This is a genomic window from Chryseobacterium sp. 27AL (assembly GCF_057815395.1).
Map to the genome: position 1 here is coordinate 1 of NZ_JBYRIW010000011.1, position 57671 is coordinate 57671.

The window sequence follows — 57671 nt, forward strand, 5'->3', positions numbered from 1 at the left end:
GATTTTGAAAAAATCGTATCGAGAAGTTTATAAGTTTGATTATCAATTTCATTCTCGATACATTTTTTCTTCACTTTGTTACGAAAAAACACTCGAATTGACGACGAATCCAATACCAAAAATTTAGTTTCACAAAGGCGTTCTACTTATAAGAGCTCACAAAGCTGATTCTTTAAACACGAATGGCACTAATGGATGAACACTAATTTCACAAATGTTGTGTGAAAATGCTTTGCTTGGATCCCTACGGGATGACAAACGGAGTGGAAAGTGTCCTGTTGCATTAAAAACATTCGTGCATAGATGCTTGTGCTTATTTGTGTTTAATAATTCGTGTCATTCGTGTTTAATAAAAGCAAGTATGGGTGGAGGTCGGCCGAATTGGTTGGCGATTATTTGATTTATTTTGAAAGAATAAAAAGCAATACGCGAAGGTTTCTTTTTATCCAGTGTCATGCCGTGGGGCTGAGGGAATGCAGGATTTATCACCGGGTAAAGCAGCTTGCGGGAGGAGGGAGCTCCCATAACAGCCTGTAAAGAAAAGCTTCCGGTACTGCTGAAATGCTGACTGTTCACAGGAGCTGTAAAACGGAATGAGTGCTCTCTTTTGCCCGATGCACAGGCTGTTGCAGCGGCTGCTTTTGATGATGCTAAGATTTTAGATTGATGGTTTACAGACTGAGTGCTGTTGGAAAATTTCTCCTCCTCAGAATCTGTAATGACTGCGATGGTTTGCCGGTCCGTATAAAGATAGGCATCGTCAGCAATATAAATAATGGAATCGGAGTAAGAAAAAGGAGTCTGCGAACTCATGGGAACTGTCAGAAAAAATATCTGAGCGCAAATTATCCTTACGCAAAAACGAAGGAACAGAGGGACTTCAGGGATTTTTGTCATGACTTTTTTCATCTTTTTAGTGTTTAAAAAGTAGTCAGACCTAGACTACTTTTACAGCCAATACCCTAAACATCAACCTTATTTGTGATTTTTAAGTAAAAATCGTGTCGTTTCTTTCGCCTCTGGAAAAGCCCATTTTTAATCAAGTATATGCTCTTAATTTAATTAACACATTAAAAAACAAAGGATTATTATTTGGAAGTAAGAATAATTTATTTACTTTTGTTGCAGAAAAGTAGTCTAGGTCTGACTACTTTTTTATGTTAAATTAGTATAAAAAAACTTTTATACTAAAAGATTATGACCATCCAGTATTTTTTGCCTGAAAAAGGAGAATCAAGAGATCTTCATCTTTACCTTATTGATGAAAGAACCAATTCAGAAACACGTTTCAGAACCTACCTAAGAATTGAAGAAGAAGAGTGGGACTTCGAAATGCAAAGACCTAAACATCTGTATCTGAAAAGAAGTAAAAAAATCAATACGAAATTAGACGCCATCAGACTCCGCATTCTTGAGCATTATAATAATAACAGACATAGAGAAGTTTCTCACCGTACAATTGCCAGGATCATCAAAACCATAAGCCTTGAAAAACATGTAAGCCACCCGGAAGATTCTTTTCTCAACTTTATCCAACAATATATAACTTCCCGCCGTCACATTATCTGCAACTCCACCTTCAAAAGATATATGGTATTCTTCCGCTTCCTGGAACGCTACCAGGGTTCTATCACCAAAAGACTGATGATAATGGGGAAGATGGAATGAAGAGGAATATCGCAGAAAATCTAAAAGACTCTACAAGAAGAAAATGGATGGAAAATGATAAGGCTTTAGAAAAGAGATGAAGAAAACTGTCATGATAATAAAAGAACTGTCTGCATATAACATATAAAAAAGATTAACCTTGTTATATATAAATAGAGTGTTGTACTGTTGCAAATCTAAGTGCTATTAGAGCAATGAGTTACATTTGGTTACTATTTAAAAACAGCTTCTGGAATTATCAGAAAAGATCTTTCTCTCCGCAATCATCAGCTTTTATTTTCCAGTGTAAAGATATTTGAAAATATACCTGTTTTTGCTACCATATAATTTGAGAGCAAATACTGAAGGGTGTATGTAAGAAAGCCAAACGGTTTACTATTAAGATTATCAGGCGCAGATAAATAATGATCTCGCTCCTGGTGGGAACTTTAATAATATACAAAGTATAAGATTGTTATAAAAACAGGTATGGAATCCTCTTTGAATTTACTGCTGAAAAATAAATTTTCGTGCTAAGTGCGGTATAGTATAGGGATATATACAGTGTAAACAGTTTTTTATGGTTCCATGTAATTCTGATAAGATAACCATTCTTTTTTTGATTATGATTTCAGAAAAAACCGGCTTTCTACGATCGCAACCCGGAAATAGGTAAAATAAACCCAAAAATTATTTCTTAAAAAAGCCCGGAACTGAAAAGTTCCGGGCTCTTTAATCAAATCGATATGCAAAGGTTGAATATCCTTATAAAATTGTTGATAGTTTTTGGTTAAAAGGTGATGGTTTTAAGGCCTGTCAACAAGCAACCGTGAACCAACAACTAGGAGAGCAGTCTTTTCGCCGTCTCGGAAATGCTTTTCCCGTCAGATTTTCCGGCTAAAGATTTAGAAGCTGCTGCCATCACTTTACCTAAATCTTTTATTGATTCGGCTCCTGTTTCGGCAATGATTTTCTTCATTTCAGCTTCCAGCTCTTCTGGAGAAAGCTGCTTGGGAAGAAACTGCTCGATAATCTTCATCTGTGCTTCTTCCACTTCCGCAAGGTCATTTCTTCCCTGTGCGGTAAACTGGTCGTAAGAATCCTTACGCTGCTTCACCATTCTCTGAAGGATGGCGATCTCCTGATCCTCGGTTACTTCCGCATCGCGGGCTTCCGTTTTTAGTAATAATATCTGTGATTTCACAGCACGAAGAGAATCCAAAGCCACTCTGTCTTTCGCTCTCATGGCTGTTTTTATCGCTTCGTTTATGGTGTTTTCTAGGCTCATTTTATTTGCTTTAGGCTTTAGGCTTTAAGCAGTAAGCTATGATGCGGCCAAAATGCCTGCTGCCTACTGCTTATTGCTTACAGCAATTAGTCTACATCTTTTATTGCTTCGCTATGGTATTTATTTGCTTTAGGCTTTAAGCAGTAAGCTAACGGTGCGGGTAAAATGCCTGTTGCCTACTGCCTACAGCAATTAATCTACGTCTTTATTCAAAAATCTGTTTTCTCTGATCTGCATATTTCCATTGTTGTCAGACAGATAGGTATTGATATTCTGGTCTGAAGCGTTGGTTCCTTCAATGGAGATGTTTTTTCTTTTGAAGGCCGGAACAGATTCAAACTCACTGGAGCTGTCGAAGCTCTGGTAACGTGAATTGAATTCCTTCAGCTTGTTTCTTCTTTCCATTACTCTTTCCTGGTCTACCGTTTTATTCACAAACGTAAATTCTTCTTCTGTAGGTTTCGGTGCTTCGGTCTCAGCTTTGGTTTCAATTACCGGCTCTTCTTTCAGATGCTGGAAGAAATGCTCCACTTTCTGAAGCGGCTCTTCTGTAAGCTGGTTGACTTCACTCGCTGATTTAAACTCAGCTTTCGGCTGTCCGGAGTCTGGCTTCGGCTCGTTATTTTTCGGCTCATTCACAAAAAAGCTGAACTCTACAGACTTCTCTTCAAAATAAGAGTTGCTGGAAGAACCCATGTTCTGCTGCTCTTCTTTTTTATGATCGAAATCAAACCTGAAAGATTCTGTTTCCAGATCGTTGGCATCTTCCTGATCTTCTTCCAGGGAAAACAGGCTGTATGATTCTTCTTCGTTATTTCTCCAGCTCTGTTCCGGTGTCTGTAATGTATCTTCTTCTCTGTCAGTGAATTTTATTTCAGTTCTTGCAGGTTCTTCTTCAATGGTCATTTTTTTTTCAGAAGACGAGCTGAAGAATGGTGCATCATTATCTTCATCATCGAGTCTGAAAAGGTTTTTCCCTCCAAAATCATAACCTTGTTCAGGCGCTTCCTCTCTCTCCTGTCTTGTCTTAAAAGGAGATTCTTTCGGAGTATCGAAACTGTCGTTCAGGCTGATCTTGATCTTTTCTGTAGGCCCTGAGAATTTTTTATTGTCATTAGAGAAACCTGTTGCGATAACAAGAACACTTACAGAGTCTCCAAGTTCTTCATCAGAACCCACCCCGAAAATAATATCAGCTGTGTGTCCGGCTTCTTTCTGGATATGATCCATGATTACACCGATTTCGTCCATTGTTACTTCTTCTGCACCACTTCGTATTAACAAGAGTACGTTTTTGGCTCCGGTAATCTTGTTATCGTTCAGCAATGGGGAATCCAATGCCTTTCTTACGGCTTCTTCCGCTTTATTTTCACCTGAAGCAACTCCGGTAGACATCAACGCTGTTCCAGAGTTCTGAAGTACAGATTTAGCATCTCTAAAGTCAATGTTTACATCAAAATATCCGGTAATAACTTCTGCCATTCCTTTGGCAGCATTGGTTAACACCTCATCGGCTTTTGAGAATCCCTGCTTGAAACCAAGATTTCCGAACTGCTGTCTTAATTTATCATTATTGATAACGATAAGCGAGTCTACGTTGTTTCTTAATTTATCGAGTCCGTTTTCTGCCTGCTCGAGTCTTCTTTTCCCTTCAAAGCTGAAAGGAACCGTAACGATACCCACGGTAAGGATGCCCATGTCTTTTGCGACTTTGGCAATCACGGGAGCAGCACCGGTTCCGGTACCACCGCCCATTCCGGCAGTGATGAAAACCATCTTGGTATTCTGTCCCATCGCCGCTTTGATATCCTCGATGCTTTCGATGGCCGATTTTTCACCTACTTCAGGATCAGCGCCTGCACCAAGCCCTTCGGTAATGGTCGTTCCTAACTGTACTTTGTTGGCAACCGGGTTATTATCCAACGTCTGGGCATCTGTATTACAGATCACGAAATCTACTCCGTGAATTCCTTTTTCGTACATGTGCTTCAGTGCGTTGTTTCCGCCGCCTCCAACACCGATTACTTTTATTATTGATGAGTTCCCTTTTGGCAAATCAAATGAAAACCCTTGTGTTCCTAAATTTTCCATAACTATACTTTTTATAATTATAATTGATAATTGATTGATGATAATTGATAAGGAAAAATCGTGTATCGCTTATCATTTCATCATTTATAATTTACTCTACTTCTTCAAAGAATTTTTTTACTTTTTCCATGAGCGACTGCCCGAAAGTAAGCTTTGCCGCTTTTTTAGATTGCTGTTCGTTTACAGTCTGCTCTGGCTGAGGAATTTCTGTCTGCTGTACCGATTCCTGAACGGCTTCAGCCTTAGGAGTCTGAACTTCTGTTTTTACTTCCGACTGCTCCTCAATGGTTTCCTGAATTTCAGCATGCTGCTTTTTGTCCCTGATCTTTAAACTCTCCATCAGCAATCCGATGGAAGTTGCGAATTCAGGTCCTTTAAGATACTGGTTTTTATCGTTCGCAATATATTCATTGGCAAAACCAATCCTGCTGTCGAACCCTGTGGTGTAGTTCGCAAGCTGACGCAGATGTTTTAAATTGGAACCGCCCCCGGTAAGAACAATACCCGCAATGAGTTTTTTCTTCTGCTCAAATGCGCCGTAAGCTTTAAGTTCTGTATTCACCATTTCCAGGATTTCCTCTACTCTTGCATTGATAATCTGAGCAAGTGTTTTCAGAGAGATCTCTTTATCCGGTCTTCCGTGAAGTCCGGGAATGGTTACATACGTGCTGTCTTTTTCCAGCTCGGGAACTGCAGAACCAAATTTCACCTTAAGCTGCTCTGCGTGTTTTTCAATGATTGAACAGCCTTCTTTAATATCTTCTGTAATTATTCCGCCACCGTAAGGAATTACACAGGTGTGGCGAATAATATTGTCTTTAAAAATTGCGATATCCGTTGTTCCTCCACCAATATCTACGATGGCTACGCCGGCTTCTTTTTCTTCTTTGGTAAGAACTGCTTCTGAAGAAGCTAATGGTTCCAGCGTAAGGGCTTCCATTTCGAGCCCTGCCTCACGGACACATCTTGCAATATTTCGGATGCTTCCCATCTGGCCTACGACAACGTGGAAATTGGCTTCCAGACGTTTTCCGTGCATACCGACAGGTTCCTGAATTTCACCCTCGGAATCTACTTTATATTCCTGAGGAAGTACGTGTATAATTTCTTCACCGGGAAGCATAACCAGCTTCTTGACCTGATCTTTCAATGCTTCAATGTCATCATCTGTAATAAATTTGTCCGGATGTTCACGCATAATATAATCGGAGTGCTGGAGAGAACGGATGTGCTTTCCTGCAATACCTACCGTTACTTTATGGATAGGTACTCCTGCGCTGGACTGTGCCTCAGACACAGCAGCTTTGATTGAATTAATGGTCTGCGAAATATTATTCACAATACCTTTGTGAACACCAAGACTCTTAGCCTTCCCTACACCGAGAACTTCTATTTTCCCGTGTGCATTCCTCCTTCCGACAATCGCGACGATTTTCGTCGTCCCGATGTCCAGACCTACTGAATACTCTTGATTTTCCATTTGTTATATCGATTTGATTTTTATTCTATTTTAACTTTTGCCTTTGTTTTCGGCTTTGCTGCCGTTGGTTTCTTCTCTGTTTTTTTAGCTTCTTTCGGCTTGGTTACTGTTTTTGGTTTTAATGAAGAGGAGGTTATTTTTTTAGTTGTCTTTTTTACTTCAGCCGGTCTGGGTTTATCGTCATTTCTTTTCACTGCAATAACCGGAGCTTTGGCCAGTTCTTTATTTCTTTCTTTCAGAATGCTGTCGTTTTCTTTAAAATAAGGATTTAAAGTCGTTACGATCTGGTTCTGATATTTCACAGATACCATATTGTATTTTTCAGGATCCTGATATACCAGATATTTTTCAACAAATGTTTTAAAGCCTTTTACTTTAAATTCAATATTATCGAGATCTCCTATTTCTACTTTGTAGTTTCCTTCGCTGGTCAGGAGGTTGTAATCACCGTTATCCTTTGATATTCCGATAAAATATTTCTTGCTGAAATCATCTTTATCAATTTTCTCCACCAGCTCGGCCAACTTCTTATATTCATCTTTCTGTACATCTCCCGTTACCAGCATACAAGGATGAGAATACGTTTTAGAGATCGGAAATTCTATTCCTTTTTCATCTACATAAAAGTCCCGTCCATTTTTGTTCAGCCTGAAAACAGGAACTCTTTGCCTGATATCCAGATTCAGTTTGCCATTCAGATTCAGATACACATTGGCACTGTCTACCGCCGGAAGGGCATTGATTTTCTTTTCCAGCGCAGGTATATTAAGTTCACCCACCTTTCCGGATGGATTTTCTTTTTTTACGATCTCTCTGATATCTTTTTCATCAATAAAATAGACTGGCGTTTTCTCGCTCATCTTTACAGAAATTTTATTGTCCGTAATTTTCTGTCCACTGAATTTCTTCAATGAGAAGCTCAGCAGAAATCCGAGAATGATTACTGTGACGGCAATTTTTAATATTCTGTATTTATTTTTCATTTATTTCTATTCTAAATGGCTTCTTTTTTAACTATCATTTTAAACGCCACGTTCGCAAGGTTCTTTAATGACTCTCCTATTTTTCCGCTCGCAAAGACGTTTCACTCAGCGAATGATAGCCGAAAACATTATACTTCTATTTATTGTATTTTAAACCAAGATTTATAATTTATTTACTGCTCTTTTTACTCCATCTTTAAATAAGGTAGAATGAAAATTTAAAATCATTCCCAATTTCAATTCTGTAATTCTTAAATAGTTAAGAAGCTGAAAGAAATGATACTTATTAATTTCCGGAACTGCTTTTATTTCTATAATTACTTTATTTTCAATTAATAAATCAACTCTAAATGCCTTCTCAATGAGCAAACCTTCATAATGAACACTAATGTCTTTTTGACTTTCAATCTTAAGTCCAATATTTTTCAATTCGTACGTTAAGCATTGCTCATACACATTTTCATAGAGTCCTATTCCAAGTTTTCGATGCACTTTCATCCCTGCATCAAAAACTATATTTGATAATTCATTTTCTGTCATTTGTGTGTTTTTAATTTACTCCAAAATGATATTTTCAACTATCATTTGCTGAGTGAAACGCCTTTGCGAACGATTTTATACGGGTTATATAAATTTTCGTTGCGCTCGTTGCGTTTATCAAATTAATATTTACTCATCCACTCACAGATAGGATCATACAGTGTATCAATATTTCCTGCGCCTACGGTGAGAAGGATATCAAATTCTTTTTCTTTTATCTTATTGAAAGCCTCGCTTAATGTTGAGACTTCCTTTTTATTTAAATTCACTTTTTCCAAGAGCCATTCTGAAGTGATTCCTTGAAAGTTTTCCTGAAGCTCTCTTGCAGGATAAATATCAAGCAGAATGAGTTCATCGGCCTTGCTCAGGCTTTCTGCAAAACCGTCAGCAAAATCTCTTGTTCTGCTGAACAGGTGCGGCTGGAAAACCACCAGCAGTTTCTTTTCAGGGTAAAAAGTTCTGATCGAGCTCATTACCGCATTGATTTCAGTCGGATGGTGAGCATAATCATCGATATAGATTTTCCCGTTATCATATCTGTGTTTGGTATATCTTCTTTTAATACCTTTAAAATTGGATATTGCTTTTTTAAGAGTTTCAAAATCCACTCCTAATTTGTGGAGAATCGCCAACGCCGCAGTTGCATTTTCTACATTGTGAATTCCCGGAATTTCCCAGGAGAAATCCTTTACCGTTTCTTCAGGAGTATGGAAATCAAAATAGATTGTATCATTCTCCATGCGCAGGTTATCGGAATAATAATCTGCCTCTTCGTTTACAGCATAGGTAAGATGAGGTCTGCCGATGTCAATTCCTTTTCTTACAAACAGCTGCTTGTCTTCCGGAACCAAAGCGGCAAAATGCCTGAAACCTTCTTCAATGGTATTTTTATCCCCGTAAATATCGAGATGATCTGCATCGATCGACGTTATTACGGCCCAGTCGGGAGACAGATTGAGGAAACTTCTGTCATACTCGTCTGCCTCTACCACAGAATATTGTGTCCCATTATAAAGGAAATTCGATTTAAAATTCTCGGAAATTCCGCCCAGAAAACAGGAGAATGGCAAATCTGCTTCTTTACACAAATGAGAAACCAGTGTAGAAGTCGTTGTTTTTCCGTGTGTTCCTGCAACGGCGATACAATCTGTATTTTCCGTAATTAAACCTAAAACTTTCGCCCGTTTGAGAACTTCAAACTGATGATCATTAAAATAATCTAAAATTCCAAGCTTTTTAATCGCCGGAGTATAAATCACCAATGTTTCTTCCTTCTGAAGAGCGGTAATTTTTTCATCAATATGATCATCAAAAACAATATCAATTCCTTCGTTCATCAGAGCCTGCGTAAGCTTGGTGTTGGTTTTATCATACCCGGACACTTTTTTGCCCGAAGCATGGAAATACCGTGCCAGAGCACTCATCCCAATACCTCCGATTCCAACGAAGTAAAAATTCTGATATGTTTTTAAATTATTCATTTATTTAAAATTTCATTTTGTCATTCTGAGGAACGAAGAATCTCACCATTCTAGATTCTTCATTTCACTATGTTCTATTCAGAATGACAACCGGTTTATTTACTTTATCACCTTAAAAATCTCATCCACAATCTCTTTTGCTGCATTTGGTTTGGCAAAATATTTCAGATTAGCAGACATTTCTTTTCTTAATTCTCTATTTTCACAAATCTCTAAAAGGGTTTTCCAGAATTTTTCCGGCATTTCAGAGTCTTTCACCATTCTGGCTGCATTTTTCTCCACCAGGTTCATCGCATTTTTGGTCTGATGATCTTCCGCTGCAAAAGGAAATGGAACCAATAAAACAGGTTTCTGCGCTACCGCCAGCTCTGAAATGGCAATGGCTCCTGCTCTTGAGACAATGACATCTGCCGCAGAATAAGCGGTTTCCATGTCTTTGATGAATTCTTTTAGCTGGATGGAAGCTGGAAGCTGGAGACTGGAAGATAGTTCGCTATAATCCAGTTTTCCGGTCTGCCAGATCAATTGATAGCCTTTCTCCTTCAGGTTTTCCAGATTTTCTTTCCAGCCGTTATTTAATGTTCTTGAACCTAAAGATCCGCCGACTGATAAAATGGTCAGCTTGTCTTTATCAAGTCCCATTTTTTCTTTTGCCTGAGCAGTATCCTGCATTCCGGAAACAATATTCTCACGGATAGGATTACCCAGAAACTTTATTTTTTCTGCCGGAAAACCTTCCACTTTTGGGTAGGCGGTAAACACGGCTTTTGCTTTTTTGCTTAAAATTTTATTTGTTACACCTGCGTGTGCATTCTGTTCCTGAATAAAAATCGGAATTCCAAGTTTGCTTGCTTCATATAAAGCCGGTCCGCTTGCAAAACCGCCTGTTCCTACGGCGAAATCAGGAGAGAAGCCTTTAATGATCTTCTTAGATCTGGATAAGCTTTTTAAAATCTTAAAAGGCAATCCTAAATTTGAAAGCATATTTCCTCTGTCGATTCCGGCGATATCAATTCCTTCAATTTTATAACCAGCCTGCGGAACTTTTTCCATTTCCATTTTTCCGTTGGCCCCAATGAACAAAAATTCTGCATCCGGAAATCTTTTTTTGATTTCGTCTGCAATAGCAATTGCCGGGAAGATATGTCCTCCTGTTCCTCCGCCGGATAGTAAAACGCGGATTGCCCTTGGCTTTTGGCTATTGACTGATTGATTGTCCATTTATTTATTATTTAATCAAATTCTATGTGATTCATTTTATTTTAGATAGGATTTACATCCTATCCTGATTTATGTCGTCCCTTCGGGACTCCCTGCTATCATTAAGCAATATCATTTATTTCCGCGACACTTTGCTTTTTACCTAATCCTTCTTCATCATAAATCTGAATTCTGGAGCTTATATTTAAAATAATTCCCAATTGTAAGTAGGTAACGAGCATGGATGTTCCCCCGTAGCTGATCAACGGTAATGGCTGACCAGTCACCGGAATCAGATTAACGGCCACCGCGATATTTACGGAAAGCTGCACAAAGATCATCACTCCAAGGCTGAGCACGAGCAACGATCCGAAAAAAGCCGGCATCTTGCTGGCAATCATCACAATTCTTATCATCATGATGAGGTACATACTGATGAGAAAAGCAGCTCCGATAAGTCCATATTCTTCAACAATTACTGCGAAAATAAAGTCGGAGGCCGATTGCGGAAGCATTTGCTTCAAAGCACTTTTCCCGGGTCCCATACCTGTAATTCCTCCATGGACAATCGCTGCTTTAGCCTGCATCACCTGATAGTTTTTGGCCTTTACGCTTTCATCGTCAACATCTGCTGTTTTGGCTTTACTTGAGGTAAATGTTTCAATACGGCTCATCCAGGTGTGTACACGGTTTCCACCAATAAGGTTTGTATTTAAAGCAATGATTAAAAACAAAACAATCGCTATAAATGATGCGGATATAAACCCTGCAATATATTTCCAGTGAAGCTGTCCGATAATCAACACAATAACGGACACCATTAAAATCATTAATGCAGTTGAACCATTGTCTTTTGCCACCAAAACAAAAACCAGCAAGATTGGTCCGAAAATATACATAATGTTCTCAATCGGAAGCCTCTCTCTTGTGATCTTCTTGGTTAAATATCTGCAGAGATATATAATAAGCATCAGGAAGGCAAATGAAGAAGGCTGGAATGATATCGGTGTTCCTGGAATCTTCAACCATCTGGAAGCACTGGCTCCGTCGATGGTTTGACCGGTAAACATGGTGACAATCAATAAAATAATCATTAAACCTAACAGGATACTGCTGAGCTTTCCGATATATTCATATTTCACCATTCCTACTACTCTCATGATGGCGAGTCCTAAGACAACAAAGAACATATGCTTGATAACGTGACCTGTTGTAGTCCCGTTGTTGACGATATATTCCAGATTTGAGCTCGCAGAATACACTGGGAAAATAGAGAAAATGGAGATCACAAGAATGACCATCCAAAGTACTTTATCACCCTTCAGGAATTCAAATCTGTTTTCTGTGTCTTGTTCGTTCATACTTAATACTATTGGCTTTTAGCTAATTGCCATTGGCTTTTAAAACCTGCTGTTTAAATTGTTGTCCTCTGTCTTCGTAGCTTTTAAATAAGTCAAAGCTTGCACAGCATGGGGAAAGTAAAACGGTATCCCCTTTTTGAGCCAGAGATTTTGATATTTTTACGGCTTCCTCCATACTTGAGGTGTCATAAATAAATTCTTTCTTGTCTTTAAAGAAGTTTATAATTTTCTCATTATCAATACCCAGACAAACAATCGCTTTTACTTTTCTTTTAACTAAATCTTCGATTTCGGTGTAGTCATTTCCTTTGTCTATTCCGCCTACGATCCAAACGGTCGGGTTTTTCATGCTTTCTAAGGCATAATACGTGGCGTTTACATTGGTTGCCTTGCTGTCATTGATGTATTTTACACCTTCAATTTCAGTGACAAATTCTAATCTGTGTTCAACCGCCTGAAAAGTCATTAATGAATTCCTTATACTTTCATTATTGATTTCCAGTATCTTACCTGCGATTGAAGCTGCCAGACTATTGGCTACATTATGATTCCCTAGGAGCGACAATTCTTCAATTTTCATTGAGAATTCATCTTTCATCTTCACCACAATACGATCATCGTCGATGAAACCTCCTTCACTCAGCTTTTCTTTGGTGGAGAAAGGAATCATTTTCGCTTTAATCTCCAGCTTTTCAAGGATATTTTTGCTCATTTCATCATCTTTGTTATAGATAAAGAAATTATCATTTTCCTGATTTTCTGCAATTCTGAATTTCGCTAAAGCATATTCTTCATAATTGTAATTGTACTGATCCAGGTGATCCTGTGACAAATTCAGCAATAAAGAGATATATGGTCTGAAATTCTGAATATCATCCAATTGGAAAGAACTGACTTCCAATACATAATAGTCATATTTTTCATCGGCAACCTGCTTGGCAAAACTGTATCCGATATTTCCTCCTAAACCTACATTCAATCCGTCATTTTTGAGGATATAATAGATCAGAGAGGTGGTGGTGGTTTTTCCGTTGCTTCCTGTGATCGCAATGATCTTGGCATCGGTGAATTCAGAGGCAAATTCTATTTCGGACGAAAGCCTGATTCCTTTATCATGAATCTTATGGATAATTTCCGCCTTTTTGGGAATTCCAGGGCTTTTAACAATCCAATCTGCATTCAGAATTCTTTCTTCATCGTGATTTCCTTCTTCAAATTCAATCTCATTGTCTGTAAGAAACTGCTTATAATGGTCTTTAATGGCTCCCTTATCTGAAAGAAAAACTTCCAGACCCTGTTTTTTAGCCAAATAAGCAGCTCCACAACCGCTTTCTCCTCCTCCTAAAACAACTATTTTCATACTTTTTGCTTTATGCTGTAGATTATAAACTGTAAATCTGATTGTTACGACTTATAATCTACTGCCGGTTTATCTCATCTTTAATGTTATGAGACATACAATTGCCAACATAACCCCTATGATTATCATTCTATTAACGATTTTACTTTCGTGAAAACCGCCTTTCTGATAATGGTGGTGTAGTGGTGACATTCTGAATAATCTATTGTTTTGGGCATATTCCAGCCCATATTTTCTTTTTCTGTATTTAAAAACAATTACCTGCAGCATTACAGAAATATTTTCTATTAAAAATATTCCGCATAAAACGGGAATCATTAATTCTTTTCTTAAAATAATAGCTAAAACAGCAATCACGCCTCCCAGCATCAAACTTCCTGTATCTCCCATGAAAACCTGGGCAGGATAGGTATTGTACCAGAAAAAGCCAATTACGGCTCCTACCATCGCGACAATGAAGATCGTTGCTTCCCCCATATTCGGGAGGAACATGATATTGAGGTAATCTGCAAAAATGATGTTACCCGACACGTAGGCGAAAAAGGCCAGAGCAAGCAAAATTACTGTGCTTGTACCGGCTGCAAGACCATCGATTCCGTCAGTGATATTGGCACCATTTGAAACGGCTGTTACAATGAAGATAACGATAGGAATAAAAACAATCCATGCCCATTCGTGAGCATCTTTATCATTCATCCAAAACAATATTCCACTATAGTCGAATTCATTATTTTTAGCAAAAGGCACGGTGGAAATAGCAATTTTTTCGGTAGGCATGAAGTTCTGCTCTACGTTGTTGCGGTTTACCACTTTAGCATCTGCATATTTTCTCTTAACCGTAATATCGGGATGGAAATACATTGTAACTCCAACAATTAATCCTAATCCAACCTGTCCTACGATTTTAAATTTACCGCTGAGACCATCTTTATTTTTTTTAATTTTCTTCAGATAATCATCCAGGAAGCCGATCGCTCCCATCCACAATACTGAAACAATGAGCAGTACGATATATACATTGGTGATTTTTGTGAACAGTAATACCGGAATCAGGGTTGCCAGAATGATGATAAGGCCTCCCATTGTCGGGGTTCCTTCCTTCTGTTTTTGCCCATCCAGACCAAGGTCACGTACCAGCTCACCCATCTGCTTTGCTCTGAGATAGTTGATGATTCTTTTTCCGTAAACAAGAGCAATGGTTAAAGAAAAAAGAACTGCCATCCCCGCTCGGAAAGAGATGTATTTCAGCAATCCAAGTCCGGGAACGTGGATGCCGTGGTTGGTGAGATATTCGTATAGATAGTATAGCATTTCTTAATTATTGATGGTTGATAATTGATATCTATTTGCTCATTAGTTTCCAAAGCTCATTGATCGTCTCTTTATCATCAAAATGATGTTTTACCCCATTAATTTCCTGATAGTTTTCGTGCCCTTTTCCGGCTACCAGTACTATGTCTTTTGGCTCGGCAAATTTTATGGCCATTTTGATAGCCTCTCTTCTATCGGGAATCGAAGTGTATTTACTGAAATTCTGGGGTTCAACGCCTGCTTCAATTTCTTTTATAATGGCTACCGGATCTTCCGTTCTTGGGTTGTCTGAAGTAATGATCGCCAATGTCGATTTTTTAGTGGCAATATTTCCCATTTCAGGTCTTTTTGCATGATCCCTGTCACCTCCGCAACCGAAAACAGTGATCAGTCTTTCATTTTTAGTCCTGATATCATTAATACTGTCGAGAATATTTTCCAAAGCATCCGGTGTGTGGGCGTAATCCACGATGAAAAAGATTCCACCGTCTGATTTGAACGTTTCAAATCTTCCGGAAACTCTTTTCAACTGACTGATCGCCTGCAGAATTTCGTCCTGTTCAAAGCCCAGCTCAGAAGCAATACCGAAAACAAGCAGCAAATTATAAACATTGAATTTTCCTGTAAGGGTCGTCCAGAATTCTTTTCCGTTGAAATTCAACAGCATTCCGTTAAAGTCCACCTCCAGTAACCGTCCGTGATAGTCAGCCATTGTTTTTAACGCATAAGACTTTTTCGTTGCTTTTGTATTCTGAAGCATGACGTTTCCATTTTTATCATCAATATTGGTGATGGCAACGGATTCAGCATCAAGCCCATCAAAAAACCTTTTCTTGGTCTTTAAATATTCATCAAAAGTTTTGTGATAATCCAAATGATCATGGGTAAGATTGGTGAAACCGGCAATTTTAAAATGTAACCCCTCGATCCTGTTTTGGGCAATCCCGTGAGAACTTACTTCCATGAAGGCAAATTCGCATCCTTCTTCTACCGCCTGAGCCAGAATCTTATTAATGGTAATAACGTCAGGAGTCGTATGTGTTGCCGGAATGACCTGATCTGCAATTCTTATTTCTACTGTAGACAGCAATGCAGAGTCATATCCGAGATTTTTAAAGACATCAAAGAGTAAGGTAGAAACAGAGGTCTTTCCATTTGTTCCTGTAACTCCTATTAATTTTAATTTCTCTGAAGGATTTCCGTAAAAATTAGAAGCAAGTTGTCCCAACGCTTTAGAAGAATCTTTTACTTTTACATAAGTGATGTCTTCATTTAAATTGTCGGGAAACTTTTCGCAGACAATTGTTTTGGCTCCTTTCTGTTCTGATGATGCAATAAATGAATGCCCGTCCGCAACCGTTCCTCTCACTGCAATATACAGGGAGTTTTCCGTAACCTTTCTGCTGTCGAACACCAATTGTGAAACCTCGCGGCTGTTATCACCGTGAATTTCTAAAACTGGAATTCTTTTTAATAATTCAACTAATTGCATGTTTTTATTTTTTAATAGGATTTTATCCTATTCTGTTTTAAATCGTCCTTTCGGGACTCTTTCTTTTTTCAATTTTGCAGAGATAAATAAATCCTCTGATTTTTACTGATCATGGTGCCTTCCAGTGGAAACTGCTCTTTAATTCTTCCCACTCCTTTAAAATCAACACGATATCCTAAATTCTCCAGCTGCGGAATTACGTTTTTACCGATCAATCCAACAACATTGGGCATTTGTTTATTATTGACTGCTACTTTTACATTAGGCTCAACCATTTTATTAAGGTTTACCTTTTTGTCAACCAGCATTTCTCTTTCAATATTCTGAGGTGTTTTCAGGAATGTTTTCCCTGCTATTTCTTTAAATACCGGTGCCGCTACAGTTGCTCCGTAAAATCCTTTTGCCGTATTCGGCTCACTGATCATTACATAGCATGTATACTTCGGATTATCAGCAGGATAGAAGCCCGCAAATGATGCTCGGTACTTCATTGGGCCAGGAAGCCAGTATTCGAATCTTGCCGTTCCCGTTTTTCCTGCCATTTTTAAATTAGGAGTGAAGATACTTTTTGCCGTTCCTTTTTCTACAGCTTTCGTTAAAGCATGAGTCATCATTTTGATTGCCTTTTCAGAAGCCATTCTGTTGACCATTACTTCAGGTTTTGCCGTGTATGATACTTTTCCGTCTTTCATGATTTTATCGATGAATAGCGGCTTAAGCATTGTACCATTGTTGGCAACACCGTTATAGAAAGTTGCAAGTTGCAGCAAGTTGATGTTTGAAGAATATCCGTAGGCGATTGATGCTAAAGTTGCAGCGTTCCACCGTTTGTTTTCAGGGGTTACAATTTTCGGTTTTGTAATTCCCGGAAGTTCGATATCCATTTTGTCGAAGAGTTTCCATCTTTTTAAATGATCGAGGAAAATCTGTGGTTTTTCAGCATAATATTTCGTGATTAATTTTGCTGATCCCACGTTGCTTGATTTAGCCAAAACATCACTGATGTCATAGGTACCTCCGCCATGTCCGTCGGAAATTCTTTGCTTGGCGTAGACCCAAACTCCGTTTCCTACATCGACCGTCGTATTTTCATCGATGAAACCATCGTCCATTGCCGCAAGAAGGGAAATGGTTTTAAAAGTGGAACCCGGTTCGATATTATCTTTTAAGGCATAATTATAAGAATCAACATAATCTCCATCGTCATTTCTTCTTAGATTGACCATCGCTCGGACTTTCCCTGTTTCAACTTCCATGACGATAACCGTTCCATGTTTAGCTTCGAAATTGATAAGCTGTTTCTGTAAAGCCGAGTGTGCAATATCCTGAATTCTAAGATCTAAAGTAGTATAAACATCTTCACCATCAATAGGTTCCTTAACTTTCCAAAAGTCGATCGGCTTCCATTGGGATGAATTGATTCTTTGCTCAAGTCGTTTCCCATCAGTTCCTCTTAGATATTTTGAGAAGGCACCTTCGAGGCCAGCAGTGTGTACGCCGTCATCCATCCCGATTGTCCCCGCACCGATTTCAGAAGTGGCAAGCTCTCTTTTATAATTTCTGTCAACGATGAAACCTCCTTTGTTTTTTCCCTTTTTAAAAATCGGGAACTTTCTGATTCTGTCATACTGGTCGAAATCCAGCCCTCTTACCAGCGTATAGTATTGGTTTTTCTTTTTCCTCTGCTCATCAAACTTTTTCCTGAATTCGCCTCTCGGCTTTCCAAACATTTTGCTTAAAGAATCTGTCAGCGCACCGATATTATTGGTATAAACCGTATCCTTCATTGTTTTAAAGTCAAGGTAAATATCATAACGCATGACAGTAGTTGCGAGAATGGAGCCATCCGAAGCGAACAGATTCCCCCGGGCCGCTTTAAGAGTGGCTTCACGGTAGTTTTTATTAATGTAATCGTCCTTAATTTCCTGAACATTCGTATTCTGAAGGATCACAATCCTTGCTAAAAACATGACAAACACGCACAAAGCTACCACTGCAAAGAGGTAGCCCCAACGTAACGTTTTCTTACGCTTGTTATCGTATTCATTTTGTTTTTGCATCCGTACTGTCCAGTTTTATGAGCAATTTGTGGGGGTGGCTTTCCAGGGTCATTAAAGAGTCCCGGGCAACCTCTTTCCCCAATTCCGATTCCATTTTTACTTTGATCAGCTTACTTTGTGCATAAGCGTTTCTTGATTTATATTCTTCTGTTTCTTCTTTAAGAGCATTAACAATTTCGATCTTTTTATTAACCAAATGATTACTGTAAATCATGGCCATCATCAATACAAACAACAGCAAAAAATACCTGTAATGTATTTTAATCTCGTCACGATTCAGGAAATTCCCTTTTATAATGTCTATAAAAGTGAGTTTCTTCTGAGGGCGATATGTCGTTCTTTTTGCCACAGACTTTGTCTGATTTATTTGTTGTTAATTGTAGTTTTTTAACCACCCCGTCAAAAATTCTTTGAATTTTCGCCACCCCTCCAGAGGAGGGGAATTTTGTAGGTGCAAATTTTATCCTACTTTTATTCCTGTTCTCATTTTTGCGCTTCTGGCTCTTGAGTTTTCTTCGATTTCCTTATCATCCGGGATAATCGCTTTGCTTTTTACAAGCTCAAACGCTTTTTTATAATTTCCGTAAATGTCTCTTTCAGGCTCACCTTCAAACATTCCGTTCTTTAAAAATCTTTTTACCAATCGGTCTTCGAGAGAATGGTAAGAAATCACCACCAATCTACCTTCGGGTTTCAACACATTATAGGCCTGAACGAGCATTTCCTTTAAAACTTCCAGCTCCTGGTTTACCTCAATTCTGATCGCCTGAAACAATTGCGCATAGAATTTATTCACTTTATGCGGCGGAATATAGCTGAACAGTTTTTTCAGATCTTCCGTTGTATCTATACTTTTTGTTTTCCTGTGATGAACAATATCCCTCGCTAGCTTTCTTGCTTCTCTTAATTCACCGTAGTGGTAAAATATATCCGCCAACTCTTCTTCTTCATAATCATTAATAACCCTTCTTGCATCCAGATTCTGCATCACATTCATTCTCATATCCAAAGGTGCATTGCTTCGTGTAGAGAACCCCCTGTCTGCTTCATCAAACTGATGGGATGAAACTCCTAAATCAGCCAATACCCCATCCACCTGAGAAACACCATACATCAGCAGTGAGTTTTCCAGAAACCTGAAATTCTGATTGATTAATGTAAATCTCGGATCATCAATTGTATTTTTGAGCGCATCCAGATCCTGATCAAAGCTGAAAAGCCTTCCTTTCTCAGATAGCCTGCTCAATATTTCTCTTGAGTGGCCACCGCCGCCAAAAGTACAGTCCACGTATGTTCCGTCTGGATTCGTCACCAAATCATCAACACTTTGCTTCAACAAAACGGGGTTATGATACATGTTTAAGTTGTGTTTTTTAGCTTTAATTAATAATCAGCTTTGTTATTCTTCATCGAAAGCGCCCATCACATCTTCGGCAAGGCTCGCAAAATCTTCTTCGTTAATGGAAATCACCTTTTCATAAGCTTCTTTATCCCATATCTCGAAAAGCTCTCCTGCGCTGGTAATTACAATATCTTTCTGAAGATGAGCGAACATCATAAGATCTTTTGAGATCTGAAGCCTTCCTGCATTATCCAGCTCTACTGTTTTTACACCTGCCGTAAACATTCTAATGAAATCAGCATTCTTTTTAATGAATCTGTTTAGTTTATTAATTTTGCCCATCACTTTATCCCAGGCATTCATAGGATAAACTTCCAGGCAGGATTGGAACACGGATCTTTTAACTACAAACGCTTTGTCGTCGAAGTTTTCCATTTGTTTAATCAAAGAAGAAGGTAGCTTTAAGCGGCCTTTATCGTCGATTTTACACTCATATGTTCCAATGAAATTTTTCATTTGGGACAAATTTATATAATAATTTCCAAAAGTTCCCACTTTTTCCCACTTTTTGCCTTAATGTTGATAAGTTTTATTAAAGATTGAATTTCAGCTATATAATAAGCTGGTATGCTGATTGTTGTACAAACTGTTATTTAAGCCATAGCAAAGTGTTCAAGAAAAAAAGCATTAAAAAGGAGTTTGGTATATTATTTTTATTTTAAATTAGGCTTATCAAAATATTTTTGAGGTTTAATTTGTATTTTTGCAGGGCTTTATTAAAGGCATTATATGATATTCAGTACAAAAAAAGAAAAGAAATATACCTTCGTTGAGGCGGGAGAGGGACATCCATTGGTGCTGCTGCACGGTTTAATGGGTGGGTTGAGTAATTTCGATAAGATGGTAGATTTTTTTTCAGACAGAGGATTTAAAGTATATGTTCCTCAGTTGCCAATCTACGATTTGCCGGTACTCAATACCAATCTTACAACGATAGCAAAATATATCGCCAAGTTTATAGAAACTCATATAAATGCGCCTGTAACCATTGTCGGAAACTCAATGGGCGGCCATATCGGGTTGATTTTAACATTGGCAAGACCGGATCTTATTAAAAATCTTGTTCTTACAGGAAGCTCCGGTTTATATGAAAGAACTTTCGGGGACAGTTTTCCGAGAAAGAACGACCGGTCCTACATCAGAAAAAAGACAGAAGAAGTTTTTTACGATCCTGCCATTGCGACAGAAGACTTGGTAGACGAAGTTTTCTCGGTGGTTAATGACCGAATGAAAGGAATCAAAACCGTTATGCTGGCGAGAAGTGCCATTAAGCACAATATGATTCACGATCTGCCGAAGATCCTTACACCAACATGTCTGATCTGGGGAAAACAGGATAATGTAACTCCTCCCGAAGTGGCGGAAGATATGCATAAGTTCATTCCGAATTCAGATCTTTTCTGGATTGATAAATGCGGCCATGCAGCGATGATGGAAAAACCAGATGAATTCAATGAAATTCTCTACAGCTGGTTAAAAGATAAAGTTTAATTTAAAATATAATAAGCCATTAAGAACTTTCTTAATGGTTTGTTTTTCTAAAAATATTTTCAAGATGGTTATTAAAACAGCAACATTCGTAAAGAGTAGCGGAAAATGGCAGGACTGCCCGGAACCCAATATTCCAGAATATGCTTTTATAGGAAGATCCAACGTAGGGAAATCTTCATTGATCAATGCAATGATGAACCACAAGGATCTCGCTAAAACTTCGCAGACACCGGGAAAAACCCAGCTTATCAATCATTTTCTGGTCAATGAAAACTGGTATCTGACCGATTTGCCGGGATATGGTTACGCAAAGGTATCAAAGTCCATCAGAAAGGATTTTGAAAAGCTGATTACCAATTACATCCTGAACAGGAAAAATCTTGTCAATCTTTTTGTTCTTGTAGATTCCCGTCATAAGCCCCAGACCATCGACATGGAATTTATCCAGTGGTGCGGCGAAAGTGGTATTCCTTTTTCTATTGTCTTTACCAAAGTTGACAAGCTGAAGCCCAATGCAGCGATAAAAAATGTTGAAGATTACAAAACTGAGCTTCACAAAACCTGGGAAGATCTTCCTGAAATCTATGTAACCTCAGCAGAGAAAAAAGAGGGCTGTGACGAAATCCTTGATTTTATTGAAAAAACAAATGATTTTTTAACGCTAAATAATGTAAGTTTTGAAAACTAATATTATCTGGAAAATCAAAACTTTTGATGAATTTACCGTCCCGGAATTGTACAATGTTTTAAAAGCAAGAATTGACGTTTTTGTCGTAGAGCAAAACTGCCCCTATCACGATCTCGACGATTACGATCAGAAAGCAGTCCATATCTGGGCAGAAGAAAACGGCGACGTTCTTGCAAACTGCCGTATTTTCGACAGAGGGATAAAATACCCTGAAGCATCAATCGGAAGAGTGCTGACTACCGAAAAGGCAAGAGGGAAAAGACTGGGAAAACAGCTGATACAATACGCGCTTGATACGATCGAAGCACGTTTTCATACGGATGAAGTGAGAATTTCTGCACAGGATTATTTGTTGAAATTCTATGGAGAATTTGGTTTTGAAGATACCGGTAAAAAATATCTTGAAGACGATATCCCTCATACGGAAATGCTTTACCGAAAAAACAATAAAAGTTTTTCAGATTGATGAAGCCTTTTTAAATATAATCTGATAAGGCTTCTTACAAAATAAATATGACATCGTCCAAAGTATACAAGAGACCGGATAAAATGTATAAGGCTTTGGCAAAAGTATATGAAGCTCTGTCCAAAACAGATATGCCTTCGTCTCAACTTGAGAAGGCTTTGGCTGAAACAAATATGACACCGGCCAAAATTATATAAGCCATCCGGCAAAATAAATGAAGCATCCGCGGAATTAAAATGACCCCTATTTTAAATAACTAAGGCTGTCTCAGATTTGAAACAGCCTTAGTTATTTATTAATCATTCAACATTCCAAGCTCACCGAAATGCTTTTTAAATTTCTGAATTTTCGGCCCGACAACAGCACTACAGTAAGGCTGCGTAGGATTCTCATTATAATATCCCTGATGGTATTGTTCCGCCGGCCAGAACTTGTCAAATTTCGTTAATTCTGTTACGTAAGTTCCCTGCCACCTTCCAGACTGTTTAGACTTTTCAATAGCCTCTTCGGCCTTTGCCTTTTCTGCATCATCTTTATAATAAATTACAGAACGGTACTGTGTTCCGATATCATTACCCTGCCTGTTCAATTGCGTAGGATCGTGAAGGAAAAAGAATACATCCATTAATTGTTCGTAAGAAATAATGGCCGGGTCATAAGTGATTTGTACCACCTCTGCATGACCTGTTTCTCCGGTGCACACTTCTTCATACGTCGGATTATCCTTATGGCCTCCGGAATATCCAGAAATTGCAGATTGTACACCTTTCAGCATATTAAAACAGCTTTCCACGCACCAAAAACATCCACCTCCAAAAGTGATCTGCGCTAAATTATTATTATCCATTCTAAAGTTGATTATTGTATTTAAATATTTTCTCTTTTAAGGAATAGTAATGGAGAAAAAACAATCAAAAATAAGGAAAAGTTTTTCAATTTCTGCGTCAGGATGTGATTCAAATCCAAATGACAATGATAGATGAGACAAATTATTTTGGAAAATAAATCCTTTAAACCTGCGGCAGTTTTTTCAGCGCAAAGATTTATTTTAAAAACATGATATTTTAAGTGAACTAAGATTAATCAGCAAGCTGATTTGATGAAGTTGAAGTTTGCTTCGCGTTGCAATTTATTGCTTTTGCCAACTAAAGTAATAGGCCTGCACAACCATCTTTGCGTTAAAAAAATCAGTAAGAAAATCCGCGCCATCTGCAAAATCCGCGGGATATTTCTTCGACGCAAAGTTTTATTCTTATGATGAATATTTTAAAGGAAGCAAAGAGCGAATCAGCAAGCTGATTGATGAAGCGTTCATGTAAACTTCGCGAAGCATATTTATTTCTAAAGTAATAGGTCTGAATATCAGTCTTTGCGTTAAAATATTTATCAATAAAAAAAGCACCCTTAAAAAGGATGCTCGTATCTATTCAAATAACTCTCAATTATTTCTCCCAAACCAAAGCACTTGCTCCCAAAATAGCAGCATCAGCCTCGTCGAGCTCGCTGAAAACCAATTTTACTTTATTTCTGAAAATAGGAAGTAAATTTCTTTCCATATGCAGTTTTGTAGGTTTTAAAATAAAATCACCTGCTTTGATCACTCCGCCAAAAAGAAGAATGGCTTCCGGAGATGAGAACATCACAAAATTAGCCAATGCTTCTCCCAGTTTCTGTCCTGTATATCTGAAAACCTCTATAGAAATAGGATCTCCTTTCAGTGCGCATTCATGTACTGTCTTAGAGTTGATGGCTTCTTCAGGATATTGATTCAGCATAGACTCGGGGAATTCGGCGCGCATTTTTTTTGCGGTAATGGCAATTCCCGTTGCAGAAGCGTAGGCTTCAAGACAGCCTTCAGAGCCGGTACTCCAATGTTTTCTTCCACCTGGTTTTACAATGGTATGTCCCAATTCTCCTGCGAATCCGTCGTGTCCGTAGATCAGCTTACCACCGGCAACAATACCACTTCCAACGCCAGTTCCCAGGGTAATCATAATGAAATCTTTCATGCCTCTTGCTGCTCCGAAGAGCATTTCTCCTATGGCCGCAGCATTAGCGTCGTTGGTAATGGTGCAGGGTAGCCCGAACTTAGCTTTTATTAGTTCCGCAAAAGGAATGATGCCTTTCCATGGAAGATTAGGCGCCTGCTCTATCGTTCCTGTATAGTAGTTGGCATTTGGAGCGCCTACTCCTATCCCATCAAAGTTTTTTTCTTTTCCGTGGCTTTCGATCAGCGGATAAACAGCCTCGTATAAAGCATCAATATATTCTTCTACGGTAGGATAGGCATCGGTTCGGATATTTCCTTTTTCCAAAACTTCACCTCTGTGGTTTACCACTCCAAATTTTGTGTTTGTTCCGCCGATATCAATTCCCAGCGCAACATGTTTTGACAAATCTACTAATGACATTTCTCTTCTTAATAATTCTAAAAGGTTAAAATTATAAAAAAGATATTATTATTAGACGATTAAGAGGAATTTTATTTAAAAAAAATATTATGTTGCTTTTACCTTTTTCTTTTTCCTCCTTCCCCACCAGATCATGAAGCCAGTTACTGGTAATGAGGCACATATGAGACTTACAAAAAAGGCAATGATCTTTGTTGGAAGTCCAAGAATGGATCCGACGTGGATATCGTAGTTGGCTCCTACTGCTTTTTCACCGAAATTTTTGTCTTTCATATCGTGAGTGTGAAGCAATTCTCCTGAGTTTTCATCAAAAATAAGACTGCTGCTTTTATGATAAGAATAGGATAAATGTTTTACATAAACTTCAAAATTCGGGTGTTCGTGGTCATCCATATGCTCATGGCCGAGATCAATAGAAAATCCGTAGGAATCAGGATATTTTGCCTTAACGGTATTGCTGATTTTATCTAATGTTCCTTCGGTTCTCAACTCGATCGGAGCCTTGGTTTTGATCGATGAAAAATCAGGATAAGCGGTCTTTCCACCCGAAAAGATAAAGTAAATCGCCGCCTGAACGACAAAGAAAGCATAGAACAATCCTGTAATCGAAAATATTAAAGCAAAAATAGAAGCATAAAAACCAAGAACATTGTGAAGGTCATAGTTTTTCCTTTTCCAGCTTTTTACATTTTGCCATTTGAAAGAAAAACGCTGTTTTCTTGCGGCTTTATTTTTCGGCCACCAGAGGATGATTCCTGAAATAAGCATGATGATAAATATAATCACAGGAATTCCCACCAGATATGTTCCCCATGATTGTTTCAAAAGATAACTCCAGTGGATCATTTTCACAATCTGGAAAAACCCGTTTTTCTCATCGTATGTTCTTAAAACTTTTCCGTTGTAGGGATTTACGTAGGCAACTTTATAGATCGGAAATTCGTCAAAATAATTCCAGCCTTTAGGATCGTGTTCATACCAGTAAAATAGGTACGACATTTTTTTATCAATCGGAATATTCACCCAATGAACCGGATATTTCTCCTTCACCTGCTCGACCACCGATTTTTCCAGCACACGGATCGGGAGAACCTCTTTCTGATCTATATTCTGCTCGTTGTGATAGATCACATCTTTTCGGGTAAAATTTTCAATTTCATCTTTAAAAACATACAATGCTCCCGTGATAGAAATTACAAAGATCAGAAACCCAATACCTAAGCCAAACCACAAATGCAGTTTGCCCGTCCATTTTTTAAATGCACTTGGTTTTTTCTTATGATGATGCTTTTTTCTCATAATATCCTTACGTGGCGCAAAGATAATGCTTTAGTTTTTATTTAGAATACTTATAATTAAGGATTTTTATCAATAGACTTCCTTTTTGATTTCATTTAATATAAAAAGCGTTTCATCTTAATGATATGATGAAACGCTCTTGCTTTTTAAAAACTATAATTTGTATTAAAATTTATATTCAACCATAAAGGTCCCCCTCATTCCTAAAGCGTTTGCAAAATCACTATCTCTGGCTGCCCACCAGGCAATTGCCGGCTGATAAAGTCTATTGAAAAGATTTTCTATACCTAAAGAAACCTTCCAGTTTTTATTAACCTCATAGCTTGATTTAAAGTTGAAAACCGTGTATTCAGGAACTGTTCCTTCGCCGTAGGTGAAAAGACCTTTAGCATTTGGCTGAAACCTGTCTTGTCCAAACATATGAAGCATGTCCAATCCTACTGATAAATTTCTGATAGGTCTTGCCTGAATATATGCCAGGACTTTCGGTGCTGAAATTCTGCTGTTATTAATTTTTGTTGAATAATCGCCGTCGTCTTTTGGTGAAGTAATTCCCTCCATCCAACTGTAGCTTCCTCCGAAACTGATCCATTTTACCGGTGAAAAATGCAGAAATCCTTCCACACCATATACTACCTCCGGAGCACGCTGGATCGTTAATGACCGGTCGGCACTCTGAACAAAAGTAGCTCCCAGTTTTGAAGTGCTGACATAGGAAGTTACTTCATAATTGAGCCATTTGGTAATCTGTCCTGTGGCACCCAGCTCATAATTGTTTACGATAATGGGTTTTGTTTCCAGATTATTAATTGTATCTGAGGTTGAGGTTCTTAATATTCTTCCCAATTCATTAATGGAATATGCCTGAGAGAAACTTCCGAAAATATTGATTTCAGGGTTAATATTATATCGGAATCCAATATTTCCAACCAGGGCATTGTATTCCAGATCGCCGCCTTTTACAAAAATACTTTGGGTAAATGTGCCGTCGTTTTTAATGGAAGATAACGTATTAAAATCGCCAACTTTCACTTTAATATTTTCATAGCGGAGCCCTCCTTTCAGAATCAGCTTTTTAAAGAGATCGATTTTCATTAACATAAAAGGGGCAATATTCGTCATGTTCATATCAGGGGTCCAGTAGCGGCCATCTTCCAGTTTCTGAACCGTCTGATCATTAAGAATATCAATTCCATAAATGATTTCGCCCTGAGAATTCTGAGCATTCCAGAGATGAGTGTCAAAATTGGCTCTTGCCCCGTATTTTTTAGAAATTACATTCGATTGTCCGCCATTGAAAAAGGTATCGCTGTATCCGTAAACCGTTCTGAAATCCTGCATATACAGGTTTACATTTAATGAAGTTCCCTGCCAGAGCTTTTTATTGTCGTAGCTCACTTTCAGATTGTGGTTTCTAGGAGTACCCTGTGGAGTGGTTTCAAGTCCTTTTCCCAATCCTTCACCGATGGTAGGGATCAGTCCGTATTTTCCTGTTTTAAGGCCTAAATTCAGGTCAGATTTTGAAGCATAACCAATGTAGGACGCTTCAATTCTGTTGTTTTCATTGAAATTATAGCCCAGCTTAAGCATTCCGTTGTAATTATTCATTTTGGCTGTGCTGTAGGTAGGACTCAGATTATCTCCGTTTGCATCTTTCAGATATCCTGTTCTTTCATAGGCAAATGAAGCAACGTAATCGAAATCTTTCGTGATCTTTCCGGAAAGCAGCTGGCTTGCTCTGAATCCTAAAGTTCCGCCGTAGGGTTGTCCGGTAATTCCCACCTGTGAAATTCCTGAAATCTTTTTATCGCCGGTGCTTTTTCTGGTGATATAGTTGATAATTCCTCCGTCTGATCCGTTCCCGTAAATGGAAGTTGCCCCTTTGATGACTTCAATTCTCTCAATGACAGAAGGATCAATAGACCTGATATCTCTTGCCCCATTTCGCAACGGTGTAGATTGCGGAATTCCGTCGATGAGTACTAAAACCTGTCTTCCCCTGAGCGTTTGCCCGCTATTGGTAGTGGTTCCTGAGCTGGCAGCAAGACTGGGAACAGTGTATTGTAAAATATTGCTGATATCGGAATTTACAGTAAGCTGTGACTGAATCTGCTTCTGATTGACAATCGTTACAGAACTTGGAATTTCTTTAATGTTTTCCTTTTTTCTGGAAGCGGTCAGTACAACTTCATCAACATCTTTTACCTGTAAAGAATCTTTTTGTTGCGCAAAGATGTTGATGGCAGCCAATGTTGCTGCTGCTAAAATGGTCTTTTTCATGTTTTTCTAATTCCTTTTTTCTTGTTTTTACCAAACCATATTAAAAATCCGGTTACGGGTAATGAGGTACAGATGAGCCCTGCGATGAACCAGATGATTTTTCCGAAGATGCCAAAGTATGATCCTGTGTGAATGTCATAGTTGGCATTTGCATATTTTTCTGCGTTGTTTAATTGCTGATGAGATGTATTCATCAGAATTTTTCCTGAATATTTATCAAAAGCCAGCTGGCTTCTGACGGCAAATCTTCCATCTTCGCCATACACTGTGACAGGAATGTTTTTTAATTCTTTTCCTTTCTTGTTTTTCCCATTTAACGGAATTCTGAAGCTTGAATAAGCAGGATAAAGCTTTCTTGTTTGCTGTGCCGTGAGATCAAAGACAGAATTATTTTTCGCCATCAGTGAATCTGGCGACTGTATTGGTTTTTCTTTAGGAAGTTCTGATGATCCGGATAAAGCGAAGTTGAAAATGTTTTTTACCCAATGGTAGGAAAAGTAAATTCCGGATAAACTTATTATCAAAGCAATAAATGAAACATAAAATCCCAGAATATTGTGGAGATCATAATTTTTACGTTTCCATGTCTTCACATTTTTCCAGTCGAATGAAAAACGTCCTTTTCTTGCTTTTTTATTTTTAGGCCACCACAGAATGATTCCCGTGATCAGCATGATAATGAACAGCACAACAGGAATTCCCACCACATATTTTCCCCAGTCTGTTTTTAACAATAAACTCCAGTGAATGGATTTCAGGATAGGAAAGATGTCGTATTTTTCATTATAAATCCCGAGAATTTCTCCGTTATAAGGGTTGACATATACCAGTTTATTGATTTTTACTTCGTCAAAATAATTCCAGGCTTCTTTGTTTTTTTCATAGTATAAAAACTCGTAGGATTTTGTTTTATCCAAAGGAATTTCAACGGAAGTTAAAGGATATTTTTGATGGAGATCCAAGGTCACTTTTTCCTTTAAAATATCAATAGGTAAAGGCTGTTGCCTAATCGTTTCAGCATTTACATATATCACCTCTTTCCTCAGCTGATTCTGAATTTCATCCTTAAAAACATACATTGTCCCCGATAAGGAAACAATAAAAACAATCAGCCCAACAGATAAGCCAAACCACAAATGCAGTTTGGCAGACCATTTTTTGGCAAAAGAAAGTTTCTTTTTATGATGATGCTTCTTTCTCATGAGAAAAAAGTTAACCTTTTGAGGGGCTAACTTTTGATTATTTAAAATTTATATCCTATTGAAAGTCTGAAATTTCTCGGAGCTTCTGCCTGATAGTAATAGTAATTTCCATAAGAATAGTAAGATCCTGAATATAAATATCTGTCGAAAACATTAAAGACATTCAATCCTACTCTGAATTTTGTGTTTTCCCATGACAAACCTGCATCAAACTTAAGATAATCGTTCATGTTTTGTGTTCCGGCAGCTCCCCAGTTCCATGTACTTCTGTCGCCCAAGAAAGTTCCTCCGAAACTTAATCCGAATCCTTCCAGCATTCCATGTGTAAAAGTATAGTTTAACCAGCCATTGATTGTATGTTTGGCATATCCAGGTACTCTGTCGCCTTCTTTATTCAGAGCTGTAGTTTCAGTAAATTTATTTTCTGTGAATGCATAGTTGAATATTGCATTAAACCCTTTGGCAATTTCACCTTTCAGATCAAATTCCAATCCTTGTACCCTCGTTTTTCCTAAGAAAATAGAATAAATCCCATTAGCATTATCCGGGCTTGGATCTACCCCGATAGCATTGTTTTTATTGATATTATAAAGAGATAAGGTTGTATTCCATTTTCCTCCCAGCCAGTCTTTTTTTACACCAATTTCATAGCTATCTCCAGTGATTGGCTTAGCCGTTGTCCCATCTCTGAATAAGCCTGTCTGAGGAGTAAAAGCCTGATCATACAGGGCATATACCGACATATTTTCATCAACTGAATAACTTAGTCCGATACGAGGTGTAAGTTTATCTGCTTCCGACTTCGTACCATAGTTTTCTTCTTTTACATTGGTATATCTGGCAGCAAGTGTTAACCTCAAAGCATCATCAAAAAAGCCTAATTCGTCCTGTAAGTATAACCCTGTATAATTCTGATTAATCATGCTTCCTACACCCGCTCTTACAGAAAGTGGTTTAGTATTAACATCAAAGGGAAGATATTTTGTTGTATTGTTAGGTCCTGAATAAGCATAGGTTCCGTTGATGTCATAATTATTAGTATTTAAATTATACCAGTATTTATAGTCCGGTGCCAAGCCATAATCATCAGTTTCATTATATTTGTCCATATTATAACCCTGAGACCAGTCAGCCATATATTTTTTGCTACCCAAATCGAGTCCCGCTAAAATTCGGTGAGAGATTTTTCCTGTTTTTACATTCCCATTTAAGAAAACCTGTCCAAACTTCATTGTATTATCTGCCTCCCAGTAATTCAATCTGCGGATCATATAGTTTCCTGCTACCTCGCTTGGCCAGATATCGCTTCCTAAAGTATATTCATTTACATACGTCAATTGAGAAGTCAATTTCCAGTTATCGTTAAACTTATGTTGTAAATTAATGTTTACTGTATTATTATCCACATTTGTTGGATCAATGCTTGGATCAGTAATGGTATAACTTCTAGGCTTGGTACCGTAGCCTTCTACAGAATATACGTAAGCAGAACCCACTTCTGACATTTTTGCTTTCTGATAAATATACTCTGCTGTTAAAGTGGTTTTATCAGTAAGATTTACTTTCAGGGAAGGGTTGATAATATATCGGTCATTTAATTCATAATCTCTGAAGCTGTTTCTGTTCTGAGCCATTAAATTTAATCTGAATGCTACTTTATCCGTAATTTTTGTATCAACATCTGCCTCACCTCTGTACATATTGTAGCTACCCAGTGTTACTCTGGCAGACCCATTTAGAGATTGTCCGGTAGGCTTTTTGGTCACAATATTATAAATACCGCTAGGCTCTCCGTTTGACATCAAGAAACCTGATGGGCCTTTGATGAATTCAATGTGGTCTACAAAAGACATATCTTCGCTCAATGGTCCCCAGTTTGAGGTAACATTTACACCGTTCATGAAAGCTGCAGCTCGGGAACCTCTCATATTTACTCTGGTGTACATGTCTCCCCAGTGTTCTAGTCTTTGTGCTCCTGCAACGTTTCTCAAAACACCATCGCTTAATGTTGTCACCTGCTGGTCCTCTAATGCTCTGTTGGTAATGATAGATATATTCTGAGGAATTTTGATCAGCTCTTCGTCCAAACGCATGGAAGATGATCCTTCCTTCTCAACATATTTTTTATAATACTTGCCATTTACAATAACTTCCTCAATATCATTTGACTTAATCGTATCTTTTTCCTGAGCAAAAGCTAGCATAGAACCTAACATCGACGCACAGATCAGCATATTTTTCATGAAACTCAAATTTTGTGCAAATATATTGTTTTTAATTATTCTAAATAAATTATTAAATTGATATTTGTCATAAAATTAATATACACTAAATAACAAAAGCCACCTCAGAACTGTCTGAAGTGGCTTTTATATGTTTTAAAATTATTAATTCTATGCAGGAATTTCTCCTTTGTATAAGAATGAAATAATTTCTTTATTCAATTTGTCGATCATTTCGCTGAACAAATGGAAAGATTCCTGTTTGTAGATCACCAAAGGATCTTTCTGTTCGTAAACAGCTCCCTGTGAAGACCTTCTCAGATCGTCCATCTCACGTAAGTGCAATTTCCAGTTTTCATCGATGATTGATAAGGTAATGTTCTTCTCAAAATCATTGATTAAGCTGTCACATTGCGTTTCATATGCTTCCTTAAGATCGGTTACAATAGTCATTGTCTTATGACCATCAGTGAAAGGAACCTGAATCATTTTGAACATTGAGCCCTGATTTTGGTAAACATTCTCAATAATCGGGAATGATTTTTCCTTCAGTAAGTTCAGTTTCATCTGGTAATCTTCCTGAGCAGCTTTAAACAAAATATTTGTCAGATCCTGAATGTTTTTCGTTTTGAAATCACTTTCAGACACCGGAGATTCCATTGTGAAAGTTTTGATGATCTCATATTCGAAATCTTTATAGCTTCCTGATGCTTTTCCTTTTGCCACAATTGAATTGGCAACATCGAAAATCATATTCGTAATATCATATTTCAAGTGATCTCCAAAAAGCGCGTTCTTTCTTCTTTTATAGATTACATCACGCTGTTTATTCATCACATCGTCATACTCAAGTAATCTCTTTCTAATTCCGAAGTTGTTTTCTTCTACTTTTTTCTGAGCTCTTTCAATAGACTTGGTAATCATAGAGTGTTGGATAACTTCTCCTTCCTTATGACCCATTCTGTCCATCATTTTAGCAATTCTCTCGGAACCAAAAAGACGCATTAAATTATCTTCCAAAGACACATAGAACTGAGAACTTCCCGGATCTCCCTGACGCCCTGCTCTACCTCTTAACTGTCTGTCAACACGTCTGGAATCATGTCGTTCCGTACCAATAATCGCTAAGCCTCCGGCTTCTTTTACTTCTTTGGTAAGCTTAATATCGGTACCACGTCCTGCCATGTTGGTAGCAATGGTAACAACTCCCGGTTGTCCTGCTCCGGCAACGATTTCTGCCTCTTTTTTGTGAAGTTTCGCGTTAAGAACCTGATGGGGAATTTTTCTTAACTGTAATGCTTTTGATAACAACTGAGAAATCTCAACAGAAGTTGTTCCGACAAGAACAGGCCTTTTAGCTGCCGTTAAGTTTTCAATCTCTTCAATGACCGCATTATATTTTTCCCTGTTGGTTTTGAAAACAAGATCCTGTTTGTCATGTCTTAAAATCGGACGGTTGGTAGGAATTACCACAACGTCTAATTTATAGATCTCCCAAAGCTCACCAGCTTCAGTTTCAGCAGTACCTGTCATCCCCGCAAGTTTGTTGTACATACGGAAATAATTCTGAAGCGTAATCGTTGCAAAAGTCTGCGTAGCCGCTTCGATTTTCACATTTTCTTTAGCTTCGATAGCCTGGTGAAGACCGTCTGAATAACGTCTTCCCTCCATAATACGGCCTGTCTGCTCATCAACGATTTTTACTTCACCGTCGATTACCACATACTCATCATCTTTTTCAAATAATGTATAGGCTTTCAGCAACTGACTCATCGTGTGAACTCTCTCTGATTTTTCTGCGAAATCGGAGAAAAGTCTTTCTTTAGCCTCAAATTCTTCTTCTTTGGATAGATTCTTAGCTTCCAGTTCGGCAATTTCAGTTCCGATATCAGGAAGTACGAAGAAATTAGGGTCAGAATTCCCTTGAGACATATATTCAACGCCTTTGTCGGTAAGGTCTACCTGATTATTTTTCTCTTCGATAACGAAGTAAAGATCCTTATCTACAATCGGCATATCACGGTTGTTGTCCTGCATATATTGCGCTTCAACTTTCTGAAGCAATGCGCGGTTTCCGCTTTCCGATAAAAATTTAATTAACTGTCTGTTTTTAGGAAGACCTCTGTACGCCTGAAGCAATTTGAATCCACCTTCTTTTGTATTTCCTGCTGCAATTAATTTTTTAGCTTCATTAAATATTGCAGAAACCGTTTTTTTCTGAACCTCAACAATTCTGTCGATAGAAGGCTTCAGCACATCAAATTCCTGTCTGTCTCCTTGTGGAACCGGTCCGGAAATAATCAATGGCGTTCTTGCATCGTCCACTAATACGGAATCCACCTCATCGACAATGGCAAAGTTTAACTCTCTCTGCACAAGTTCAGAAGGAGAAGTTACCATGTTATCTCTCAGGTAATCAAAACCGAATTCGTTGTTGGTTCCGTAAGTAATATCAGAATTGTATGCTCTTCTTCTACCGTCTGAGTTTGGCTGATGATTATCAATACAATCGATTGACATTCCGTGGAATTGGTACAAAGGTCCCATCCAGGCCGAGTCTCTTTTCGCAAGATAGTCGTTAACGGTTACCACATGTACCCCTCTTCCCGGAAGCGCATTTAAGAAGATCGGAAGTGTACCCACCAATGTTTTACCTTCTCCGGTTGCCATCTCGGCAATTTTACCACTGTGAAGAATTACCCCTCCGATGAACTGCACATCATAATGTACCATATCCCAGTTTACGGGAGTTCCGGCAGCATCCCAGGAGCTTTTCCATACGGCTTCATCACCCTGGATTTCAAGGAAATCTTTTCCAGCAGCAGCCAGCTGTCTGTCCCAGTCGGTAGCCTTTACACGGATTTCTCCGTTTTGTGCCCATCTTCTTGCTGTTTCTTTTACCAATGCAAAAGCTTCAGGAAGAATCTGGCCGAGAACTTTCTCTTCAATTTCGTATGATTCCTTTTTTAGAGCCTCAATTTTTGAAAAAAGCGCTTCTTTTTCGTCAACGTTTTTCGAATTTTTTATCTGCTCTTGTATCTGTTCTATCTGAGCTGAGATTTTACCGGTTGCCGATTTAATGTTCTCTTTAAACTCAGCAGTTTTCTCTCTCAAACCATCGTCAGACAACTGTTGAATATTGGGTTCAACAGCTTTGATTTTTGTTACAACTTTTTTTACTTCTTTTAGGTCCTGCGCTTTTTTGTCTCCCAAAAACCCTTTAAGAACTTTGTTTAAAAAACTCATAAATTTTTTGCTTTATGCCTAAAGCGATATGCTTTAAGCGTTTTAAATAACACGCTTATCGTGTAAAATTGATATGTAAAAAAGGGCAAAAAAGCTCTAAGCGATGCCTAAAGCTTGATTTGCTTTTAATTTAATATTCGTCTTCGTTCCAAAGGAAGTCTTCATCCGTAGGATAATCACTCCAAACTTCTTCAATAGATTCGTAAATCTCTCCTTCATCTTCAATTGCCTGAAGGTTTTCCACAACTTCCATAGGTGCACCAGTTCTGATTGCGTAATCGATAAGCTCTGCTTTTGTCATTGGCCAAGGTGCGTCACTTAAATATGAAGCTAATTCTAATGTCCAGTACATAATTTTCTAATTTTTTGCAAAAGTATAAAAATAGCTTATATTATATGCTTTTTTACACCTGATTTTCAATTCTTTTTATTAATTTTTGTTCATTCTACGCCACAGATCTGCATTTTACTGTGGTGTCAGCCTGTTTGATGTCATTTTCTCAAAAACCATTCCACAAATTTTTTTATGCCATTTTGGAAGTTTGTGTCAGGTTTATAGCCTATTAATGTCATTGCTTTTGTAATATCTGCATTGGTTTTAAGGACGTCTCCCGGCTGCATTGGCAGATTTTTCCGGATGGCAGATTTTCCCAATGTATTTTCTATGACAGAAAGCATTTCGTTGAGGCTGATGACCTCGCTTTCGCCAAGATTAATGATCTCATATACATCCGAATGATTTTCTATATACGCTATCGATTTGATAATTCCGTCTATAATGTCATCAATATACGTATAATCTCTGGCTGTGGTTCCGTCACCATAAAAGGGAATTTCCTGGTTTTCAGTGATCAGCTTTGTAAATTTATGTATCGCAAGATCTGGTCTTTGGCGAGGCCCGTAAACCGTAAAAAACCTCAGCTGAATCATATCAATATTATATAGATCATGATACACATGGCCTACAATTTCACCACATTTTTTGGTGGCAGCATACGGAGAAATCGGTTTGTCTACGTTATCAGTCTCCGCAAACGGAATTTTTTCATTATTTCCGTAAACACTTGATGATGAAGCTGCAATAACTTTTTTAATATTAAAATCTTTACACAGTTCCCATATATTCATGGTTCCCCGGATATTGACTTCTTCATACTCCAGAGGTCTTTCGATGGATGGACGAACTCCGGCAAGTGCCGCAAGATGAATCACCACGTCAATTTTATTCTCCTGGAAAATCTTTTCAAGTCCCGTCTTGTCACGGATATCCTGATAATATAAAGTATATTTTTCAGATTTTGTGACAGACACCAATTTTCGAATATCTTCCTGTTTTTCTGAAAATTCAAAATCCGAAAAATTCTGTACAGAGTCTAAAGTATTCTTAATTTTTATCTGATAATTGTAGAAATCATCAAAGTTGTCAATATTTATGACAGAATGTCCCTTTTTCAATAATTGCTCTACGAGATGAGAACCAATGAATCCGCTTCCGCCGGTGATAAGATATACCATTTGTGGCTTTTTAGTAAAGCAAAAATATAAATTTATTTTTTGAAAATATAATCATTAATTTTACTTGAAAAAGTAATCTACATCAATATGCAGTTTCAGGGACAAATTTTAAAAATGACAAGCTTCAACGATGAGCCTATTCAATATTATCTTAATCTTTCCGGTGATCTTATTCATATGAATGAGCTTTTCGGGAAAGAATTAACCATAAAACATATTGGCTTTCAATGTGTAAACTGCCAGGAAAACAAGCCGATATACAGAATGGGTTTCTGCAAAAACTGCTTTTTTGAAAGTCCTTACGCCAGCGACACCATCATTCGCCCGGAACTTTCAACTGCGCACCTGGGAATTGCGGAACGGGATTTGGAAGTAGAAAAAGGAATTCAGCTTCAGCCTCATACGGTTTACCTTGCTTATACAGGGGAAGTAAAAGTAGGTGTCACAAGAAATACACAGATTCCTACGCGATGGATCGATCAGGGCGCGACTTTTGCTTTGCCTATTGCAAGAACCGAAAACAGATATGAAGCAGGAATGATAGAAGTCGCTCTCAAGCAACATGTTCCTGATAAAACGAGCTGGAAAAAAATGCTTCAGGATGATCTGGAAGATGATATTGACCTGGCAGATTTTCAGCAAAAAATAAAAGAATATTTTCCTGATGATTTTCAGAAATTCTATAGTGAAGGCGAAGATTTGTGGCGGTTTGATTATCCTTTCGAAAAGCCTGAAAAAGTAACATCTTTTACGCTTGATAAAAAGCCTGAGTTTACCGGAAAGCTTACCGGAATCAAAGGACAATATCTTGGCTTTGACGGAGGAGATTTCATCAATATAAGAGGTCACGAGGGGTACGTGATTGAGCTCAATGTAAAGAATTGATCTTTAAATAAAAAAACAAAATATGTAAAATGAAAAAATGGGTTAAAAAGCTGTTTGTTGGTCTGGGAATTTTGTTGGTGATTATTTTATTAGCGAATTTCGGACTTAACATCTGGCTTAAAACCCAGCTTCCGAAGTACATAAAGAATAACACCGATTATAAGGTTTCCTATAAAAGTATGGAAGTTGATCTGCTATCCGGAAATATTCTGGCCACGAAAATAGCAGTCAACAGTAAAAATCCTCAAAACATAAATGTAATCGGACTTCAGGGAACTATCGACACTTTAAAAATAAGCCGCTTCGGAATTTACGATGCGCTGTTCAATAAACAGATCAGCTCATCAGATCTCCTGCTTTCAAGACCGAATCTGAATGTTATTCTGGCAAAACCAATTGACTATAAAACCGGAAAGAAAAGAAATCCTGTCAGTTTTGAAAATATCAGGATTAATGAGGGTAATATCAGCATCTTCAGACATACCAAACAAAAATTTTTATCTGTAGAGGACCTTTATCTGTATGTCGAAAATCTACAACTTACAGAGGAATCAGTTGAAAATAAGCTTCCCGTTGTTTTTGATAAATATGACATCCGGGGAAAGAATTTCTTCGTTCGTCCCGATGATGTATATGCGCTGAAGATCAATTCCATTAAAACCTCAGACGGGCAGATGTCCGTTGAAAATTTCCAGCTGATTCCCGTGTTGGATTTTGATCAGTTTAAAAAATATTATCCTAAAAAAAATAAACTTTTTCAGTTTGTTATCAGAAAAATGGAATTTAAAGATCTGGTCCTGAAAAAGAATAATGTTTCCCTGGCTCATGCTAATTTTTATCAGCCTAATGTATTAATTTACACAACAGATGCGAATCCTGTGAAGGCAAAAAAACCTTCCGATTTTGAGCTTAATCTAGAAAATGTAAAACTGAATAATGCTACCGTGCAGATCATGAAGCCCAACGGCAATAAACTTCTGTACGCTAAAAATCTTAATGTCGATGTTAGCCAGCTGAAATTTGACAAAGAAACCCGACAGGAATTGATACCTGTAGGATATAAAAATTTTCAGATTTCCGGGAAAGATGTTCTGTTTTCGAATCATCAGGATTTTAATTTCGCGAGCATTAACCTGAGTCCTAAGAAAGGAGAAATAAGAAATATTTCAGTTGTTCCCAACAGTGCTTCAACAGAGAAAACATCAATGAATCTTCTGGCAGATTATATTGGATTCAACATCAACAAATGGGATTTTACCAATAAAAAAATGAATCTTGATGTAAAAGATATTCTGGTAAGCCGAATCAAAGGAAAAATAACAGCCGGAACTGCCCAGGTTAAAAACAATAAAAAATCAGATACAAGTGGCATTCAGTTTCCGATTTTAATCAGAAAAGTTGTATTGCAGAATTCAGACATTACCTATTCTAAAAATAACCAACCTCTTACTTTTAATGATCTGAACGCTACGATTAATGATATTCGGCTTGTTTCTAAAAAAGATAATTCAGGAATAGAAGCTAAAATTGACAAGTACACTATCTCAACTAAAAATTTCGTTTATAAAACACAGTTCTATAATATAAAGGCAAACTTTTTAAAGCTCGATCAAAATAATGTGAATATTACTGGTTTTGCCATGAAACCTCTCGTTTCCAGAGCACAGTTTATTAAAATGATTCCTGTTGAGAGAGATTTGTATGACATAACAGCAAATCAGATCAGTGCAAACGGAACCTGGAACCTATTTGCAGATCAAAAGTTAATTAATGCCTCGAACGTGACGATCCGGAATGCTGATGCTAATATTTTCAGAAGTAAAATTCCGAAAGACGATCCGAAGGAAAAACCTTTGTATTCAAGGATGCTTCGTTCCATTAAAATTCCTATGGTGGTTAATAATCTTAACCTTAAAGATTCAAAACTAGTATATGAGGAAGATACGCCGGAAAGTGCAGGACCCGGAAAGCTTACGTTCAGCAATTTTAATATGAACGTAAAAAATTTGAATTCAGCGAAAACAAAAGGCAGACCGACAAGGGTTGACATAAAAATCAACTGCTCTTTCATGAATCTGGCACCGCTTTCTGTAAACTGGAATTTTGATGTTGCAGATCAGGGAGATCATTTTACTATTTCCGGGAAAACAACCAATCTTCCTGCGACAGGAATTAATCCTTTCATTCGTCCTTATCTTCACGTTACCGCTACCGGAACAATTCAGAAAATGCTTTTTAATTTCAGGGGAAATCCTAAAGGCCTGAATGGCAAATTTAACCTTAAGCATAAAGATCTGAAGGTCGCTATTCTGGATAAAGAAAATAAAGAGAAAAAAGGATTTTTAACCGCCGTAGCCAATTTGCTGGTGAAATCCGACTCCGGAAAACTGCCGGAAGATGTAGACGTGGAAGACGTGGAAAGAGACCCAACCAAATCATTCTTCAATCTTTTCTGGAAAGGAATTGAGCAGGGGTTAAAGAAAACGCTTATTGGAATTAATATTGACAAAGCTAAAAAAACTGCTGACAAAGCGGTTTCTACTGCTAAAAATGTAAAGGATGGCGTAAAAGATATGAAGCAGTCTGCTAAAGAAATAGGTCAGGCAGCGAAAAAAGACAATCACAATAAAACATCAGAAAAACAGCCTGAAACCGGTAAAGAAGAGAAAAAAGATTTCTTAAAAGGAATATTCAAGAAAAAAGAAAACCCCGAAACTGAGTAGTTCCGGGGTTTTATATCAATCGAAGTCAAATTCATCGCTCTCAAGAATTGGTATTTCACGTAGAAAATTATCAAATTCTTTAGGATGGTTGCTTTCTGCGCCGTAAGAATCTATAATTATACCAAGATTTGCATCCTGATCTTTTACAAGGTATAATACTGCATTATCATCAGGATTGCTTACCCCTTCAAAACGATAGGTTTTTATGATGGTAAGATCATCCGGCGAATATTGCTTTTCAGAATTATCCAATTTCACTTCGCCATTTTCATTCATTCTATATTCTCTGTGAATGCCTCTTTGGGCGAGTCTTGTCATGACCTGACTCAATGTAGTCATTTTGTCAATATTTCCTGTACCTTCCATAATAATATTTTTCTTCTAAAATACAATAATCAAACCATTTGGTTTTAAGATCCGGTAATTTTATGCATACTTATTGTTAACAAAAATTATAAAATCATAACTTAATTGGGTATACTTTTTGCAATAGACAGGATAATAAATCAGAAAAATATGAAAAAGGAAGTTGGCGTTTTACTGGCAGGAGGAGTCGGTCTTTTGGCAGTATTAAGTATCATCGGAATAAAAAAAATACTACATAAAAAAGACAGAAAATACAATGATGCATATTCTGATTATCATAGACATTTTGATAAAAAGAATCATGAAGAAGATTATCACGGCATAGAATTTTACGCATTGAAGTAGGAAAAAATATATTCAATTTTTAGGAATCCAGCACTGATACGGTGTTGGATTTTTTTGTGGAAAACTTTAATGTTAAAACTCATTATTATCTGAAATTTCCATTCTATTTTTACAACATAATGCAGAATGAACATATCATAAAAGGACAGGGCGCTCAACGAAATGTGATCAATCGTTTCGACCGGTACACATATGAACCAGAAGATGAAGACCTTGAATCTGTAAAAACCTCTTTCACCGAAGTCTTTCCGAAAACAATTGTAAATCAGGTAAAAAGCGAGGATCTCCCGATGGAATATTCCATGAATCCTTATCAGGGCTGTGAGCATGGCTGTTCTTACTGTTTTGCTAGACCTACTCACGAATATTGGGGATATAGCGCTGGAATCGATTTTGAAAGAAAAATCATGGTGAAGAAAAATGCCCCGGAATTACTTGAAAAATTCTTTCAGAAAAGAGGGTATAAACCTGAGCCTATTTTGCTCTCCGGAAATACAGATTGCTATCAGCCCGCAGAACGGCAGTTTGAAATTACAAGAAAGATTCTCCAGGTATGCCTTGATTACAGGCATCCGGTAAATGTGCTTACCAAAAATGCTTTGGTTCTCAGAGATATTGATATATTAAAACCAATGGCCGAACAGAATCTCGTGTCGGTTTCCCTCAGTATTCCAACGATTAACGAAGATCTGCGGAGGAAGATGGAACCCAGAACAAGCTCCGCAGGAAATAAACTGAAAGCTGTAGAAATCCTTTCACAAAATAATATTCCTGTGAACGTAATGGTTGCCCCGATTATACCGGGACTGAACAGTGATGAACCTTTAACTATTTTAAAAGCAATTTCGGATGCAGGAGCACAAAGTTTTGGCTATACACTGGTAAGATTAAATGATACTGTTGAACCCGTTTTTATCAATTGGATCGAAAATGCATTTCCGGATCGTGCGCAGAAAGTTTTAAATTTAATCCGATCTATGCGGGGAGGGAAACTGGGAGAAAAAAGATATTTCGACCGGCAAAAAGGAGAAGGAAACATCGCCGAGATGATTCACAATACATTTAAAATCGGCAGAAAAAAGTTTTTTGACGGTAAAGAATTTCCAAAACTTTCCACCAGAAATTTTACAGGATCCAGAGATCAGCAACTGAAATTGTTTGATTGATAAATAAAGGCTGTTGCAAGTTGTACAACAGCCTTTAATTTATTTGCTTAAATCTTCCTTAAGTTTTTTTGCGCCTTCCTCCACTTTTCCGGCCCCTTTTGCAGCAGCATTCTTTACATCTTTCCCAACTTTATTGGCTTCGCTTCTAATATCCTGCCCTGCTTTATGAAGGTTTTCCTTCGTTTTGTCAGCAGTGGCATCTATTTTATTCTTGGCGTCCTCTGCGGCATTGTCAATTTTTTCACCCGCTGCGTCAATTCTCGCCTGAGTTTTCTCTTTTACTTCGTCGATCTTAGTTGTATCAACTCCCAATCCGGTTTCTGAAACGGTTGTCGTTGTGGTGGTAACGGTACCGTCAGGATTTTCAACCTTCTCTGTTTTTGATTTTGATTTGGTGCACGATACAGCCAATGCAGCAATCATTAATCCTGATAAAATGTTTTTTTTCATACGTATTTATAATTTAAATGTATCTAAATATTATTCTGTTTTTGGTTCAGAGGTTGAGGGTGGTCCTTCGGCCTTTTGCTTCTTCTCGTCTTCCTCTTTTTTCTTATTTTCTTTTTCCAGCTCTTCTTTGATCTTTCTCTCCTGTTTCTGAATCTTTAAAACTTCTTTTAATGAATCCTGATACTTTTGCGAAGACATTCTGATCTGTTGAGCCACATCGACAGACGTTGCACCGGCGGAAAAAGAATCTACAGCTACAGTATCATAGTTTGCCTTCGGACTGTCCACCGGATAAAGGTCCTGCGGTTCTTTTTTAGAACAAGAAAATGCCAGGCCAGATGAAACCAGGATTATAAAAAATAAATTTTTCATGAGAACTAATTTAGTAGAAATTCTGCAATTACAAATAATGACAAGATAACTTTTATGGTATGTTTTTAAATCATCAGATCACAAAATACAGATGATTATTTTTCGAGCTTAAAAGTAGCCATCACAGGAAAGTGATCCGATAGCTTTACAGACCGGTCTACCTTATAAGTAAGGGGTTTTATATTTTTTGAAGAAAAAATGTAGTCGATTCTTATTGGAAATTTATAATCATGGAAGCTTGTACCACTTCCTTTTCCTGCCTCAACAAAAGCATCCTGAAGACCATCCAGCAAATGATAATACTCGTAGGAATTAGGAACCGAGTTAAAATCTCCAGCCAGAATAACCGGATACGGAGAATTGTCAATACTTTCCCGTATTGAGCTGATCTGCTCCTGATGCATTTTAAAAGTAGGAATAAGTCTTTTGATGACGTTTTTCACTTTCTGCTCGTCTTCTTCACTTTTGCCAACAAGCTTCACCATATTCTTTTTAAACTTAAAAGGCTGAAGATACACATTGATAAACCGATAAATCTTTCCCCTGATCTCAATATCTGTTTGTGAAGCATAGGCATTATTAAAAGTATAATCACTTTCTATAAGCTGTTTTTGCTCAATAATTCTGTGTTTTGAGAAAACCTGGATCACCCAACTATCCGGAGCCTGTTTCAGTCCATCGAAATGATATTTCATGTGCCCTCCATATTCCTGTAGCATAACAATGTCGGCATTCTGACTGCTGATGTAATCATTAATGTGATCTATCCCATAATAGCCACCCTTCGCGTTCATGGTAAGCACTTTCAGGTCAGGAGCTTCGTTTTTCTGTGGAGAATAATTAATCCATCTAATGACAGGTTTAAAAAACATCAATCCTAAGAATAAAAAAACGAATGCTCTTTTCTTCCAGCTAAATATCCAGAATAGCGTAAGGATCACATACGCTGAGATCAATATCGGAAATCCCAAAGAAAGCAGATTAAACCACGGAAAAGTTTTCGGCGGAACATAGGCATTCAGGAGCATTGCTGCCAGCAGAAAAAAAACTCCTATATGTACAACGAAAAGGATGAGACGTAAGACTTTCACAGGACCTTAATTGAATCTGTATAGGTGTTTTCTCCAGTTTCTTGCCAGAAGCCATCCTACCAATGCCCCGCCGACGTGTGCCAGATGAGCTATTCCTCCGACATTCCCAGAAATTCCGAGCCATACGGAACCGATAACAATAATTGGTAATAAATATTTAACTTTCATCGGAATCGGAATAAACATGATGCCGATTTTAGCATCCGGATACAGCGTTGCAAATGCCGCAACAACACCGAAAATTGCTCCTGAAGCGCCGACCATCGGAGAGGTCAATGCATAATAAAGATTTAACGCCTGCTCATTATATGCATATGCCGCAGGATTAAAATCAAACTTATTAAGATCTGCTTTCATAAAAATATCCGAAACATTGATATTTGCATTGGTAAGCTCGGAAGTGAGCTGTTGCACTTCATAAAAATTCCAGAGATTAAATAAGAAAAATGCACCCAATCCGCTTAGAAAATATAAAATAAGATATCGTTTCTCTCCTAATGCCTGTTCTAAAACAGGCCCGAAGCTCCACAGCGTAAGCATATTGAAAAGAATGTGTGCATAGCCTCCATGCATGAACATGTGTGTAATCACCTGCCAAGATCTGAAGTTGGGAGAAAATGGATAAAACGCTGATAAAGAAGCATAAAATTGCGGAAATAAAAAATTCACTGCAATAAATACAACAACATTGATAATGATAATATTTCTCGTAATCGGAGGGATACTGTTAAACATACTTAAAATTTATTTTTAAAATCATTAAACGGAACTTCAAAAAAGCATCTTTTCCCGTTTGGTAAAAATTCCGGGAAACCTAATGCTGTAAAATCTCTGATCAGCTGTTCCGCATCTTTTTTATAGATAAAATCAAATCTAGACTTCGACTGCATCTTATTCCACTGGTTCTGATAATATTGCATGAATTCTTCTTCCGTTTTGTATTCCAGAATATCGAAAAGATTTTCCAGGAACTTCATCACTTGGGTTTCTTTCAGCCCCTCAGGCACAGCATCGATTCTGAGTACGCTTTCATGAGCAATACTCATCTCAAAGCCCAATTCCGGAAGAAATTTCTTGATCGATTTATATTTATTCTTTTCAATCTCATTCATATGATACTCCAGAGAGAAGAGTAATGAATGACTGTTTGTTGTTCCCTTTTTTACGGGTTTTGAATTTTCAGAAACCACCAGCCTGTGCATTCTCCCAAGATCCAGCATTAGGGTTTTATCGCCTTTGTTAAACAGCCAGTAGCCGTTCGGAAGCCTCATCAGGTCCTCATCAAAATCTTCATCTTCAAACAGGTTGATCTTCGAAGGCTCAGCGGAAATATTCTGATGGTACATTTCTGCGAGATTCTGGATTTCTGCCTGCTTCACCCCTCTTTCTTCCAAAAAGGGATTGTAGTCTTTATCTACAATGATTTCCGGCATCTTGACAAATCCGCTTCCACCTCCGTTGCTTTTGCTTGGGAATGTTTTCTGCATGATTTCATCCAGCTGAGGATCCCTTTCAAAATCAAGGCTCGGCGCCACGTTATAGATACCCAGCGATCTTTTGATGGTAGAGCGCAGCAAGGCAAAGATCAGATGCTCATCTTCAAATTTCACTTCTGTTTTCTGAGGATGGATATTAACGTCAATTTTCTCCGGATCCAGCTCAAGGAAAAGGAAAAACGTAGGAATATATCCCGGCAGCAATAACCCTTCAAAAGCTTCCTGCACAGCTTTATTAAAATACGGACTTTTAAAATATCTTCCGTTCACGAAAAGAAACTGCTCCCCTCTCGTTTTCTTGGCGCCGTCAGGTTTAGCAACAAATCCGTGAAGCTTGCACCAGATAATATCTTCTTTAATGGGTATCAGCTGTGGCTGCAGTTTTCTCCCGAAAATATCCACAATACGCTGCATCTGGCTTCCTTTTCTTAATCTGAAAACCGCCTCATCATCATGAAACAGGGAAAATTCAAGATTTTCGTGTGCCAGTGCAACTCTCTGAAACTCATCAATAACATGCCTGAATTCGATGTTATTATTTTTCAGGAATTTTCTTCTGGCCGGAACATTGTAAAACAGATTCTTTACTAAAAAATTGGATCCGTCTGCCGTCTGGATCGGATCCTGAAACTGAAATACACCGCCTTCTATGTAGATATTAGTTCCTATCGTTGCATCTTTCTGCTTCGTTCTCAGTTCAACCTGAGAAACTGCCGCAATAGAAGCGAGTGCTTCCCCACGAAACCCTTTCGTCGCAATTTTGAAAATATCTTCTGTCCCTCTGATTTTGGAGGTAGCATGTCTTTCAAAAGCCATTCTGGCATCTGTTTCCGACATTCCTTTTCCGTCATCCACTACCTGAATCAGGTTTTTTCCGGCATCTCTTACAATCAGTTCAATCTTTGTCGCTTCGGCATCAATGGCATTTTCCAAAAGTTCCTTTACAATGGATGCAGGCCGCTGCACGACTTCCCCTGCCGCAATTTGATTGGCTACATGATCCGGTAAAAGCTGAATAATATCTGACATAAAAAAGTAAATCAACTTACAAAAATAGGGATTCAGAATAAGAATTAAAACAATAAAGCGCTGAATTAAAATTTAATTATCAACATATTAACAGGGTAACCTCAGGGAAAATTCCTGCAAAACAGCTAAAAGAAAGCCTTTTTTTAAAATACAATCCCCCAATTGCACTATACAATTAGAGGATTGATTCACAGCTAGTTTACACAAAATTAATACTGATATTTATATACTTAAATATGAAGTCTTAGGGATAAAAGAATTATTCTTCAAAAATGAGCTTTCTCTTTTTCTCTCTTTTCTCTTTAATGACCGAAGATCCGTGAATCTTATCATAAAGAAAAGCTAACAGATTGGGTTTTTTATAAATTTTACTGTATCTGTATTGGGTATTAAAATGTCTGAGATGAATTTTATAAGCATCATAGCCAATCACAACCAACAAACAAAGACTGATCAGATAGAAGACCCTGAATTCGAGATAATAATAGGTAAGCCCTGAAAAGACCGCTCCCAAAACATAGGCAACCATAATACTCATCAGCAGTTTGGCCCTTCCCACCAATTCACCATTTTTCCTGAATTTTTTCTGCGTAAACATTGAGAACAGAATTCCCAGGTCGGTAGTAGTACCGGTAAGGTGAGTGGTTTTCACGGAAAAATTTGATATACTTGCCGTTAACCCATTCTGCAGACCGGTTGCAAAAAGCATTACAGCCACAAGATACTGCGTTTCTTCAAGGCTTTTCCGGTAATAAAACTGTCCGTAAATTCCTACAAACAGGAGACAGATTATTTCAAGAACGAGGGGCATGGCATGCGCAAAATACTTGCTTCTTTTATTGAAATTGATCACAATAAAGTTTGACACAAATCCTCCGAAGAAGAAAAGGAATATCCATAATCCCACTACAGCAACCTGCGACCAGTTTGCCTTACTGATTTCTGCCGCCAGAATTGCATAATGTCCCGTCACGTTTGATGTAAACGAGAGGAATATCAACAGAGAAGCGATATTTATAGTACCCGCCGTGAAGGCAGTCAGCGTTCCCAGTCTTATGTTGTCTCCCAACGTCCTGCTGTTACTATAATTCCTTAACATTTTCTTTAATTTTAATTATTCGATTTTTATGCTTCTGCAAAGATTTCTGCCAATCTTCCTTTTTCCGGAAGACGCTCGTGAAGCTCTACACAAATTTCACAGCTTTTAAGATCTTTACACTTTTTAATATACGGGATCAGATCAAATTTCCCATTCCCTTTACTTTTGATTGATGGCGAATAGTAAGCCTCCTCAATATTTTCAGCCTTCACATAGTTGTTAAATGTTCTCTGAAAGCTTCCTGTGAAAATATCACACACAATTTTATTGATCAGATGAGGATATTTATTTTTAATAATTCCATAAGCCTCACAAAATTCCTGAGGGCGGAGCTTATTGAAAATCGTGCTTTTCGTATTAAACAGAAGATCTCTGATCGAATCTCCCGTATCATATCCCGAAACCAAAAGAATATTATACTGATTCTTGTCTTCCGAAGCATCTTTCTCTCTCATTACTTTTTTAAGGATATTCAGAGATTCGAGAGAATAATCCGTGGCTATTAAAATCGTCTTGTTCATATTTTTAAGATTTAGGTTCGTATTTATCTTTTTCGATGATACAAAACTAAAATGACCAGATTAAAAGTTCTTTGGAATGAAATTAAAATGTGATTAAAGAGATTAAAATCACATTAGAATATTTTTCTGAAAAAGAAATTGCAAAAAAACTGTAACAAAAACTAAACATTGCTAACTAATATAATATAAACATCCGAAAACAATGAAAAAGCTATTTTCAATATTTTTTATCGCTCTTTTTGCATTTGCAAGCGCTCAGGACAATGATTCTAAAGAAACCGCCAACCGTTTTTTCTATGAGCTTACTTTTAAGCCTAAAAGAGATTCTGCCAAGCTTGAAAAAGTACTGACCGCACTTGATATCGTGAAAGACAAATCTGTTTACAGAGATTATACTGTGATCGGACAGGATTCTATAATGAAAGTGCAAATTGAAGCAATGCAAAAATCAGGAGTTTTCAAAGATTTATCAAAAACCATCAGAATGCCTAAGTTTTCAGAAAAGATCGTAAAGCACTATCCTGATATGAAGGTAGAATACATTGAAAGAATTGCAAGCGGTTTTACACCGATGAGTATTTCTTATACTGAAAACATCAAATTTGACTGGAAAATTTCGAATGAAAAAGAAAAGATAGGCCCTTACAACGCTCAAAAAGCAACTGCTGATTTCGGAGGAAGAAAATGGACTGCCTGGTTTACTACAGATCTTCCTTTTCAGGACGGACCATATAAGTTTTCAGGACTTCCGGGACTTATTGTAAAAGTTGAAGACGACGGAAAAAATTACTCCTGGACATTACAGGGAAATAAAAAAGTTCAGAATTGGGAAGAACTTTCTTATGCAGAAAAAATTTCCGGTATGAGCTCAAAAGTAACCGATATGCCGAGAGAGAAATTTGAAAAAACCTTCAATGACTTTAAAAAAGACCCTTTCGCATCCGCAAGACCAATGATGACACAGGAAATCATGTCGAGAACAATTCCGGGAATGGATGGAACGATTGGAGATATGATGAAGAGACAGGAAAAAATGTACAAGGACTTCTTTAATGCCAACGATAATCCTATTGAGCTTACGGCACCGTCTGTAGATAAGAAGAAAAAATAAACATTCATATTTAATTAATTATATTTAGAATCAACCCAAATGCAAAAATGCATTTGGGTTGATTTCTTTCATACAAACTTGTTATTTAGATTAAATTTAAATAGCGTATATTTGCATACAAAATTTTGGCTTTGAAAGAGATGGGTTTACATAAATTAAGTGGATTTCCCAAAAATAGAATGGGAAAGATTTTAGGGTATGATAACGACAGCCTTAAAATGCCTAACAAAATCATTGAAATGGGGCTTCTTCCGGAAACCTTCTTCAGAATTCTTTATCAGGCCCCTTTCAAAGGGCCGATGTATGTGGAATTCGGTGAAGAGAAAAGCCGTATTGCCCTTCGTGAAGAAGAGGGCAACTTTATTATTGTTGAAGAATTGAATTGATGCAGGGAAATCATAAAAAACAGGTACTCTTAGTCGGAAATCCTAACGTCGGAAAATCAACGGTTTTCAATGCGCTTTGTAATAAAAAGCAGAAAACTGGGAATTATGCAGGCGTTACGGTTGCCAGCCATTCCGGGTATTATACCTATCAAAATGAAGAGGTGGAAGTAGTAGACCTTCCAGGATCTTACAGCATTTATCCGAGTTCGGAAGATGAAGCTATTTTCTCGAAGTTTGTGATGGATAATCAGAAAGATTACGCAGGAGTTATCTACATTCTTGAAGCTTTAAGTCTTAAAAGAGGATTACTTTTATTTCAGCAAATCCAGGATCTTGGAATCCCGATGATTTTGGTAGTGAATCAGATTGATCAGGCTGAAAGAAGAGGAATTTCCATAGACATTCAGAAATTTTCTGATTCTTTGGGAATAAAAATTATCCAGACCAACGCCAAAGAACAGATTGGCATTGATGAAATAAAAGAAGCTGTTTTAAAGAATGATTTCGTAAAAACATCCGTACAGTCTTTTGAAACACCTGCAGAGCACAAGGATTTTATTCATAAAGTCGCCGCACACAAAGGCATTGAAAATGAATACAAAACATGGCTTACCCTGTCATTGGGAACAGATTTAGAAAAAATAAATTCTATTGTCGAACAGATCAATGAGCCTGACTCAAAAAGCCTTGTTCCCAAAAGATTACAGGTACAGGAAACCGTAAGAAGATATCAGCATATTGACAAAATATTATCTGATGTTATTTCTAAAAAACCTCAGTTTAAAGAATTATTAACTGAAAAATTAGATAAAATACTCGTTCATAAATTCTGGGGCTATGTAGTTTTTATGTTGATTTTATTGATTATTTTTCAAAGCGTTTTCTTCCTGGCAGAATACCCGATGAACTGGATCGATGATTTCTTCGCCTGGCTTTCCGCTTTTACAGGAGAACATTTGCCAGAAGGCCCTTTAAATTCACTGATCTCCAACGGAATTGTTCCGGGAATTGGCGGAATTGTGATTTTCGCACCACAGATCGGGATTTTATTGTACTTCCTTTACCTGCTCGAAGATTCAGGATACATGGCCAGGGTAGTTTTCCTGATGGATAGGATTTTACGCCCTTTCGGATTGAACGGGAAAAGTATTGTTCCTCTGGTTTCCGGTACAGCTTGCGCCATTCCGGCAGTCATTTCAACAAGAAATATAGAGAACCTGAAAGAAAGATTATTAACAATTCTGGTAACCCCTTTCATGACGTGCTCTGCAAGGCTTCCGGTTTACAGTATTATTATTGGTTTAATTATTTCAGACGGAGCAATTTTAGGAATAAAATATAAAGCCCTCGTATTAATGGGAATGTATTTATTAGGTTTTGTAGTCGCTTTATTTTCAGCCGCAATTCTTAATAAATTCATCAAAAATAAAGGAAAAACCTACCTTGTAATGGATTTGCCTACCTATAAAAAACCGCTTTTTGGATACGACTTTAAAATGGTTTTGGGAAAAGTATGGGATTTCATTACAGGAGCAGGGAAAATTATTTTCATTGTGAGCATTATCATTTGGTTTCTAAGCTATTTCGGCCCTAAACAGAAACCGGATCAGTTTGTAGCGACCAATGTCGAGCTCGATCATTCTTACCTTGCCAAAATGGGGAAAGGGATAGAGCCTGTGATCGCTCCATTGGGTTACGACTGGAAAATGGGCGTCGGGATCCTGACCAGCTTTGTTGCAAGAGAAGTTTTTGTAGGCACAATGTCTACCCTATACAGCCTTGAGGATGACGCCCCGGAAGTGAAAGTAATTGATAAAATGAGAAGAGATGTGAAGCCGGATGGCGAGAAAGTTTTCAGTTTTGCCACTGGTATTTCGGTCCTTTTGTTTTATGCGTTTGCAATGCAGTGTGTTTCTACACTCGCAGTAGTCTACAGAGAAACCAAAAGCTGGAAATGGACCGCTTTTCAGGTGATGATGATGACAGGTTTGGCCTATTTTGTGTCCATGTTTGCATATCAAATCTTAAAATAATGGATTCTTCATTAGTTTTACAGTATATCATTGTTCTTCTGATTGTAGCATTTGCCTGCTACGCTTTGTTCAGGGTACTTAAAAAGAATTTCGCACCGAAGAAGTTCAGCTCCAAAAGAACAAACTGCGATAAGGATTGCGGTTGTTCATAAAAAAATAATGTTCTTGTGGAAAACTAAACATTATTAGGATTCAGTTTTTACTTATTTTTGTAAAAAATACACAGGAATATATGAAAAAAGAATTGATCGAAGAGCTATTTTTAAAGTTCGAGAATGCTTCACATTTGTATAATGGCATAGAATGCTGGAGCGCAAGAGACTTGCAGGAAATCCTTAATTACACAAAGTGGGATAATTTCCTAAAGGTTATTGAAAAAGCTAAAAAGGCCTGTGAAAACGCAGGAGGAAATATTTCCGATCATTTTGCCGATATCGGGAAAATGATAGAATTGGCCAAAGGAGCACAAAGAGAAATCTCAGATATTGCTTTAACAAGATACGGATGCTATTTAATTGCACAAAACGGAGATTCTTCAAAATCTGAAATTGCTTTTGCTCAAACCTATTTTGCTGTCCAGACGAGAAGACAGGAAATTATAGAAAAAAGACTGTTGGATGTTGAGAGAGTAACGGCAAGGGAAAAATTATCAAAAACAGAAAAGAAACTTTCAGGAATTATTTATGAAAGAGGTGTTGATGAAAAAAGCTTTTCTGTAATCAGGTCTAAAGGGGACCAGGCTTTGTTCGGCGGTTTTACGACAAATGATATGAAGAAAAGAATGAACGTTCCGCAAACTCGTCCATTAGCTGATTTCCTTCCGACATTAACGATAAAAGCCAAAGATTTTGCTACCGAACTGACCAGCCATAATGTGGTTGAAAAAGATCTGAATGGAGATTCTCAAATTACCAATGAACATATAGAAAATAATCTGGCGGTAAGAAAGATATTGGGAGAAAGAGGCATAAAACCTGAAAGTCTTCCAGCATTAGAAGATATCAAAAAAATTCAGCGAAAACTGGAGGGAGACGAAAAGAAAATTCTAAAACAAACTAAGAAAAAATAAATGTCACTAATAAAAAGTATTTCAGGAATCCGTGGAACTATCGGAGGAAAAGTAAATGATAACCTTACGCCACTTGATGTAGTAAAATTTGCCTCTGCATTCGGAACATGGCTTCAGAATAACAACAATAAAAAAGACCTTACTCTCGTTATCGGTAGAGATGCGAGAATTTCCGGGCAGATGGTTTCCTCTTTGGTTACTGCTACACTTCAGGGATTGGGAATTAATGTTATTGATCTTGGTCTTTCAACAACGCCAACTGTAGAAATCATGGTTCCGGAACTGAAAGCCGACGGCGGAATTATCCTTACCGCTTCCCACAACCCAAAACAGTGGAACGCTTTGAAACTGCTCAATAATAAAGGAGAATTCATCAGCGGAGAAAATGGTGCGGAAGTTTTAGCGCTTGCAGAAAGTGAAGATTTCAACTATGCAGAAGTAGATGATCTGGGAAAATATGAAACAAGGGATGATGCTTTTGACATTCATATTCAGCAGATTCTCGATCTGCCGATGGTCGATGTGGAAGCTATTAAGGCTAAAAAATTCAAAGTCGTTCTTGATGCGGTAAATTCTACAGGAGGTATTGCTATTCCGATGCTTCTGGATAAGCTGGGTTGCGAAACGATAAAATTATACTGTGAGCCGACAGGACATTTCCCGCACAATCCTGAACCATTGAAAGAACATTTGGGAGACATCTGTGAGTTGGTAAAAAAAGAGGGAGCAGACTTTGGAATCGTGGTAGATCCAGATGTAGACCGATTAGCGCTAATCGATGAAAAAGGTGAAATGTTCGGGGAAGAATATACGCTGGTCGCTGTAGCAGATTATTTATTGAAGAATAAAAATGGTGTTGCTGTTTCCAATCTTTCTTCAAGCCGTGCTTTGAGAGATGTAGCGCAAAACCACAATTCCGAGTATTTTGCCAGTGCGGTAGGAGAAGTCAATGTGGTGACTTTAATGAAAGAGAAAAATGCAGTGATCGGTGGCGAAGGAAACGGAGGAATAATCTATCCTGATCTTCACTATGGAAGAGATTCTTTAGTAGGAGTTGCATTATTTTTAACGCATCTGGCAAAAGAAAACAAAACGGTTTCTGAGCTAAGAGCGGGATACCCAAGTTATTTTATGGGTAAAAAGAAAATAGAGTTGACTCCGGAGATTAACGTAGATGATATTTTAACTAAAATGGAAAAAGAATATCAAAATGAAGAGGTATCCACGATAGACGGCGTAAAAATAGATTTTGAAAACAACTGGGTTCACCTGAGAAAATCTAATACGGAGCCTATTATCAGGATTTATACAGAGGCTAAATCACAAGAGGAAGCCGACCGGTTAAGTGATGAAATGATAGCTAAAATCAATAGCTTGATTTAATAAAAATTAACATCTGTTTCATCATTTTAATCGTATTTATTATTAAATTTAAAACTAAGATTTTCAGAAGCGAGTATTAGTATATCTCATATCTCTGGTCTTAAATCTTAAAACTGTTTTATATTGGAAGAATATTTTGGAAATGAACTTGTAAAAAAGTTCGAGGAAATGATGGAAAATAATGATGAATTCTACTTTGACACAGAAGAATTAGAAGACATTATTGTTTATTATCTGGAGCTGGGAGATTTTAATTATGCAGATACTGCAGTCAATTATGGTCTGAAGCTTCATCCCAATTCCTTAGACATCAAGATCAAAAAACTTGAAATTCTTTTGGAATGGGAAGATTATAATACGGCAAAAGAGCTGATCGATGAATTGAAAGGTTCTTCTATGGAAAACACAGATTTTTTGGTCTGCTATGCAAAGTATTATTCGAATTTGGGAAATCCGAGAAAATCGATTGATATCTGTAAAAAAGCTTTAGAGCTGAAAGAAGAAGAAAATTTTCTCCACAACTTTATTGCTGATGAATATGTGAATCTTGGAGATCCTTTTAACGCTCTTAAACATTATAGAAAAGCCCTGAAAGAAGATCCAACCGACGATTATGCGTTGGAAAACTGTATGGTGTGCTTTTCAGATTTAAATAAGAGTGATGAGGCAATTGCCTTTCTGAATGAATATCTCGATGAATATGCCTATTCTGAAATTGCCTGGTTTGAATATGGACAATTTTACTTTAATAGGAAAAATTACGAAGAAGCGATAAAAGGTTATGATTATTTACTGGCCATCAATTCAAGTTCAGTAGGAGTTTATGCCAATAAGGCAGCTTGTTATGAAGCATTGGGTGATTATAAAAAAGCAATTGCCGTTTATGAAGAGATGCTCGAACTGGAATACACAAAAGCATTTACATTCTATAAAATCGGACTTTGCTATAAAGCTTTAAAACAACCGATTGTTGCTTTAAATGCTTTTCAGAAATCATTAAGAGAAGATCCACAGTTTTATCTTGCGATGATGGAGCAATCTTACATCTATGAAGAAATGGGCGGAATGACAGAAGCCTTACATTTTGCAAGAGAAGCGACTCATCTTAATGAAAATAATCTTGATTACCAGAAAAGACTGGCCTTCCTTTTCATTGATGCCGGAAAATTTGAGGAAAGCCTGGCTTGCCTTAAAAAGCTGGTAGAAGCAGAACCTTCAAGATTTTACAACTGGTATGCCTATTCTGAAGTCTTGATGTTATTAGGCGAATATGAAGAAGCTATTTTGGTTTTAAATAAAGCCGTAAAATCGCATCATAGAGCAGAATTATACTATCAGCTTAGCAATTGCTACTTCAACCTGAAAGATCAGGAAAAAGGGAAAGATACACTGATGTATGCTTTGGAACTGGATCCTTCTCTGGTTTCAGATATGCAGAAGAAATATCCTTTTATAAAAGATGAAGTAAAGAAGGCTAAAGCAAAAGTAAAGAAGAAAAACTCTGAAGGATAATAAATCAAACAATTATTAAACCTGTAATAGAAATCCCGCAAAAAAGAATGCGGGATTTATTTTTTTATAACACCCGGTTTACTCCGTAGAAAGATCAGACCACCTATAATAATTCCCGCTCCGGCAAACTGCAAAGCAGAAAGCTTTTCACCATCAAGAATTCCCCAGATAATGGCAACGATAGGCATCAGTAATGTTACTGTAGACGCAAATAGAGGAGATGATACTTTCAGCAGGCGGTAATTCATCATCATTGCTAATCCGGTTCCAAAAACAGACAGTAAACTTACAAACATCAGCCCTGTCATATGATCCTTATCAACGCTGAATGTTGAAAAGAATCCTGTAAAAACAAGTGCTATCAGTGAAGGTATAAATAACACAAATGAAAAAACAAAAGCCGATAAAACCGTGGAAGAAACTTCCATTAATTTAGATTTTACAGTAGTAGTGCTTACCGCATAGCATAAAGTTGCCAACAAAAGCAACAGAATAGGAATCAATTTAAATGTTCCACTTTCCGCATTACCACCGAAAGCCAGCAGACAAACACCGGTAAAGCTTATCAAAGTTCCCGTTATTTGCCGATTTGTGGTTTCAAAGTTCCACACCAGAGCGCCGACAATGATCACGAAGATCGGCATCATAGAATTCACAATTCCGGCAATACTGCTGCTGACTTCAGTTTCTGCAATAGGAAAAAGGAACATAGGAATAAAATTTCCCGTAAAAGCAGCGAGCAAAAGCCATTTCAGGTGTTTTTTCGGAAAGAGCTTATATTTGGAGATCGCAATAGGCATCAGGATAATTCCGGCAATAAGAACCCTCAATGCGCCTACCTGATACGGGCTAAAGTGATCCAAAGATTTTTTAATTAAAATAAAAGATGATCCCCAGATCATACTCAGGAAGATCAGAAGAATCCATTTTTCTCTATCTGCGTTCATTATTTTTATGTAAAATTTTCAGAAATTCCCTCTTGGGAATCATCCTTGCACCAAGACTTTCCAGATGATCAGTATGAGACTGGCAATCAATCAGTTCAAGTTCTTTTCTATGCGTTTCAACAAAATGAATAAATCCTGCTTTTGAAGCATTGCTTACTTTCGCAAACATGCTTTCCCCACAGAAAACATTTCCGATCTGAAGTCCATAAAATCCGCCTACCAGTTCATTGTTTTGCCAGACTTCGATACTTTTCGCCAAACCGTATTCATGAAGCTTAATAAAAGATTCCATCAATTCATCCGAAAGCCAGGTTCCTGACTGCCCTCTCCTGCTGATCTCCTGACAGTTTTTTATCACCTCTCTGAAGTTTTGGTTTTCAGAAAATGAAAAAACCTGCCGGTCCAGAATTTTCCTCATTGATTTTGAAACTCTAATCTCATCAGGAAACAGTACAAACCTTGGATCGGGGCACCACCAGAGAATTTCCTCACCCGGATTGTACCAGGGAAAAATACCGTTCTGATAGGCAAACCATATTCTTTCTACCGAAAGATCTCCTCCGAAAGCTATTACGCCTTCGTGCCCGTCATACCGTTCCGGATCGGGAAAAGAAATCTCGTTTTCGTCTAGTCGAATCATTTTTTCAGGAAAAAAAATCCCACTTAAGAAAGCAGGATTTGTATTTCAATAGTATTTTTTAATTAAAATGGCAAATCGTCATCATCGTCTCCGGCGAAAGGATTTTCATTGGAAACAGAAGATGCAGACTGAGAAGGTGCTGCCTGTGTAGGTTCTGAAGCATTATCAGAAACTTTCTCTACTCTCCATCCTGTAATAGAATTGAAGTACTTCGTTTCGCCCTGCGGAGAAACCCATTCTCTCCCTCTGATATTGATTCCTACCTTTACGTTTTCGCCTTCTTTCAGATTATCCAATAAACTGATCTTATCAGACAAAAATTCTATGTTTATCGGCTGTGGATACTGCTCCTGAGTCAAAATAACCATTTCTCTTTTTTGGAAACCGCTCGCAAATGTCTGAGCATCAAAAAGTTTCTTTACCGTTCCTTGTAATTCCATATCATATTAATTAACGATGTAAAAGTAATAAAATGAAATGTAATAAAGGGGGTCGGACATAAAAAATGTAAAAATTTTAATTTTTTTCCGG

Annotated in this window: 51 protein-coding genes; 15 read left to right on the forward strand and 36 right to left on the reverse strand. The window is 37.6% G+C overall.

Annotation, left to right across the window (positions count from 1 at the left end; all coding sequences use genetic code 11):
* Nucleotides 1-336: 336 nt before the first annotated feature.
* Nucleotides 337-909, reverse strand: a complete 573-nt coding sequence (locus AC3WV0_RS14040; protein WP_488846729.1) for a hypothetical protein — start codon at nucleotides 907-909, stop codon at nucleotides 337-339.
* Between the two features lie 288 nt (nucleotides 910-1197).
* Here AC3WV0_RS14040 and AC3WV0_RS14045 point away from each other — a divergent pair, with 288 nt between their 5' ends.
* Complete coding sequence (locus tag AC3WV0_RS14045) at nucleotides 1198-1668, forward strand: hypothetical protein (protein WP_488846730.1); 471 nt, start codon at nucleotides 1198-1200, stop codon at nucleotides 1666-1668.
* Between the two features lie 820 nt (nucleotides 1669-2488).
* Here AC3WV0_RS14045 and AC3WV0_RS14050 read toward each other — a convergent pair.
* The 15 genes from AC3WV0_RS14050 to mraZ all read right to left on the reverse strand — a co-directional run bounded on the left by AC3WV0_RS14050 (nucleotide 2489) and on the right by mraZ (nucleotide 20152).
* The gene (locus tag AC3WV0_RS14050; protein ID WP_488846731.1) at nucleotides 2489-2935 is read right to left on the reverse strand and encodes a GatB/YqeY domain-containing protein; all 447 of its coding nucleotides are present in this window, start codon (nucleotides 2933-2935) and stop codon (nucleotides 2489-2491) included.
* Nucleotides 2936-3127: 192 nt separating this feature from the next.
* The gene (gene ftsZ, locus AC3WV0_RS14055; RefSeq protein ID WP_488846732.1) at nucleotides 3128-5026 is read right to left on the reverse strand and encodes a cell division protein FtsZ; all 1899 of its coding nucleotides are present in this window, start codon (nucleotides 5024-5026) and stop codon (nucleotides 3128-3130) included.
* A 91-nt stretch (nucleotides 5027-5117) separates the two neighbouring features.
* Entirely contained in the window at nucleotides 5118-6506 is a 1389-nt protein-coding gene (gene ftsA, locus AC3WV0_RS14060; protein ID WP_488846733.1) for a cell division protein FtsA, read from the reverse strand.
* Between the two features lie 20 nt (nucleotides 6507-6526).
* Nucleotides 6527-7489, reverse strand: a complete 963-nt coding sequence (locus AC3WV0_RS14065) for a cell division protein FtsQ/DivIB (protein WP_488846734.1) — start codon at nucleotides 7487-7489, stop codon at nucleotides 6527-6529.
* A 162-nt stretch (nucleotides 7490-7651) separates the two neighbouring features.
* A complete protein-coding gene (locus AC3WV0_RS14070; RefSeq protein WP_488846735.1) occupies nucleotides 7652-8029 on the reverse strand; it encodes a GxxExxY protein in 378 nt (125 codons plus the stop codon).
* Nucleotides 8030-8151: 122 nt separating this feature from the next.
* The gene (murC, locus tag AC3WV0_RS14075; RefSeq protein WP_488846736.1) at nucleotides 8152-9510 is read right to left on the reverse strand and encodes a UDP-N-acetylmuramate--L-alanine ligase; all 1359 of its coding nucleotides are present in this window, start codon (nucleotides 9508-9510) and stop codon (nucleotides 8152-8154) included.
* A 99-nt stretch (nucleotides 9511-9609) separates the two neighbouring features.
* Nucleotides 9610-10731, reverse strand: coding sequence for an undecaprenyldiphospho-muramoylpentapeptide beta-N-acetylglucosaminyltransferase (gene murG, locus AC3WV0_RS14080; RefSeq protein WP_488846737.1), 1122 nt, complete (start codon nucleotides 10729-10731; stop codon nucleotides 9610-9612).
* 101 nt (nucleotides 10732-10832) lie between these two features.
* Nucleotides 10833-12071 carry an FtsW/RodA/SpoVE family cell cycle protein gene (locus AC3WV0_RS14085; protein WP_312902933.1) on the reverse strand — a complete coding sequence of 413 codons (1239 nt, stop codon included), beginning with the start codon at nucleotides 12069-12071 and terminating at the stop codon, nucleotides 10833-10835.
* Between the two features lie 22 nt (nucleotides 12072-12093).
* A complete protein-coding gene (gene murD / locus AC3WV0_RS14090; RefSeq protein ID WP_488846738.1) occupies nucleotides 12094-13431 on the reverse strand; it encodes a UDP-N-acetylmuramoyl-L-alanine--D-glutamate ligase in 1338 nt (445 codons plus the stop codon).
* Between the two features lie 69 nt (nucleotides 13432-13500).
* Nucleotides 13501-14742: a phospho-N-acetylmuramoyl-pentapeptide-transferase gene (mraY, locus tag AC3WV0_RS14095; RefSeq protein WP_312902931.1), complete on the reverse strand. Its 1242-nt coding sequence runs from the start codon at nucleotides 14740-14742 to the stop codon at nucleotides 13501-13503.
* 31 nt (nucleotides 14743-14773) lie between these two features.
* Nucleotides 14774-16234: a UDP-N-acetylmuramoyl-L-alanyl-D-glutamate--2,6-diaminopimelate ligase gene (locus AC3WV0_RS14100; protein ID WP_488846739.1), complete on the reverse strand. Its 1461-nt coding sequence runs from the start codon at nucleotides 16232-16234 to the stop codon at nucleotides 14774-14776.
* A 68-nt stretch (nucleotides 16235-16302) separates the two neighbouring features.
* Nucleotides 16303-18294, reverse strand: a complete 1992-nt coding sequence (locus AC3WV0_RS14105; protein WP_488846740.1) for a penicillin-binding transpeptidase domain-containing protein — start codon at nucleotides 18292-18294, stop codon at nucleotides 16303-16305.
* Nucleotides 18278-18643, reverse strand: coding sequence for an FtsL-like putative cell division protein (locus AC3WV0_RS14110; RefSeq protein ID WP_090001746.1), 366 nt, complete (start codon nucleotides 18641-18643; stop codon nucleotides 18278-18280). The genes AC3WV0_RS14105 and AC3WV0_RS14110 overlap by 17 nt, the downstream gene beginning before the upstream one ends.
* Nucleotides 18644-18754: 111 nt before the next feature.
* Nucleotides 18755-19651, reverse strand: coding sequence for a 16S rRNA (cytosine(1402)-N(4))-methyltransferase RsmH (rsmH, locus tag AC3WV0_RS14115; RefSeq protein WP_488846741.1), 897 nt, complete (start codon nucleotides 19649-19651; stop codon nucleotides 18755-18757).
* Nucleotides 19652-19693: 42 nt separating this feature from the next.
* Nucleotides 19694-20152, reverse strand: a complete 459-nt coding sequence (mraZ, locus tag AC3WV0_RS14120; RefSeq protein WP_090001750.1) for a division/cell wall cluster transcriptional repressor MraZ — start codon at nucleotides 20150-20152, stop codon at nucleotides 19694-19696.
* 273 nt (nucleotides 20153-20425) lie between these two features.
* Here mraZ and AC3WV0_RS14125 point away from each other — a divergent pair, with 273 nt between their 5' ends.
* From AC3WV0_RS14125 to AC3WV0_RS14135, 3 genes are all read left to right on the forward strand, one after another.
* The gene (locus AC3WV0_RS14125; protein WP_488846742.1) at nucleotides 20426-21187 is read left to right on the forward strand and encodes an alpha/beta fold hydrolase; all 762 of its coding nucleotides are present in this window, start codon (nucleotides 20426-20428) and stop codon (nucleotides 21185-21187) included.
* A 64-nt stretch (nucleotides 21188-21251) separates the two neighbouring features.
* Nucleotides 21252-21875 carry a ribosome biogenesis GTP-binding protein YihA/YsxC gene (gene yihA, locus AC3WV0_RS14130; protein ID WP_488846743.1) on the forward strand — a complete coding sequence of 208 codons (624 nt, stop codon included), beginning with the start codon at nucleotides 21252-21254 and terminating at the stop codon, nucleotides 21873-21875.
* Nucleotides 21865-22341 (forward strand): GNAT family N-acetyltransferase, encoded by a 477-nt coding sequence (locus AC3WV0_RS14135; RefSeq protein ID WP_488846744.1) that lies wholly within the window; start codon nucleotides 21865-21867, stop codon nucleotides 22339-22341. The genes yihA and AC3WV0_RS14135 overlap by 11 nt, the downstream gene beginning before the upstream one ends.
* A 295-nt stretch (nucleotides 22342-22636) precedes the next feature.
* Here the strand turns inward: AC3WV0_RS14135 and msrA are convergent, their stop codons facing one another.
* The 9 genes from msrA to AC3WV0_RS14180 all read right to left on the reverse strand — a co-directional run bounded on the left by msrA (nucleotide 22637) and on the right by AC3WV0_RS14180 (nucleotide 36516).
* Nucleotides 22637-23188 carry a peptide-methionine (S)-S-oxide reductase MsrA gene (msrA, locus tag AC3WV0_RS14140; protein WP_488846745.1) on the reverse strand — a complete coding sequence of 184 codons (552 nt, stop codon included), beginning with the start codon at nucleotides 23186-23188 and terminating at the stop codon, nucleotides 22637-22639.
* A gap of 595 nt (nucleotides 23189-23783) precedes the next feature.
* Nucleotides 23784-24752 (reverse strand): ROK family protein, encoded by a 969-nt coding sequence (locus AC3WV0_RS14145; protein WP_488846746.1) that lies wholly within the window; start codon nucleotides 24750-24752, stop codon nucleotides 23784-23786.
* Between the two features lie 87 nt (nucleotides 24753-24839).
* The gene (locus AC3WV0_RS14150) at nucleotides 24840-26051 is read right to left on the reverse strand and encodes a PepSY-associated TM helix domain-containing protein (RefSeq protein ID WP_488846747.1); all 1212 of its coding nucleotides are present in this window, start codon (nucleotides 26049-26051) and stop codon (nucleotides 24840-24842) included.
* A 165-nt stretch (nucleotides 26052-26216) separates the two neighbouring features.
* On the reverse strand, nucleotides 26217-28331 hold the full coding sequence (locus tag AC3WV0_RS14155) for a TonB-dependent receptor (protein WP_488846748.1): 2115 nt from the start codon (nucleotides 28329-28331) through the stop codon (nucleotides 26217-26219).
* Complete coding sequence (locus AC3WV0_RS14160) at nucleotides 28328-29533, reverse strand: PepSY-associated TM helix domain-containing protein (RefSeq protein ID WP_488846749.1); 1206 nt, start codon at nucleotides 29531-29533, stop codon at nucleotides 28328-28330. Before AC3WV0_RS14160 ends, AC3WV0_RS14155 begins: the two co-directional genes overlap by 4 nt.
* Nucleotides 29534-29574: 41 nt before the next feature.
* Nucleotides 29575-31776, reverse strand: a complete 2202-nt coding sequence (locus AC3WV0_RS14165) for a TonB-dependent siderophore receptor (protein ID WP_488846750.1) — start codon at nucleotides 31774-31776, stop codon at nucleotides 29575-29577.
* 150 nt (nucleotides 31777-31926) lie between these two features.
* Nucleotides 31927-35001, reverse strand: coding sequence for a preprotein translocase subunit SecA (gene secA / locus AC3WV0_RS14170; protein WP_488846751.1), 3075 nt, complete (start codon nucleotides 34999-35001; stop codon nucleotides 31927-31929).
* Between the two features lie 130 nt (nucleotides 35002-35131).
* Nucleotides 35132-35353, reverse strand: a complete 222-nt coding sequence (locus AC3WV0_RS14175; RefSeq protein WP_002662059.1) for a DUF2795 domain-containing protein — start codon at nucleotides 35351-35353, stop codon at nucleotides 35132-35134.
* A 140-nt stretch (nucleotides 35354-35493) separates the two neighbouring features.
* Nucleotides 35494-36516, reverse strand: a complete 1023-nt coding sequence (locus tag AC3WV0_RS14180; RefSeq protein WP_488846752.1) for a GDP-mannose 4,6-dehydratase — start codon at nucleotides 36514-36516, stop codon at nucleotides 35494-35496.
* Nucleotides 36517-36603: 87 nt separating this feature from the next.
* Between AC3WV0_RS14180 and AC3WV0_RS14185 the strand changes: the two genes are divergently transcribed.
* Together AC3WV0_RS14185 and AC3WV0_RS14190 are read left to right on the forward strand one after the other, a co-directional pair.
* On the forward strand, nucleotides 36604-37401 hold the full coding sequence (locus AC3WV0_RS14185; protein WP_488846753.1) for a DUF2797 domain-containing protein: 798 nt from the start codon (nucleotides 36604-36606) through the stop codon (nucleotides 37399-37401).
* Between the two features lie 29 nt (nucleotides 37402-37430).
* Complete coding sequence (locus AC3WV0_RS14190; protein WP_488846754.1) at nucleotides 37431-40124, forward strand: hypothetical protein; 2694 nt, start codon at nucleotides 37431-37433, stop codon at nucleotides 40122-40124.
* 15 nt (nucleotides 40125-40139) lie between these two features.
* Here the strand turns inward: AC3WV0_RS14190 and AC3WV0_RS14195 are convergent, their stop codons facing one another.
* On the reverse strand, nucleotides 40140-40490 hold the full coding sequence (locus AC3WV0_RS14195; RefSeq protein ID WP_312901977.1) for a hypothetical protein: 351 nt from the start codon (nucleotides 40488-40490) through the stop codon (nucleotides 40140-40142).
* Nucleotides 40491-40640: 150 nt separating this feature from the next.
* Here AC3WV0_RS14195 and AC3WV0_RS14200 point away from each other — a divergent pair, with 150 nt between their 5' ends.
* Together AC3WV0_RS14200 and AC3WV0_RS14205 are read left to right on the forward strand one after the other, a co-directional pair.
* Nucleotides 40641-40835, forward strand: a complete 195-nt coding sequence (locus AC3WV0_RS14200) for a hypothetical protein (RefSeq protein ID WP_488846755.1) — start codon at nucleotides 40641-40643, stop codon at nucleotides 40833-40835.
* Nucleotides 40836-40954: 119 nt separating this feature from the next.
* Nucleotides 40955-42001 carry a PA0069 family radical SAM protein gene (locus AC3WV0_RS14205; protein ID WP_488846756.1) on the forward strand — a complete coding sequence of 349 codons (1047 nt, stop codon included), beginning with the start codon at nucleotides 40955-40957 and terminating at the stop codon, nucleotides 41999-42001.
* 39 nt (nucleotides 42002-42040) lie between these two features.
* Here AC3WV0_RS14205 and AC3WV0_RS14210 read toward each other — a convergent pair whose 3' ends face one another.
* The 7 genes from AC3WV0_RS14210 to AC3WV0_RS14240 form a co-directional block, all read right to left on the reverse strand.
* Nucleotides 42041-42451 carry a hypothetical protein gene (locus AC3WV0_RS14210; RefSeq protein ID WP_488846757.1) on the reverse strand — a complete coding sequence of 137 codons (411 nt, stop codon included), beginning with the start codon at nucleotides 42449-42451 and terminating at the stop codon, nucleotides 42041-42043.
* Nucleotides 42452-42481: 30 nt separating this feature from the next.
* Complete coding sequence (locus AC3WV0_RS14215) at nucleotides 42482-42823, reverse strand: hypothetical protein (RefSeq protein ID WP_488846758.1); 342 nt, start codon at nucleotides 42821-42823, stop codon at nucleotides 42482-42484.
* Between the two features lie 95 nt (nucleotides 42824-42918).
* Nucleotides 42919-43914: an endonuclease/exonuclease/phosphatase family protein gene (locus AC3WV0_RS14220; RefSeq protein WP_488846759.1), complete on the reverse strand. Its 996-nt coding sequence runs from the start codon at nucleotides 43912-43914 to the stop codon at nucleotides 42919-42921.
* A 6-nt stretch (nucleotides 43915-43920) separates the two neighbouring features.
* Nucleotides 43921-44649, reverse strand: coding sequence for a rhomboid family intramembrane serine protease (locus AC3WV0_RS14225; RefSeq protein ID WP_488846760.1), 729 nt, complete (start codon nucleotides 44647-44649; stop codon nucleotides 43921-43923).
* Between the two features lie 2 nt (nucleotides 44650-44651).
* Nucleotides 44652-46439, reverse strand: a complete 1788-nt coding sequence (gene mutL / locus AC3WV0_RS14230; RefSeq protein ID WP_488846761.1) for a DNA mismatch repair endonuclease MutL — start codon at nucleotides 46437-46439, stop codon at nucleotides 44652-44654.
* 259 nt (nucleotides 46440-46698) lie between these two features.
* Nucleotides 46699-47538: a YoaK family protein gene (locus AC3WV0_RS14235; protein WP_488846762.1), complete on the reverse strand. Its 840-nt coding sequence runs from the start codon at nucleotides 47536-47538 to the stop codon at nucleotides 46699-46701.
* A 26-nt stretch (nucleotides 47539-47564) separates the two neighbouring features.
* Entirely contained in the window at nucleotides 47565-48059 is a 495-nt protein-coding gene (locus AC3WV0_RS14240; RefSeq protein ID WP_488846763.1) for a hypothetical protein, read from the reverse strand.
* 202 nt (nucleotides 48060-48261) lie between these two features.
* Here AC3WV0_RS14240 and AC3WV0_RS14245 point away from each other — a divergent pair, with 202 nt between their 5' ends.
* The 7 genes from AC3WV0_RS14245 to AC3WV0_RS14275 all read left to right on the forward strand — a co-directional run bounded on the left by AC3WV0_RS14245 (nucleotide 48262) and on the right by AC3WV0_RS14275 (nucleotide 55553).
* On the forward strand, nucleotides 48262-49170 hold the full coding sequence (locus AC3WV0_RS14245) for a GLPGLI family protein (protein WP_488846764.1): 909 nt from the start codon (nucleotides 48262-48264) through the stop codon (nucleotides 49168-49170).
* Between the two features lie 140 nt (nucleotides 49171-49310).
* Nucleotides 49311-49556, forward strand: coding sequence for a FeoA family protein (locus AC3WV0_RS14250; protein ID WP_090001798.1), 246 nt, complete (start codon nucleotides 49311-49313; stop codon nucleotides 49554-49556).
* A complete protein-coding gene (gene feoB / locus AC3WV0_RS14255; protein ID WP_488846765.1) occupies nucleotides 49556-51589 on the forward strand; it encodes a ferrous iron transport protein B in 2034 nt (677 codons plus the stop codon). Before AC3WV0_RS14250 ends, feoB begins: the two co-directional genes overlap by 1 nt.
* On the forward strand, nucleotides 51589-51741 hold the full coding sequence (locus AC3WV0_RS14260) for a G protein-coupled receptor family protein (protein ID WP_175443658.1): 153 nt from the start codon (nucleotides 51589-51591) through the stop codon (nucleotides 51739-51741). Before feoB ends, AC3WV0_RS14260 begins: the two co-directional genes overlap by 1 nt.
* Before the next feature lie 80 nt (nucleotides 51742-51821).
* Nucleotides 51822-52658 (forward strand): DNA damage-inducible protein D, encoded by an 837-nt coding sequence (gene dinD, locus AC3WV0_RS14265; protein ID WP_488846766.1) that lies wholly within the window; start codon nucleotides 51822-51824, stop codon nucleotides 52656-52658.
* Nucleotides 52659-54041 carry a phosphoglucosamine mutase gene (gene glmM / locus AC3WV0_RS14270; RefSeq protein WP_488846767.1) on the forward strand — a complete coding sequence of 461 codons (1383 nt, stop codon included), beginning with the start codon at nucleotides 52659-52661 and terminating at the stop codon, nucleotides 54039-54041.
* Between the two features lie 123 nt (nucleotides 54042-54164).
* On the forward strand, nucleotides 54165-55553 hold the full coding sequence (locus AC3WV0_RS14275) for a tetratricopeptide repeat protein (RefSeq protein ID WP_488846768.1): 1389 nt from the start codon (nucleotides 54165-54167) through the stop codon (nucleotides 55551-55553).
* A gap of 56 nt (nucleotides 55554-55609) precedes the next feature.
* Here the strand turns inward: AC3WV0_RS14275 and AC3WV0_RS14280 are convergent, their stop codons facing one another.
* The 3 genes from AC3WV0_RS14280 to AC3WV0_RS14290 all read right to left on the reverse strand — a co-directional run bounded on the left by AC3WV0_RS14280 (nucleotide 55610) and on the right by AC3WV0_RS14290 (nucleotide 57580).
* On the reverse strand, nucleotides 55610-56500 hold the full coding sequence (locus AC3WV0_RS14280) for a DMT family transporter (RefSeq protein WP_488846769.1): 891 nt from the start codon (nucleotides 56498-56500) through the stop codon (nucleotides 55610-55612).
* A complete protein-coding gene (gene aat, locus AC3WV0_RS14285) occupies nucleotides 56487-57140 on the reverse strand; it encodes a leucyl/phenylalanyl-tRNA--protein transferase (protein ID WP_488846770.1) in 654 nt (217 codons plus the stop codon). The genes AC3WV0_RS14280 and aat overlap by 14 nt, the downstream gene beginning before the upstream one ends.
* 62 nt (nucleotides 57141-57202) lie before the next feature.
* Nucleotides 57203-57580 carry a DUF3127 domain-containing protein gene (locus AC3WV0_RS14290; protein WP_066438267.1) on the reverse strand — a complete coding sequence of 126 codons (378 nt, stop codon included), beginning with the start codon at nucleotides 57578-57580 and terminating at the stop codon, nucleotides 57203-57205.
* Between the last annotated feature and the right edge of the window lie 91 nt (nucleotides 57581-57671).

Excerpts from the sequence above, each read along its gene's own strand:
- feoB (WP_488846765.1), top strand. The coding sequence starts at position 49,556 with ATGCAGGGAAATCATAAAAAACAGGTACTCTTAGTCGGAAATCCTAAC.
- AC3WV0_RS14210 (WP_488846757.1), bottom strand. The coding sequence starts at position 42,451 with ATGAAAAAAAACATTTTATCAGGATTAATGATTGCTGCATTGGCTGTA.
- murD (WP_488846738.1), bottom strand. The coding sequence starts at position 13,431 with ATGAAAATAGTTGTTTTAGGAGGAGGAGAAAGCGGTTGTGGAGCTGCT.
- AC3WV0_RS14165 (WP_488846750.1), bottom strand. The coding sequence starts at position 31,776 with ATGAAAAATATGCTGATCTGTGCGTCGATGTTAGGTTCTATGCTAGCT.
- AC3WV0_RS14070 (WP_488846735.1), bottom strand. The coding sequence starts at position 8,029 with ATGACAGAAAATGAATTATCAAATATAGTTTTTGATGCAGGGATGAAA.
- AC3WV0_RS14045 (WP_488846730.1), top strand. The coding sequence starts at position 1,198 with ATGACCATCCAGTATTTTTTGCCTGAAAAAGGAGAATCAAGAGATCTT.
- AC3WV0_RS14160 (WP_488846749.1), bottom strand. The coding sequence starts at position 29,533 with ATGAGAAAGAAGCATCATCATAAAAAGAAACTTTCTTTTGCCAAAAAA.
- AC3WV0_RS14290 (WP_066438267.1), bottom strand. The coding sequence starts at position 57,580 with ATGGAATTACAAGGAACGGTAAAGAAACTTTTTGATGCTCAGACATTT.
- AC3WV0_RS14180 (WP_488846752.1), bottom strand. The coding sequence starts at position 36,516 with ATGGTATATCTTATCACCGGCGGAAGCGGATTCATTGGTTCTCATCTC.
- mraZ (WP_090001750.1), bottom strand. The coding sequence starts at position 20,152 with ATGAAAAATTTCATTGGAACATATGAGTGTAAAATCGACGATAAAGGC.
- AC3WV0_RS14040 (WP_488846729.1), bottom strand. The coding sequence starts at position 909 with ATGAAAAAAGTCATGACAAAAATCCCTGAAGTCCCTCTGTTCCTTCGT.
- murG (WP_488846737.1), bottom strand. The coding sequence starts at position 10,731 with ATGGACAATCAATCAGTCAATAGCCAAAAGCCAAGGGCAATCCGCGTT.
- AC3WV0_RS14105 (WP_488846740.1), bottom strand. The coding sequence starts at position 18,294 with ATGCAAAAACAAAATGAATACGATAACAAGCGTAAGAAAACGTTACGT.
- AC3WV0_RS14100 (WP_488846739.1), bottom strand. The coding sequence starts at position 16,234 with ATGCAATTAGTTGAATTATTAAAAAGAATTCCAGTTTTAGAAATTCAC.
- AC3WV0_RS14065 (WP_488846734.1), bottom strand. The coding sequence starts at position 7,489 with ATGAAAAATAAATACAGAATATTAAAAATTGCCGTCACAGTAATCATT.
- ftsA (WP_488846733.1), bottom strand. The coding sequence starts at position 6,506 with ATGGAAAATCAAGAGTATTCAGTAGGTCTGGACATCGGGACGACGAAA.
- AC3WV0_RS14190 (WP_488846754.1), top strand. The coding sequence starts at position 37,431 with ATGAAAAAATGGGTTAAAAAGCTGTTTGTTGGTCTGGGAATTTTGTTG.
- AC3WV0_RS14235 (WP_488846762.1), bottom strand. The coding sequence starts at position 47,538 with ATGTTAAGGAATTATAGTAACAGCAGGACGTTGGGAGACAACATAAGA.
- AC3WV0_RS14215 (WP_488846758.1), bottom strand. The coding sequence starts at position 42,823 with ATGAAAAATTTATTTTTTATAATCCTGGTTTCATCTGGCCTGGCATTT.
- AC3WV0_RS14240 (WP_488846763.1), bottom strand. The coding sequence starts at position 48,059 with ATGAACAAGACGATTTTAATAGCCACGGATTATTCTCTCGAATCTCTG.
- AC3WV0_RS14205 (WP_488846756.1), top strand. The coding sequence starts at position 40,955 with ATGCAGAATGAACATATCATAAAAGGACAGGGCGCTCAACGAAATGTG.
- glmM (WP_488846767.1), top strand. The coding sequence starts at position 52,659 with ATGTCACTAATAAAAAGTATTTCAGGAATCCGTGGAACTATCGGAGGA.
- mutL (WP_488846761.1), bottom strand. The coding sequence starts at position 46,439 with ATGTCAGATATTATTCAGCTTTTACCGGATCATGTAGCCAATCAAATT.
- AC3WV0_RS14250 (WP_090001798.1), top strand. The coding sequence starts at position 49,311 with ATGGGTTTACATAAATTAAGTGGATTTCCCAAAAATAGAATGGGAAAG.
- secA (WP_488846751.1), bottom strand. The coding sequence starts at position 35,001 with ATGAGTTTTTTAAACAAAGTTCTTAAAGGGTTTTTGGGAGACAAAAAA.
- AC3WV0_RS14085 (WP_312902933.1), bottom strand. The coding sequence starts at position 12,071 with ATGAACGAACAAGACACAGAAAACAGATTTGAATTCCTGAAGGGTGAT.
- AC3WV0_RS14280 (WP_488846769.1), bottom strand. The coding sequence starts at position 56,500 with ATGAACGCAGATAGAGAAAAATGGATTCTTCTGATCTTCCTGAGTATG.
- AC3WV0_RS14155 (WP_488846748.1), bottom strand. The coding sequence starts at position 28,331 with ATGAAAAAGACCATTTTAGCAGCAGCAACATTGGCTGCCATCAACATC.
- AC3WV0_RS14225 (WP_488846760.1), bottom strand. The coding sequence starts at position 44,649 with ATGTTTAACAGTATCCCTCCGATTACGAGAAATATTATCATTATCAAT.
- yihA (WP_488846743.1), top strand. The coding sequence starts at position 21,252 with ATGGTTATTAAAACAGCAACATTCGTAAAGAGTAGCGGAAAATGGCAG.
- AC3WV0_RS14260 (WP_175443658.1), top strand. The coding sequence starts at position 51,589 with ATGGATTCTTCATTAGTTTTACAGTATATCATTGTTCTTCTGATTGTA.
- AC3WV0_RS14150 (WP_488846747.1), bottom strand. The coding sequence starts at position 26,051 with ATGAGAAAAAAGCATCATCATAAGAAAAAACCAAGTGCATTTAAAAAA.
- AC3WV0_RS14195 (WP_312901977.1), bottom strand. The coding sequence starts at position 40,490 with ATGGAAGGTACAGGAAATATTGACAAAATGACTACATTGAGTCAGGTC.
- AC3WV0_RS14200 (WP_488846755.1), top strand. The coding sequence starts at position 40,641 with ATGAAAAAGGAAGTTGGCGTTTTACTGGCAGGAGGAGTCGGTCTTTTG.
- AC3WV0_RS14125 (WP_488846742.1), top strand. The coding sequence starts at position 20,426 with ATGATATTCAGTACAAAAAAAGAAAAGAAATATACCTTCGTTGAGGCG.
- mraY (WP_312902931.1), bottom strand. The coding sequence starts at position 14,742 with ATGCTATACTATCTATACGAATATCTCACCAACCACGGCATCCACGTT.
- AC3WV0_RS14050 (WP_488846731.1), bottom strand. The coding sequence starts at position 2,935 with ATGAGCCTAGAAAACACCATAAACGAAGCGATAAAAACAGCCATGAGA.
- AC3WV0_RS14175 (WP_002662059.1), bottom strand. The coding sequence starts at position 35,353 with ATGTACTGGACATTAGAATTAGCTTCATATTTAAGTGACGCACCTTGG.
- aat (WP_488846770.1), bottom strand. The coding sequence starts at position 57,140 with ATGATTCGACTAGACGAAAACGAGATTTCTTTTCCCGATCCGGAACGG.
- AC3WV0_RS14245 (WP_488846764.1), top strand. The coding sequence starts at position 48,262 with ATGAAAAAGCTATTTTCAATATTTTTTATCGCTCTTTTTGCATTTGCA.
- murC (WP_488846736.1), bottom strand. The coding sequence starts at position 9,510 with ATGAATAATTTAAAAACATATCAGAATTTTTACTTCGTTGGAATCGGA.
- AC3WV0_RS14185 (WP_488846753.1), top strand. The coding sequence starts at position 36,604 with ATGCAGTTTCAGGGACAAATTTTAAAAATGACAAGCTTCAACGATGAG.
- dinD (WP_488846766.1), top strand. The coding sequence starts at position 51,822 with ATGAAAAAAGAATTGATCGAAGAGCTATTTTTAAAGTTCGAGAATGCT.
- msrA (WP_488846745.1), bottom strand. The coding sequence starts at position 23,188 with ATGGATAATAATAATTTAGCGCAGATCACTTTTGGAGGTGGATGTTTT.
- ftsZ (WP_488846732.1), bottom strand. The coding sequence starts at position 5,026 with ATGGAAAATTTAGGAACACAAGGGTTTTCATTTGATTTGCCAAAAGGG.
- AC3WV0_RS14145 (WP_488846746.1), bottom strand. The coding sequence starts at position 24,752 with ATGTCATTAGTAGATTTGTCAAAACATGTTGCGCTGGGAATTGATATC.
- rsmH (WP_488846741.1), bottom strand. The coding sequence starts at position 19,651 with ATGTATCATAACCCCGTTTTGTTGAAGCAAAGTGTTGATGATTTGGTG.